General features: G+C 67.6%; 55 protein-coding genes and 1 other RNA gene (2 of these 56 only partly in view). 39 read left to right on the forward strand and 17 right to left on the reverse strand.

The window, feature by feature from the left end:
* Together BN1313_RS13170 and BN1313_RS13175 are read left to right on the forward strand one after the other, a co-directional pair.
* Window positions 1–256, forward strand: the 3' portion of a protein-coding gene (locus BN1313_RS13170) for a GlcG/HbpS family heme-binding protein (RefSeq protein WP_091741556.1). The gene continues 173 nt to the left of window position 1, outside the view; 256 of the gene's 429 nt are visible here — the last part of the coding sequence; its start codon lies beyond the left edge, outside the window; the stop codon is at window positions 254–256.
* A gap of 7 nt (window positions 257–263) precedes the next feature.
* On the forward strand, window positions 264–2,405 hold the full coding sequence (locus BN1313_RS13175; protein ID WP_091741559.1) for a malate synthase G: 2,142 nt from the start codon (window positions 264–266) through the stop codon (window positions 2,403–2,405).
* A gap of 154 nt (window positions 2,406–2,559) precedes the next feature.
* Here BN1313_RS13175 and BN1313_RS13180 read toward each other — a convergent pair whose 3' ends face one another.
* The gene (locus tag BN1313_RS13180; RefSeq protein ID WP_091741562.1) at window positions 2,560–4,167 is read right to left on the reverse strand and encodes an L-lactate permease; all 1,608 of its coding nucleotides are present in this window, start codon (window positions 4,165–4,167) and stop codon (window positions 2,560–2,562) included.
* A 176-nt stretch (window positions 4,168–4,343) separates the two neighbouring features.
* On the opposite strand from BN1313_RS13180, the gene BN1313_RS13185 reads away from it, so the two are divergent.
* On the forward strand, window positions 4,344–6,386 hold the full coding sequence (locus tag BN1313_RS13185; protein WP_091741565.1) for a TonB-dependent receptor domain-containing protein: 2,043 nt from the start codon (window positions 4,344–4,346) through the stop codon (window positions 6,384–6,386).
* 20 nt (window positions 6,387–6,406) lie between these two features.
* On the forward strand, window positions 6,407–6,985 hold the full coding sequence (locus BN1313_RS13190; RefSeq protein ID WP_091741567.1) for an alpha-ketoglutarate-dependent dioxygenase AlkB: 579 nt from the start codon (window positions 6,407–6,409) through the stop codon (window positions 6,983–6,985).
* On the opposite strand, the gene dmpH is transcribed toward BN1313_RS13190, so the two are convergent.
* Genes dmpH through BN1313_RS13205 form a run of 3 tightly spaced genes read right to left on the reverse strand, consistent with a single transcriptional unit; the run spans window position 6,982 to window position 10,221 of the window.
* A complete protein-coding gene (gene dmpH, locus BN1313_RS13195; protein ID WP_091741570.1) occupies window positions 6,982–7,770 on the reverse strand; it encodes a 2-oxo-3-hexenedioate decarboxylase in 789 nt (262 codons plus the stop codon). The genes BN1313_RS13190 and dmpH overlap by 4 nt on opposite strands.
* A gap of 40 nt (window positions 7,771–7,810) precedes the next feature.
* A complete protein-coding gene (locus BN1313_RS13200) occupies window positions 7,811–9,013 on the reverse strand; it encodes a CaiB/BaiF CoA transferase family protein (RefSeq protein WP_091741573.1) in 1,203 nt (400 codons plus the stop codon).
* Window positions 9,010–10,221 carry an acyl-CoA dehydrogenase gene (locus tag BN1313_RS13205; protein WP_091741576.1) on the reverse strand — a complete coding sequence of 404 codons (1,212 nt, stop codon included), beginning with the start codon at window positions 10,219–10,221 and terminating at the stop codon, window positions 9,010–9,012. Before BN1313_RS13205 ends, BN1313_RS13200 begins: the two co-directional genes overlap by 4 nt.
* Before the next feature lie 105 nt (window positions 10,222–10,326).
* Here BN1313_RS13205 and BN1313_RS13210 point away from each other — a divergent pair, with 105 nt between their 5' ends.
* The 4 genes from BN1313_RS13210 (at window position 10,327) to BN1313_RS13225 (ending at window position 14,311) form a co-directional block, all read left to right on the forward strand.
* A complete protein-coding gene (locus BN1313_RS13210; protein ID WP_091741578.1) occupies window positions 10,327–11,226 on the forward strand; it encodes a LysR family transcriptional regulator in 900 nt (299 codons plus the stop codon).
* Window positions 11,227–11,325: 99 nt separating this feature from the next.
* On the forward strand, window positions 11,326–11,889 hold the full coding sequence (locus BN1313_RS13215) for a cysteine dioxygenase family protein (RefSeq protein ID WP_091741580.1): 564 nt from the start codon (window positions 11,326–11,328) through the stop codon (window positions 11,887–11,889).
* Window positions 11,889–13,439, forward strand: a complete 1,551-nt coding sequence (locus tag BN1313_RS13220; protein ID WP_091741582.1) for a rhodanese-like domain-containing protein — start codon at window positions 11,889–11,891, stop codon at window positions 13,437–13,439. The genes BN1313_RS13215 and BN1313_RS13220 overlap by 1 nt, the downstream gene beginning before the upstream one ends.
* 65 nt (window positions 13,440–13,504) lie before the next feature.
* Window positions 13,505–14,311 (forward strand): potassium channel family protein, encoded by an 807-nt coding sequence (locus BN1313_RS13225; RefSeq protein WP_091741584.1) that lies wholly within the window; start codon window positions 13,505–13,507, stop codon window positions 14,309–14,311.
* Here BN1313_RS13225 and xth read toward each other — a convergent pair.
* The gene (gene xth / locus BN1313_RS13230) at window positions 14,308–15,081 is read right to left on the reverse strand and encodes an exodeoxyribonuclease III (RefSeq protein ID WP_091741586.1); all 774 of its coding nucleotides are present in this window, start codon (window positions 15,079–15,081) and stop codon (window positions 14,308–14,310) included. The two genes, BN1313_RS13225 and xth, sit on opposite strands and share 4 nt — an antisense overlap.
* Before the next feature lie 94 nt (window positions 15,082–15,175).
* Here xth and BN1313_RS13235 point away from each other — a divergent pair, with 94 nt between their 5' ends.
* Together BN1313_RS13235 and BN1313_RS13240 are read left to right on the forward strand one after the other, a co-directional pair.
* Window positions 15,176–16,390, forward strand: coding sequence for a dicarboxylate/amino acid:cation symporter (locus tag BN1313_RS13235; RefSeq protein WP_091741588.1), 1,215 nt, complete (start codon window positions 15,176–15,178; stop codon window positions 16,388–16,390).
* An 88-nt stretch (window positions 16,391–16,478) separates the two neighbouring features.
* Window positions 16,479–17,972 (forward strand): MFS transporter, encoded by a 1,494-nt coding sequence (locus tag BN1313_RS13240; RefSeq protein WP_091741590.1) that lies wholly within the window; start codon window positions 16,479–16,481, stop codon window positions 17,970–17,972.
* 59 nt (window positions 17,973–18,031) lie between these two features.
* Here the strand turns inward: BN1313_RS13240 and BN1313_RS13245 are convergent, their stop codons facing one another.
* Window positions 18,032–18,997: an alpha/beta fold hydrolase gene (locus BN1313_RS13245; RefSeq protein WP_091741594.1), complete on the reverse strand. Its 966-nt coding sequence runs from the start codon at window positions 18,995–18,997 to the stop codon at window positions 18,032–18,034.
* 235 nt (window positions 18,998–19,232) lie between these two features.
* On the opposite strand from BN1313_RS13245, the gene BN1313_RS13250 reads away from it, so the two are divergent.
* Window positions 19,233–20,042, forward strand: coding sequence for an AraC family transcriptional regulator (locus BN1313_RS13250; RefSeq protein ID WP_176696018.1), 810 nt, complete (start codon window positions 19,233–19,235; stop codon window positions 20,040–20,042).
* A gap of 112 nt (window positions 20,043–20,154) precedes the next feature.
* Here BN1313_RS13250 and BN1313_RS13255 read toward each other — a convergent pair whose 3' ends face one another.
* On the reverse strand, window positions 20,155–21,303 hold the full coding sequence (locus tag BN1313_RS13255; RefSeq protein ID WP_176696019.1) for a DegT/DnrJ/EryC1/StrS family aminotransferase: 1,149 nt from the start codon (window positions 21,301–21,303) through the stop codon (window positions 20,155–20,157).
* Window positions 21,304–21,807: 504 nt separating this feature from the next.
* The gene (locus BN1313_RS13260; protein WP_091742716.1) at window positions 21,808–22,569 is read right to left on the reverse strand and encodes a sulfite exporter TauE/SafE family protein; all 762 of its coding nucleotides are present in this window, start codon (window positions 22,567–22,569) and stop codon (window positions 21,808–21,810) included.
* A 138-nt stretch (window positions 22,570–22,707) separates the two neighbouring features.
* On the opposite strand from BN1313_RS13260, the gene BN1313_RS16620 reads away from it, so the two are divergent.
* Together BN1313_RS16620 and BN1313_RS13275 are read left to right on the forward strand one after the other, a co-directional pair.
* Window positions 22,708–23,598, forward strand: coding sequence for a LysR family transcriptional regulator (locus BN1313_RS16620; RefSeq protein ID WP_176696020.1), 891 nt, complete (start codon window positions 22,708–22,710; stop codon window positions 23,596–23,598).
* Between the two features lie 151 nt (window positions 23,599–23,749).
* Entirely contained in the window at window positions 23,750–24,682 is a 933-nt protein-coding gene (locus BN1313_RS13275) for an alpha/beta fold hydrolase (protein ID WP_091741605.1), read from the forward strand.
* A gap of 1 nt (window position 24,683) precedes the next feature.
* Here BN1313_RS13275 and BN1313_RS13280 read toward each other — a convergent pair whose 3' ends face one another.
* Complete coding sequence (locus tag BN1313_RS13280; protein ID WP_091741608.1) at window positions 24,684–25,511, reverse strand: hypothetical protein; 828 nt, start codon at window positions 25,509–25,511, stop codon at window positions 24,684–24,686.
* Between the two features lie 206 nt (window positions 25,512–25,717).
* Between BN1313_RS13280 and BN1313_RS13285 the strand changes: the two genes are divergently transcribed.
* The 3 genes from BN1313_RS13285 (at window position 25,718) to BN1313_RS13295 (ending at window position 27,672) form a co-directional block, all read left to right on the forward strand.
* Entirely contained in the window at window positions 25,718–26,287 is a 570-nt protein-coding gene (locus BN1313_RS13285) for an OmpA family protein (RefSeq protein ID WP_091741612.1), read from the forward strand.
* 50 nt (window positions 26,288–26,337) lie between these two features.
* Window positions 26,338–26,811, forward strand: a complete 474-nt coding sequence (gene ybaK, locus BN1313_RS13290; protein WP_091741615.1) for a Cys-tRNA(Pro) deacylase — start codon at window positions 26,338–26,340, stop codon at window positions 26,809–26,811.
* A gap of 84 nt (window positions 26,812–26,895) precedes the next feature.
* Window positions 26,896–27,672, forward strand: a complete 777-nt coding sequence (locus tag BN1313_RS13295; protein ID WP_091741618.1) for a VOC family protein — start codon at window positions 26,896–26,898, stop codon at window positions 27,670–27,672.
* 5 nt (window positions 27,673–27,677) lie between these two features.
* On the opposite strand, the gene BN1313_RS13300 is transcribed toward BN1313_RS13295, so the two are convergent.
* Complete coding sequence (locus BN1313_RS13300) at window positions 27,678–27,989, reverse strand: DUF6665 family protein (RefSeq protein WP_218054374.1); 312 nt, start codon at window positions 27,987–27,989, stop codon at window positions 27,678–27,680.
* Between the two features lie 94 nt (window positions 27,990–28,083).
* Between BN1313_RS13300 and ilvN the strand changes: the two genes are divergently transcribed.
* The 6 genes from ilvN (at window position 28,084) to BN1313_RS13325 (ending at window position 31,775) form a co-directional block, all read left to right on the forward strand.
* Window positions 28,084–28,632 carry an acetolactate synthase small subunit gene (gene ilvN, locus BN1313_RS13305; protein ID WP_091741621.1) on the forward strand — a complete coding sequence of 183 codons (549 nt, stop codon included), beginning with the start codon at window positions 28,084–28,086 and terminating at the stop codon, window positions 28,630–28,632.
* Between the two features lie 42 nt (window positions 28,633–28,674).
* Window positions 28,675–29,571, forward strand: coding sequence for a hypothetical protein (locus tag BN1313_RS16625; protein ID WP_176696021.1), 897 nt, complete (start codon window positions 28,675–28,677; stop codon window positions 29,569–29,571).
* Window positions 29,549–29,912, forward strand: a transfer-messenger RNA (tmRNA) gene (gene ssrA, locus BN1313_RS13310). The genes BN1313_RS16625 and ssrA overlap by 23 nt, the downstream gene beginning before the upstream one ends.
* A gap of 172 nt (window positions 29,913–30,084) precedes the next feature.
* Complete coding sequence (locus BN1313_RS13315) at window positions 30,085–30,573, forward strand: SspB family protein (RefSeq protein ID WP_091741624.1); 489 nt, start codon at window positions 30,085–30,087, stop codon at window positions 30,571–30,573.
* Window positions 30,570–31,343 (forward strand): C13 family peptidase, encoded by a 774-nt coding sequence (locus BN1313_RS13320; protein WP_091741627.1) that lies wholly within the window; start codon window positions 30,570–30,572, stop codon window positions 31,341–31,343. The genes BN1313_RS13315 and BN1313_RS13320 overlap by 4 nt, the downstream gene beginning before the upstream one ends.
* Before the next feature lie 90 nt (window positions 31,344–31,433).
* Entirely contained in the window at window positions 31,434–31,775 is a 342-nt protein-coding gene (locus BN1313_RS13325; protein ID WP_342666783.1) for a DUF4282 domain-containing protein, read from the forward strand.
* A gap of 8 nt (window positions 31,776–31,783) precedes the next feature.
* On the opposite strand, the gene BN1313_RS13330 is transcribed toward BN1313_RS13325, so the two are convergent.
* Window positions 31,784–32,530, reverse strand: a complete 747-nt coding sequence (locus BN1313_RS13330) for an SDR family NAD(P)-dependent oxidoreductase (protein WP_091741633.1) — start codon at window positions 32,528–32,530, stop codon at window positions 31,784–31,786.
* A 288-nt stretch (window positions 32,531–32,818) separates the two neighbouring features.
* Here BN1313_RS13330 and ctrA point away from each other — a divergent pair, with 288 nt between their 5' ends.
* The 5 genes from ctrA to BN1313_RS13355 all read left to right on the forward strand — a co-directional run bounded on the left by ctrA (window position 32,819) and on the right by BN1313_RS13355 (window position 38,360).
* Window positions 32,819–33,514: a response regulator transcription factor CtrA gene (gene ctrA / locus BN1313_RS13335; RefSeq protein ID WP_091741635.1), complete on the forward strand. Its 696-nt coding sequence runs from the start codon at window positions 32,819–32,821 to the stop codon at window positions 33,512–33,514.
* 76 nt (window positions 33,515–33,590) lie between these two features.
* Window positions 33,591–35,954 (forward strand): M20/M25/M40 family metallo-hydrolase, encoded by a 2,364-nt coding sequence (locus BN1313_RS13340; RefSeq protein ID WP_091741638.1) that lies wholly within the window; start codon window positions 33,591–33,593, stop codon window positions 35,952–35,954.
* Between the two features lie 29 nt (window positions 35,955–35,983).
* The gene (gene arsC, locus BN1313_RS13345; protein ID WP_091741640.1) at window positions 35,984–36,331 is read left to right on the forward strand and encodes an arsenate reductase (glutaredoxin); all 348 of its coding nucleotides are present in this window, start codon (window positions 35,984–35,986) and stop codon (window positions 36,329–36,331) included.
* Window positions 36,331–37,179 (forward strand): 50S ribosomal protein L11 methyltransferase, encoded by an 849-nt coding sequence (locus BN1313_RS13350; RefSeq protein WP_091741643.1) that lies wholly within the window; start codon window positions 36,331–36,333, stop codon window positions 37,177–37,179. Before arsC ends, BN1313_RS13350 begins: the two co-directional genes overlap by 1 nt.
* Window positions 37,116–38,360, forward strand: coding sequence for a chromate transporter (locus BN1313_RS13355; RefSeq protein WP_141653145.1), 1,245 nt, complete (start codon window positions 37,116–37,118; stop codon window positions 38,358–38,360). The genes BN1313_RS13350 and BN1313_RS13355 overlap by 64 nt, the downstream gene beginning before the upstream one ends.
* Window positions 38,361–38,364: 4 nt before the next feature.
* On the opposite strand, the gene BN1313_RS13360 is transcribed toward BN1313_RS13355, so the two are convergent.
* A complete protein-coding gene (locus BN1313_RS13360) occupies window positions 38,365–39,288 on the reverse strand; it encodes an alpha/beta fold hydrolase (RefSeq protein ID WP_176696022.1) in 924 nt (307 codons plus the stop codon).
* A gap of 141 nt (window positions 39,289–39,429) precedes the next feature.
* Between BN1313_RS13360 and BN1313_RS13365 the strand changes: the two genes are divergently transcribed.
* Window positions 39,430–40,449 (forward strand): sensor histidine kinase, encoded by a 1,020-nt coding sequence (locus tag BN1313_RS13365; RefSeq protein ID WP_091741652.1) that lies wholly within the window; start codon window positions 39,430–39,432, stop codon window positions 40,447–40,449.
* Between the two features lie 7 nt (window positions 40,450–40,456).
* On the opposite strand, the gene ubiG is transcribed toward BN1313_RS13365, so the two are convergent.
* The gene (gene ubiG / locus BN1313_RS13370; RefSeq protein WP_091742722.1) at window positions 40,457–41,200 is read right to left on the reverse strand and encodes a bifunctional 2-polyprenyl-6-hydroxyphenol methylase/3-demethylubiquinol 3-O-methyltransferase UbiG; all 744 of its coding nucleotides are present in this window, start codon (window positions 41,198–41,200) and stop codon (window positions 40,457–40,459) included.
* 206 nt (window positions 41,201–41,406) lie between these two features.
* Between ubiG and BN1313_RS13375 the strand changes: the two genes are divergently transcribed.
* The 5 genes from BN1313_RS13375 (at window position 41,407) to BN1313_RS13395 (ending at window position 47,695) form a co-directional block, all read left to right on the forward strand.
* Window positions 41,407–42,657, forward strand: a complete 1,251-nt coding sequence (locus BN1313_RS13375) for an aspartate kinase (RefSeq protein WP_091741655.1) — start codon at window positions 41,407–41,409, stop codon at window positions 42,655–42,657.
* A gap of 107 nt (window positions 42,658–42,764) precedes the next feature.
* On the forward strand, window positions 42,765–45,026 hold the full coding sequence (ptsP, locus tag BN1313_RS13380; protein ID WP_091741658.1) for a phosphoenolpyruvate--protein phosphotransferase: 2,262 nt from the start codon (window positions 42,765–42,767) through the stop codon (window positions 45,024–45,026).
* 164 nt (window positions 45,027–45,190) lie between these two features.
* Window positions 45,191–46,177: a helix-turn-helix domain-containing protein gene (locus BN1313_RS13385; protein ID WP_091741661.1), complete on the forward strand. Its 987-nt coding sequence runs from the start codon at window positions 45,191–45,193 to the stop codon at window positions 46,175–46,177.
* A 69-nt stretch (window positions 46,178–46,246) separates the two neighbouring features.
* Window positions 46,247–47,389 (forward strand): flavodoxin-dependent (E)-4-hydroxy-3-methylbut-2-enyl-diphosphate synthase, encoded by a 1,143-nt coding sequence (ispG, locus tag BN1313_RS13390; RefSeq protein ID WP_091742724.1) that lies wholly within the window; start codon window positions 46,247–46,249, stop codon window positions 47,387–47,389.
* Window positions 47,390–47,398: 9 nt separating this feature from the next.
* A complete protein-coding gene (locus tag BN1313_RS13395; protein WP_091741664.1) occupies window positions 47,399–47,695 on the forward strand; it encodes a hypothetical protein in 297 nt (98 codons plus the stop codon).
* Between the two features lie 23 nt (window positions 47,696–47,718).
* On the opposite strand, the gene BN1313_RS13400 is transcribed toward BN1313_RS13395, so the two are convergent.
* Window positions 47,719–47,994, reverse strand: a complete 276-nt coding sequence (locus BN1313_RS13400) for a hypothetical protein (protein WP_091741667.1) — start codon at window positions 47,992–47,994, stop codon at window positions 47,719–47,721.
* 75 nt (window positions 47,995–48,069) lie between these two features.
* Entirely contained in the window at window positions 48,070–48,339 is a 270-nt protein-coding gene (locus BN1313_RS13405; RefSeq protein WP_091741670.1) for a hypothetical protein, read from the reverse strand.
* Window positions 48,340–48,502: 163 nt separating this feature from the next.
* On the opposite strand from BN1313_RS13405, the gene prfA reads away from it, so the two are divergent.
* A complete protein-coding gene (gene prfA / locus BN1313_RS13410) occupies window positions 48,503–49,576 on the forward strand; it encodes a peptide chain release factor 1 (RefSeq protein ID WP_091741673.1) in 1,074 nt (357 codons plus the stop codon).
* Window positions 49,577–49,588: 12 nt separating this feature from the next.
* On the opposite strand, the gene BN1313_RS13415 is transcribed toward prfA, so the two are convergent.
* Window positions 49,589–49,792, reverse strand: coding sequence for a hypothetical protein (locus BN1313_RS13415; protein ID WP_091741676.1), 204 nt, complete (start codon window positions 49,790–49,792; stop codon window positions 49,589–49,591).
* Window positions 49,793–49,883: 91 nt separating this feature from the next.
* The gene (locus BN1313_RS13420; protein ID WP_091741680.1) at window positions 49,884–51,152 is read right to left on the reverse strand and encodes a YihY/virulence factor BrkB family protein; all 1,269 of its coding nucleotides are present in this window, start codon (window positions 51,150–51,152) and stop codon (window positions 49,884–49,886) included.
* Between the two features lie 118 nt (window positions 51,153–51,270).
* Between BN1313_RS13420 and BN1313_RS13425 the strand changes: the two genes are divergently transcribed.
* From BN1313_RS13425 to BN1313_RS13445, 5 genes are all read left to right on the forward strand, one after another.
* Window positions 51,271–52,050 (forward strand): MOSC domain-containing protein, encoded by a 780-nt coding sequence (locus BN1313_RS13425; protein WP_091741683.1) that lies wholly within the window; start codon window positions 51,271–51,273, stop codon window positions 52,048–52,050.
* Window positions 52,047–52,931, forward strand: a complete 885-nt coding sequence (gene prmC, locus BN1313_RS13430) for a peptide chain release factor N(5)-glutamine methyltransferase (protein ID WP_091741686.1) — start codon at window positions 52,047–52,049, stop codon at window positions 52,929–52,931. The genes BN1313_RS13425 and prmC overlap by 4 nt, the downstream gene beginning before the upstream one ends.
* Before the next feature lie 236 nt (window positions 52,932–53,167).
* Complete coding sequence (locus BN1313_RS13435) at window positions 53,168–54,172, forward strand: DUF4167 domain-containing protein (RefSeq protein WP_091741689.1); 1,005 nt, start codon at window positions 53,168–53,170, stop codon at window positions 54,170–54,172.
* A 63-nt stretch (window positions 54,173–54,235) separates the two neighbouring features.
* On the forward strand, window positions 54,236–54,724 hold the full coding sequence (locus BN1313_RS13440; RefSeq protein WP_091741692.1) for a Fur family transcriptional regulator: 489 nt from the start codon (window positions 54,236–54,238) through the stop codon (window positions 54,722–54,724).
* A gap of 2 nt (window positions 54,725–54,726) precedes the next feature.
* Window positions 54,727–55,248 carry the 5' portion of a DUF924 family protein gene (locus tag BN1313_RS13445; RefSeq protein ID WP_425415022.1) on the forward strand. 24 nt of this gene lie beyond the right edge of the window, so only the first 522 of its 546 coding nucleotides appear in the window; it begins with the start codon at window positions 54,727–54,729; the stop codon falls past the right edge of the window.

Below are 55,248 nucleotides of genomic sequence, written 5' to 3' on the forward strand. Positions count from 1 at the left end.
CAAGGCGTCCGGCGCGCTCGGCCTCGGCCTCTCCTCGCGCAAGATCGGCGAGATGGCGGCCGACCGTCCGACCTTCATCGCCACGCTGGCCGCGATCGCCCCGCACGGCGTCACGCCGGCCGCCGGCGGGATTATCGTCGTCGACGATTCGGGCGACGTCATCGGCGCGGTGGGCGCCTCTGGCGACCTGTCGGACAAGGACGAGCTTTGCGTGCTGGCCGGCCTCAAGGCCGCCGGCCTCCTCGTCCAGGCCTGAGGACCCCATGACCGACCGTATCGATAAGGCCGGCCTCCAGGTCGACGCCGCCCTGGCGAAATTTGTCGACCAGGATGTCCTGCCGGGGCTAGGCATGGACCCTGCCGCGTTCTGGAGCGGTTTCGCCGCCCTCTATAGCCAGTTCGCCCCGCAGAACCGCGCCCTCCTGGCCAGGCGCGACGACCTGCAGGCGAAGATCGACGCCTGGCATGAGGCCCGCCGCGGCCAACCGATCGAGCAGGGAGCTTACGAGGCCTTCCTCACCGAGATCGGCTATCTGGTCCCCGAGCCCGCGCCCTTCACCATCGCGCCTGAGAACGTCGATCCTGAGGTTGCGACCATGGCCGGGCCGCAGCTGGTGGTGCCGGTGCTGAACGCGCGCTTCCTGTTGAACGCCGCCAACGCCCGTTGGGGCAGCCTCTACGACGCGCTCTACGGCACCGACGCCATTCCGGGCGCCGCCGCCGGCAAGGGCTATGACGCCGCCCGCGGCGCCGAGGTCATCGCCAAGGCCAAGGCGTTCCTCGATATCGCCGCGCCCCTCGTCTCCGGGCGCCACGCCGAGGTTGCCGCCTATGCGGTCGAGGACGGCGTCCTCGTCCCGGCCCTGGCCGATTCCGCGGCCTTCGTCGGCTATCGCGGCGATCCGGCCTCACCATCGTCGATCCTGCTGAAGCACAACGGCCTGCACATCGAGGTTGTCATCGACCGCAGCCACCAGATCGGCCGCGACGATCCGGCCGGCGTCGCCGACATGATCCTGGAATCGGCCATCACCACCATTGTCGATCTTGAGGATTCGGTCGCCGCCGTCGACGCCGCCGACAAGATCGAGGCCTACGCCAACTGGCTGGGCCTGATGAAGGGCGACCTCGTCGCCAGCTTCGAGAAGGGCGGCCAGACGCTCACCCGCACCCTGAACGGCGATCGCGCCTATCTGGCGGCGGACGGCGCAGAGCTGAGCTTGCCCGGCCGCAGCCTGCTGTTCGTGCGCAACGTCGGCCACCTGATGACGACGCCGGCGATCCTGCTCCCTGACGGCGGCGAGGCGCCGGAAGGGATCATGGACGGTGTCCTGACCACCCTGACCAGCCTCTACGACCTGCGCGGCGGGGGCAAGTTCAAGAACAGCCGCGCCGGCTCGATCTACATCGTCAAGCCGAAGATGCATGGGCCGGAAGAGGTCGCTCTGACCAACGCCCTGTTCGACGCCATCGAAGACCTGTTGGGCCTTGAGCGCCACACCCTGAAAGTCGGCGTCATGGACGAGGAGCGCCGCACCTCGGCCAACCTCGCCGCCTGCATCGCCGCGGTGAAGGACCGTGTGGTCTTCATCAACACCGGCTTTCTCGATCGCACCGGCGACGAGATGCACACCTCCATGCAGGCTGGCCCGATGATGCTGAAGGGCCAGATGCGGACGTCGGCCTGGATCCAGGCCTATGAGGCGCGCAATGTCCAGATCGGCCTGGCCTGCGGCTTCTCCGGACGCGCCCAGATCGGCAAGGGCATGTGGGCCGCGCCGGACCGCATGGCCGACATGCTAGAGCAGAAGATCGGCCACCCGCGCGCAGGCGCCAACACCGCCTGGGTGCCCAGCCCAACGGCGGCGACGCTGCACGCCATGCACTACCATCAGCTCGACGTCTTCGCCCGTCAGGCCGAACTGGCGACGCAAGCCCTGCCGCCGCTTTCTTCCCTGCTGACCATCCCACTGGCCGGCGGCCAGAACTGGTCGGACCAGGATATCCGCGACGAGCTCGACAACAACGCCCAAGGCATCCTGGGCTACGTCGTCCGCTGGATCGACCAGGGCGTCGGCTGTTCCAAGGTGCCCGACATCCACGACATCGGCCTGATGGAGGACCGCGCCACCTTGCGGATTTCTTCACAGCACATGGCCAACTGGCTGCTCCACGGGGTGGCTTCGGCGGAACAGGTCGATGCGGCGCTGCAAAGGATGGCGGCCAAGGTCGACGCCCAGAACGCGGGCGATCCGCTCTACCAGCCCATGGCCGGCCATGAGGACACAAGCCTCGCCTACCAGGCCGCCCGCGCCCTCGTCTTCGAAGGCCTCGCCCAGCCCAACGGCTACACCGAGCCCCTGCTGCACAGGTATCGGCAGGCGGCGAAGGCGCAACAAGGCTGACGTCTCGACGCTTTGATCGTCCTCCCGGGCTTGTCCCGGGATCCATGGACACCGAAGTTCAAGCGCGGTCTGGGCGCGCGCCTCGCCATCTGCGGCGGCGTGGAGATCGTGGGTTACCGGGACAAGCCCGGTAATGACGGGCTTTGTATGGTCGTTAGCCTGGGATCATCCACGGGAAGAGATTCTGCTGGGCCATCACCAACAGGCTCAGGATCAGCGTGAGGATCACGCTGTGCTTGAAGGTGCGCGCCAGAATCGCCCCCTCCTGGCCCTTAAGCTCGGTCACCGCCGCCCCCGTGGAGATGTTCTGCGGCGAGATCATCTTGCCCATCACGCCGCCCGACGAATTGGTCGCCGCGAACAGGATGGGGTTCATATTCAACTGATTGGCGGCCACCACCTGAAGGTTGCCGAAAAGGGCGTTGCCCGAGGTGTCGCTGCCCGACAGGAACACGGCGACCCAGCCCAGGAAAGCGCTGACCAGGGGGAAGAACACCCCCACCGAGGCGACCTGGAGCCCGAGCGTATAGGTCATGCCTGAGTAGTTCATCAGATAGGCCAGGCCCACGATCAGCATGACGGTCAGCACCGCCAGCCGGGCCTGACGCCAGCTCAGCACCGCCGCCGCCCAGACCTGCTTCGGGCCCATGGCCACCGCCGCCGCCGTCAGCGCCGCCGAGACCAGGATCGCCGTGCCGGTAGCGAGCGGCTGGAAGTCCCAGATGGCGGCGTAAGGTTTCTCATAGAGGGTGATGAAGACCTGACCGTCGAGGCCCGGCCAGGCCACCTTGTGCGAGAACAGCTTGTTCAGCTTCAGCTCTGTCCAGGCGATCACCACCACCGAGACGGCGATCCAGGGCCACCAGCCCTGCCAGGCCGGGATCGGCTTGCCGCTCTCCTCCGTGCTGGCGGGGCCTGCGCCCGCCAGAGCGAACGCCGCATCGGGCTTCGGCTTCCAGACCTGCAGGAAGGCGATTGTGACGGCCAGGGAGACGATCGAAGACAGGACGTCGGTCAGGACGTAGTTCAGATAGTTCGAGGTGAAGAACTGCACACCGCCGAAAACCCCGCCGGCCACCAGAAGCAGTGGCCAAAGCGCCCTGATAGAGCGCAGCCCGCCATAGACCCCCATCACATAGAAGGGCAGCATCAAGGCGATGAACGGCAGTTGCCGGCCGATCATGGCGCCCAGCAGATGGTCGGGCAGGCCGGTCACCGCCGCCAGCGTCGTCACCGGCGCGCCCAGGGCGCCGAAGGCCACCGGCGCGGTGTTGAAGATCAGGGTGAACACCAACGCCTCAAGCGCCGGGAAGCCTGTCGCGATCAGGAGCGCGCTGCAGATCGCCACAGGCGCGCCGAAGCCCGCGACGCCTTCCAGCAACGCCCCAAAGCAGAAGCCTACAACCACCAGCACCACGCGGCGGTCGTTCGGCAGGTGGCTGGAGATCCAACGGCGAAAGGCGTCAAATCGGCCCGACAGGACGGCGATATTGTAGAGCAGCAGCGCGGTCAGCACGATCCACATGACCGGCCAGAGTGCAAAAACCGCACCCGCGCCGGTGGCGTAGAGCGCGAGCCCCGCCGGCATCTTCCAGACGCCGATCGCCAGCGCCAGGCAGGTGACCAGCCCCGCCAGCGAAGCCTGCCAAGCCGGCCGACGGACCCAGCCCATCAGCAAGAGAACAACAGCGATCGGCGCAGCCGCGGTCAGGAATGACAGGGCGAGATTCCCCGCGACCGGGGTCAAAAGCTGATGGAACATGATCGCCGCTTCCCCGCCTGCGGTCCGTTCGCCTCGGTGCGTCGGCCGCGTGTTTCCTTGGAATATATCGTACTAATCGCAATGGCGCGTCCAGAACGCACATGGCCGATCGCGACTTGCGAGTAGTTATATTATAACATATCATGACCTCAGCCTTGCGTTGGGGACCCTGTCTGATGCGCGTTCGTTCGCTTCTCCTCGCCGCCTCCAGCGCCGCCGCGCTCGCCGCCCCCGCCCTGGCTCAAGACGGCCCGCACGACCACGGCGAAGCACCCGTCTCCGAGCTCGTGGTCACCGCCCTGCCGCTCGATCGGCGCGGGCATGAAGTCGCCTCCAGCGTCACGGTCCTGAGCGGTGACGCCCTGACGACGCGGCGCCAGGCCACCCTGGGCGAAACCCTGAATGGCGTGCCCGGCGTCAACTCCGACACCTTCGGCGGCGGCGCCAGTCGCCCGGTGATCCGCGGCCAGACAGCCCCTCGCGTCAAGGTTTTGAGCAGCGGCTCGGCCCTGATGGACGCCTCGGAAGTCTCCCCCGACCACGCCGTCTCCGCCGAACCTCTGCTGCTCGACGGCATCGAGATCCTGCGCGGCCCCAGCGCCCTGCTCTATGGCGGCGGCGCGATCGGCGGGGCGGTCAACCTCGTCGACAAGAAGATCCCCACCCGCAACCCGGCCAAGGGGGGCGAGGGCGTGCTCGAAATCCGCGGCGGGACCGCCGATGACGAGGGCGCGGCCGTCGCGAGCCTGACCGCCGGCCGGGGCGCCTTCGCCGTCCATGTCGAGGCTGCAGGTCGCCGAGCGTCGGACTACAAGATTCCCGACTTCGACGCCGACCGCTTGGCGGGTTCGCAGGTGGAGTCGCAATCGGCGGCCTTGGGCGTCTCATGGATCGACCCACAGGGCTATCTGGGCGTGGCCTATTCTGAACAGGCGAGCCGTTACGGCTTGCCCGGCCACAACCACGAATTCGAAAGCTGCCATCCCCACGGCCTGACCCTGCACTGCGGCGATCACGACGACGGCGACGGCCACGATCACAGCCATGACGGCGAGGCGGCCGAGGCGCCGCCCCAGGTCGACATGCTGAGCCGTCGCGTCGACCTGCGGGGCGAGTGGCGCAACCCCACAGCCGGCGTCGACCGCATCCGCCTGCGCGCCGGCTACACCGACTACGCCCACGAAGAGATCGATGAGGGCGTCGTCGGCGCCACCTTCACCAACGAGGGCTTCGACACCCGCCTCGAGGTGCAGCACGCCCCGATCGCCGGCCTGCGCGGTGTGGTCGGCGGCCAGGTCTCGCGGAATGACTTCGCCGCGATCGGCGACGAGTCGTTCCTTCCGCTCAGCCGGACGAAGTCGGCCGCTCTGTTCCTGCTGGAGGAAATGACCTTCGGACGGCTTCGCATCGAGGGCGCGCTTCGCCAGGAGTGGCTCGACGCCAGCGCCGAGGATCGGACCGCCGTCAGCTACCGGCCGCTGTCGGCCTCTCTGGCCGGGGTCTGGTCCTTCACGCCCACCCTGTCCGCCCAGCTCTCGGTCTCGCGCTCGCAACGCGCCCCAACCGCGCAAGAGCTCTACGCCCGCGGCGTCCACCTCGCGACCAACGCCTATGAGATCGGCTCAACAGCCCTGACCAAGGAGACCGCGTATTCCGTCGAGCTATCGCTGCGCAAGACCGGTGGCCCGACGACCTTCTCCGCCAGCGCCTATCGCTACGACTATGACGGCTACGTCTTCGCGAACACCCTGGACCAGTTCGAGGACTTCCGCCTGATCCAGTACGCCCAGGCCGATGCGGTTTTCACCGGCGTCGAGGGCGAGGCCCGCCACGAGGTCATTCAAGGCTTGGGCCTCGGCGTCTTCGGCGACTACGTCCGCGCCAAGCTGAAGAATGACGGCGGCTCCCTGCCGCGCATTCCCGCCGCCCGCCTGGGCGCGCGCGGCGACTTCACCCGCGACCGCTGGTCGGCCAACCTCGAATACTATCGGGCCTTCGATCAGGACAAGGTCGCCGCCTTCGAGCGCGCGACGCCGGGCTACGACATGGTCAATGCGACGCTCGCCTACAGCTTCGATCTCCGCGGCGCCGATTCCGAAATCTATGTGCGCGGCACGAACCTGCTGAACGACCTTGCGCTGAACCATGCGTCGTTCCTGGCCGAGGTGGCCCCGCTGCGCGGCCGCAAGGTCGCCTTGGGGGTGCGCACCCGCTTCTAGTCGGGCTAGACTCCGTTGCGATGACCGCCAGCCAGCCACAACTCTTCGATGCGCCGGTCCGCACGCCGCCTGGTTTCCGCTACCAGGACGACGTCATCGACCGGGCGCACGAGCAACGCCTGCTGGCGGCCTTCGAGGCCTTGAGCTTCACGGCGTTCGAATTCCACGGCTTCACGGGCAAGCGGCGCACCATCGCCTTCGGCCATGACTACGACTTCTCCGCCCAAACGCTGCACACGGCGCCGCCGCTGCCGGATTTCCTGCTCGATTTGAGGAGCGCCGCGGCGGCCTTCGCCGGGATCGCCGCCGAGCGGATCGTCCACGCCATGATCACCGACTACCCGCCAGGCGCGCCGATCGGCTGGCACCGCGACCGACCGGAATTCGCCGAGATCATCGGCGTCTCCCTGCAATCACCTGCCCGCCTGCGCTTTCGGCGCAGGCAAGGCGCCGGCTTCACCCGCATCGATCAGGTCGTCGAACCGCGCTCGGCCTATCTGCTCAGCGGCGAGGCCCGCAGCCAGTGGGAGCACAGCATCCCTCCGGGCGTCGAACGGCGCTTCTCGGTGACCTTCCGGACCCTTCGCGCGGTGCCTTAGGCCGCGATGTTGAGAACCAGGTCGCCCCAGCCTGCGTAACGCACCACCAGTCGGTCGCCGGGCGCTACGCCAACGGCCTCGGTGACGCCGCCGGTCATGACCAGCGTGCCCGCCGGGATCGTCTTGCCGGTGCGCGCCAGCATGTTGGCGAGCGCAGCGACGGCCTGGGCCGGGTCGCCCATCACGGCGGCCCCAGTATCGCGGGCGACGACCGCGCCGTTCTTCTCGACCACCACCTCAAGATTGACCCGGTCGAGCCCCGCCAGCGAATGGCGCGCCTTGCCGACGACATAGCGGGCGGCCGAGGTATTGTCGGCGATGACGCTGGTCAGGTCGAAACGGAAGTTCTCGTAGCGGGAATCGATCACCTCCAGCGCCGGAGTCACATAGTCGGTGGCGGCGATGACAGCGGCGATGTCGCAATCGGGGCCCACCAGCTCGGACTTCAGGACGAAGGCGATCTCGGCCTCCACCCGCGGATGGATCAGGCCGGCGCAGCTCAAGGTGTCGCCCTCGTTCAGGCGGCCGTGAGCGGTGACGAAGCCGTGGATCGGCTCATGGACGCCCATCTGCTCCATCTTGGCCAGCGAGGTGAATCCCATCTTCAGGCCGCCAACCTGCTCGCCGCGCCCCAACTTGCGCTGCCGCAGGCGATCCTGCACGGCGTAGGCGTCCTCCCAGGTCATGGTCGGGAAGTCGTCAGTGATCTTGGTGATGGCCCGCGCCTTGCGCTCGGCGTCATCCACCCGCTCGGCGAGGGTCTCGATTTCGGCTACAGTCAGCATGGGCGATCCTCAAGAATCCTGGGCGTAAACTGCCCCGTCTTCAGCCGCTGGTCCAGCTCTGATCGCTGCGAACTTCCTCGTCGTGCTCGCCCAGGCGTGGTGGGGCGCGATCGGCCATCTGGCCCACGCCATCGATGACGATCGGCGAGCGCAGTCCCGGCGCCAAGCCGCCCGCCGCCTGCGGGTCGGCCAAGTCGTGGCGCATGCCCCGGTGGACGACCTGCGGATGGGCGAAGACCTCGGCCATATTATTGACGGGCCCAACGGGCACCTTCAGCGCGGTCAACTTGGCCACGAGCTCAGCGCTGGTGAAACGCGCGGTCCCCAGCGACAGGCGGCTCATGATGTCGGCGCGGTTGCGCACGCGGTCCGGGTTGCCGGCGAACATCGGATCCTGCGCCAACTCCTGTAGGCTCAGGGCCTCGCAGAAGCGACCGAACTGGCCGTCGTTGCCGACCGCGACGATCACCGCCCCATCGCTGGTCGGGAAGACGTCGTAGGGCACGATGGTCGGGTGGCTGTTGCCCATCCGCTGCGGCGCACTGCCGGAGATGAAATAGTTGATCGCCTGATAGCCCAGCACCGCGACCTGCGAATCCAGCAGAGCCATGTCGATGTGCGCGCCCTGGCCGGTCGTCTCGCGAGCCCTAAGCGCCGCCAGGACGCCGACCACCGAATAGAGGCCGGTGAAAAGGTCCGCGGCCGGATAGCCGGTCTTCATCGGCAGGCCGGCCGGGTCGCCGGTCAGGTTCATCGCCCCGGCCAAGCCCTGGATCAGGAAGTCATAGCCCGGCTCCGCAGCCGAGGGGCCATCCTGGCCGAATCCAGTAATCGAGCAATAGATGAGGCCTGGATTGATCGCCTTCAGGTCCTCGTAGCCTAAGCCACGCTTGGCCAGGTCGCCGACCTTGAAATTCTCGATCACCACGTCGGCGTGGGTCGCCAGGTTGCGGACGAAATCGCGGCCCTCCGGCGCGTCGAAGTCGGCCTGCACCGAGCGCTTGCCGCGGTTGGTCGAGTGGAAATATCCGGCCGCGCCGGCCGAACCGTCAGCGGCCTCGATGAAGGGGGGCCCCCAGCGGCGGGTGTCGTCGCCGACCCCCGCGCGTTCGACCTTGACCACATCGGCGCCCAGGTCGGCCAGCAGTTGACCGGCCCAGGGGCCCGCAAGGATCCGCGCCAGTTCCAGGACCTTCAGGCCCGCGAGCGGCCCGCCCTTAGGTCCGCTGGGCGCCTCGCTCATGAGAACGCCTGCAGGCCCGTCTGAGCGCGACCCAGGATCAGGCCGTGAACGTCATAGGCGCCTTCATAGGTGTTCACCGTCTCAAGATTCATGGCGTGGCGCATGACGTGGTAGCTTTCATGGATCCCGTTACCGCCGTGGATATCGCGCGCCTTTCGCGCAATCTCCAGGGCCCGACCCGCATTCCAGCGCTTGATCATCGAGACCATTTCCGGCGCCGCCTTGCCGTCGTCGAACAGCCGGCCGACCCTCAGGGCCGCCTGCAGCCCGAAGGCGATCTCGGTCTGCATGTCGGCGAGCTTCGTCTGAACCAGCTGGGTCGCGGCCAGGGGCCGGCCGAATTGACGACGTTCCATGGCGTAGTCTCTAGCCCCCTGCCAGCAGGCCTCAGCCGCGCCCATGGCGCCCCAAGCAATGCCGTAACGCGCGCGATTGAGGCAGCCGAAGGGCCCGGCCAGACCGCTGACGGCCGGCAGCAGGGCGTCTTCGCCGACCTCGACATTGTCGAGCATGATCTCACCGGTGATCGAGGCGCGGAGCGACATCTTGCCCTCGATCTTGGGCGCGCTCAGACCCGGGGCGCCCTTCTCGATGATGAAGCCCTTGATGCGGCCGTCATGAGCGTCCGAGGTCGCCCAAACCACGAAGACATCGGCGATCGGGGCGTTGGTGATCCAGGTCTTAGACCCGTTAATCCGATAGCCGCCGCCCGGAAGAGCCTCGGCGCGAGTCTTCATCGAGCCCGGATCAGAGCCCGCGCTGGGTTCTGTCAGGCCGAAACAGCCAATCCATTCGCCGGTGACCAGCTTCGGCAGGTACTTTTCGCGCTGGGCTTCGGTGCCGTAGGCGTTGATCGGGTGCATGACCAGTGACGACTGGACCGACAGCATCGAGCGGTAGCCAGAGTCGACGCGCTCGATCTCGCGAGCCACCAGGCCGTAAGCGACATAGGAGGATTCCGAACCGCCGTATTCGGCGGGGACGGTGACGCCGAGCAAGCCCAGCTCACCCATCTCGCGGAAGATTTCCGGATCGGTGTATTCGTCGCGATAGGCCTGGATCACCCGCGGCGCGAGTTTCTCCTGGGCGTACCGACGCGCCATGTCGCGGATTTGCGCCTCTTCCTCGACCAGCTGACCTTCGAGCAACAGCGGGTCTTCCCACGCGAACGCATGGCCGACGGCCTTATCCTTGTATTTCTCGCTCATGGCCGCCCATTCCCTTCACGCTGCCTTCGCGAGGAAAATACCGTCATCGACAGGGGGTCGTGAAACGAGATATTGGTACAATCTTATTCCATTCTGGAATGACCCATGCGCCGCGGCCACCCCGCTTCCATGAGCTGCCTGATCGCCTTCGAATGCGTGGCGCGCCACGGCGGCGTGTCACGGGCGGCGGCGGAGCTGAACCTCACCCAGAGCGCGGTGTCGCGGCAGATCCTGCAACTGGAGGCCGAGCTGGGCGCCGCGCTTTTTAAGCGGGTCCGTCAGCGCCTGGTCCTCACCGAAGCGGGCGCGGTCTACGCCGCGGACGTCCGCCGCATCCTGGCCGAACTCGCCGACACCACCTATCGGGCGATGGGTCTGGGGGGCGAGGACCAGACCCTGAACATCACCGTCCTGCCGACCTTTGGCGCCCGCTGGCTGGTGCCCAGGTTACCCAGGTTCCAGGCCCGCTGGCCCGGCGTGACAGTCAATGTCGACACCAGCGTCATCCCCTTCGATTTCGCCGACAGCCCCTATGATGCGGCCATCCAGTTCGGCGCCACCGACTGGGCCGGGGCCGAGTCGACCTTTCTGATCGGCGAGACCATGGTTTGCGTCTGCAGCCCGGCCTACGCCCGGGCTCTGAAGACGGAGCGCGACCTGCAGCACGCGACCTTGCTGCACCAGACGACGCGCCCCACAGCCTGGACCAACTGGCTGGAACAAGGCGACCTGGATCTCGGCCAAGCCTTCCGCGGGCCCCGCTTCGCCCAGTTTTCCATGGTCGCCCAGGCCGCGACCGCAGGCATGGGCGTTGGCCTGATTCCGCGCTTTCTGGTGGAGGCGGAGCTCGCCGCCGGCGCCATCGTCACGCCCTTCGCCCGATCTCTGGCGACCCAGGGCGCCTACTATGTGGCCTCGCCCGAGACCCGCTCGACCAAGCCCCTGGTCCGCGCCTTCGTGGCCTGGGTGGCGGAGGAAGCGCAGACCAGCGCGCGCCTCGAATAGACGGCTAGGCCGCCGGACAGCGTTTCCTGATAGCTTGTCTGGCATGCTTGGCGGTTAATCTCTATTGGCTCCGTGGGGTATAAGGAGTTGTCTGCGCCCATGACCTCTCAACCCAAACCGTCGGCGCTTGCCCAGGCGATCGAGGCGATCGAGATGCTGATCCTCGAGACTTCGGACGAAGCGCGCCTGCTGCAGACGGGCGCCGAAATCCTTGGTCGCTTGGTCGCGCAGGACGATTGGCTCGACCCGCGTTTCGCGCAGGCCGACGCATCGAGGTACCGGCAGTACCTGCTTCATCGTGACCCCGACGCTCGTTTCTCGCTGGTGAGCTTTGTGTGGGGGCCCGGCCAGGCGACACCCATCCATGACCACACCGTCTGGGGTTTGGTCGCCATGCTGCGCGGTTCCGAATATGCTCAGCCCTATGTGCTCGACGCCGACGGCCTGAGAACCGCCGGCCCCGTGCAGCGGCTGGAGCCGGGCGATGTCGAGGCCGTGTCGCCTCGGATCGGCGATATCCACCGCGTTTGGAACGCCTACGATGATCGCGTATCGATCAGCATCCATCTATATGGGGCCGACATCGGCGCTGTGTCGCGCCACACCTACGACGCCTCTGGCGCCGCCAAGACCTTCATCTCCGGCTATTCCGAGCTCTCCTGATGTCCTTTCCCGAAATCTCTCCCGCCGCCGTCCGCCAGGCTTTCCTGCTTGGCGCGGAAATCGCCCTCATCGACGCGCGAGAAGAGGCGCCCTACGCCCTTGACCACCCGCTGTTCGCCGCGCAGCTGTCGGTGACGCGCCTTGAGCTCGACGCGTTCGACCGCCTGCCGCGCCGCGATGTGGCGATCGTCGTCTATGACGACGGGGAGGGCTTGGCCGAGCGCCTGGCGAACGGCCTCGCGGCCCTCGGCTTCAGTGATATCAGCCTGATGGCAGGCGGCCTCAAAGGCTGGCGCGACGCCGGATTTGAGCTCTTCCAAGACGTGAATTCCGCCAGCAAGGCTTTCGGCGAATTGGTCGAAAGCCGGCGCCACACGCCGTCGATCGCCGCCGAAGCCGCCTTGGCCGCCATCAGGACCGATCCAAACCTCGTGGTGCTCGATGCGCGCCGCTACGACGAATACAAAACAATGAGCATCCCACGCGGCGTCAGCGTTCCGGGCGCAGAGCTGGTCCTGCGCGCGCCACAGATCGCCGGCGATCCCACGACGACCATCATCGTCAACTGCGCCGGGCGCACCCGCAGCATCATCGGCGCCCAGTCGCTGATCAACGCAGGCGTCCCGAACCCTGTCGTCGCCCTGCGCAACGGCGCCATCGGCTGGCAGCTCGCTGGCCAAAGCCTCGATCACGGCCGCGAAGATCGCTTCCCTGAGGTGTCCGACGTGGTCGCCAATGAGGCCCGTGGCCGCGCCCGCGACGTCGCCTATCGCGCCGGCGTCAAACACATCAGCGCCGCCGACATCGCCGTCCTGGCCGCCGACCCTCGCCGCACCCTCTATCGCTTCGACGTTCGCACGCCGGAGGAGCACGCCGAGGGCCATCCTGAGGGCTTCGTCTCCGCGCCCGGCGGGCAGCTGGTGCAGGAAACCGACATGGCCGCGCCCGTGCGCGGCGCCCGGATAGTCCTCTTCGATCCTCGCGGCGTGCGGGCCGATATGACCGGCTCCTGGCTCGCCCAGATGGGCTGGGAAACCTATGTCGTCGACGAGACGATGCCGCTGACTAAAGGGCCCCGGAAGGCGGCCAGGCCCGCCATCGCGCGTGCGCCGACGATCCGAGCCGAGGCGCTGGCCGCAGAATTGGCCGGCGGCGCGGCCACGCTGGTCTACGTGGGCTCCAGCAAGGTCTATGGCCGCAGCCATCCGGCCGGCGCGCACTTCGTCAACCGCAGCCGCCTAGGCGCCGACCTCGCCGGCTTGCCGGCGAAGGCCCTGGTCTTCATGGCCGAGGACGCTGACCTCGCCCACCTGGCCGCCGTTGAAGCCGGCGGCCGCGTGTTCGAGGGCGGAACCGCCGCGTGGGCGGCGGCTGGCCTGGCCGTCGAAAGCGGCCTCGCCGGGGCGATCTCGCCGCCCGACGACGTCTATCGGCGGCCCTATGAGGGCGCCGACCACGATCCGGCGGCCATGCAGGCCTATCTGGACTGGGAGTTCGGCCTCGTCGATCAGCTGAAGCGCGACGGCACGCACGGCTTCACGGTGATCTAAGCTGCTGGCGCCCGCCATGGCGCCAGCATAGGTTCGGTCATGCGCCTCACTCTGCAAGCCTCCGCGTGACCGCGCCTGCCCGTACCCCACGGACGCCGCGTACCCCCTGGCGGCGCTTCCGCATCCAGCTCCGCAGTCTCTACCACGGCCAGTCGCCGCAATCGGTGCGCTTCCGCCTGGCGATCATCGTCGTCGACCTGGCGCTGATCGGCTTCTTCATCGCCGCGCCCCTGTTGCGCGACGCGCCCTATTTCCTGGCGCTCGATTACTTCTGCGCGGCCGTGCTCGCCTGCGACATGGCGGCCCGGGCGCTCGCCTTCCGCTCGATCATCGCCTTCCTCAAGCGTCCCATCGTCTGGGCCGATCTGTTCGTCCTCGCGACGTTGCTCGCGCCGAACCTGGCCTTCAACCTGGGCTTCCTGCGGGTCCTGCGCCTCTGGACGCTGTTCCACAGCGAGTTCTTCTGGGCGACCATCGGCCGGCGCTATGACGACACCCGCGTCGAGGACGTCACCCGCGCGGGCGTCACCCTCCTGACCTTCCTCTTCATCATCACCGGCTTCGTCTACACGAGCTTCGCCGGACGCCATGCCGGCATCGACGGCTATGTGGACGCCCTCTACTTCACGGTGGCCACGCTCACGACGACCGGCTTCGGCGACATCGTCCTGCCCGGGACCTGGGGCAAGCTGGTCTCCATCGCCACCATGATCTGCGGCATCACCCTGTTCGTACGATTGGCCCAGGCGCTCTTCCGGCCGCACAAGGTCAGGTTCACCTGCCCGACCTGCGCCCTTATGGAGCACGACCCCGACGCCGTGCACTGTAAGGCCTGCGGGACGATACTGAACATCCCGAACAACGAGGCCTAGGGCTTCAGCTCCACCCACACCGGGCCGTGGTCGCTGGGCTTCTCACGCCCGCGGAAGTCGCGATCCACGCCGGCGTCGACAAAGCGCTGGGCCGCCGCGGGACTCAACAATAGGTGGTCGATCCTCAGGCCAGCGTCGCGGGCGAACGCGTTCCGCCAGTGCTTCCAGAAGGTGTAGACCGTCTCGTCCGGATAGCGCCGCCTTAAGGCGTCAACCCAGCCGGCCTCAATCATCGCCGCGAACCCCTGCTTTAGCGCCGGCTGGAACAGGGCGTCGTCGCGCCAGCGATCGGGGACATAGACGTCGGCGTCGGTGGGGATGATGTTGTAGTCGCCGGCCAGCACCACCGGCTGGCCGCTCCCCAGCAACTCATCAGCGCGAGCCATGAAACGCTCATACCAGGCCAGCTTCGCCGCATACTTCTCGCTGCCTGTGGGATTGCCGTTGGGCGCGTAGAGACAGCCGACCAGCACGCCGGACACCGCGCCTTCGATGTAACGAGCCTGAGCGCTGGCCAACTCGCCGGGCAGGTTGCGCCGGGTCTCGATGGGCGCCGTCCCGCGCGCCAGGAGGGCGACCCCATTCCAGCTCTTCTGGCCCAGCCAGATCGCCCCATAGCCGGCCTTTTCGAAGGCGCCCGCCGGAAAGCGTTCGTCCGGCGCCTTCAGCTCTTGCAGGCAGACGGCGTCGGGCTGGGTCTCCGCCAGCCAGTCGAGCACTAGCGGCAACCGGCCGGTCACCCCGTTCACATTGAAGGTCGCGATCCGCAAAGGATTGGCCCCTGAACTCAAGCTGGTTCAATGCCTGTGGAACGCTCAGGCTCCGTCCGGGATTGCAATCGCGCGTAACGCCTAAGGAGAACGCATGGGCGCCCTATCGGTCCGGATACTCTTGGGCCTCGTGCTCGGCCTCACCCTAGGCGCCGTGCTGGCCCGCTGGGCGCCGGATGCGGCCACCGTCGCGCTCTTGATCGCCAAACCGATCGGCGCGCTCTGGCTGGCGGCGCTGACCATGCCCGTCGTGCCGTTAATCTTCGGCCTCGTGGTCCTGGGCGTCGGCGGACCGACGGCCGCCGGCGGCGTCGCCGGCCGGGCCTTCCTCTGGTTTGCGGTCCTGCTCACCGGCGCCTGCGCCGTCAGCGCGGCCTTCTCGACCACCGTTCTGACCCTTTGGCCGCCGCTCCAGGCGCTGGCCCCGCCGGAAGGCCCTGGTGTTCCACCCGAGGCCATCGGCGGCGACTGGTGGAACGGCTTCATCCCGACCAATCCTGTGAAGGCCGCCGCCGAGATGGCGGTCGCGCCCTTGGTGGTCTTCGCGCTGTTCTTCGGCTTCGCCGCCCGGCGGATCGAGGAGGGGCCGCGCCTGGCGCTGCTGGCCATCATCAAGGCCATCGTCGACATCATGCTGGTGATCGTGGGCTGGGTGCTGCGGGTGGGCCCGATCGGCGTCGCCGCCCTCGCCGTCGCTGTGGGCGCACAGCTTGGGGCCGGCGCCTTCGCCGCCCTCCTGCACTACGTCTTGCTGGCGTCCGCCGCCTGCATCCTCATCGCCCTCCTGGCCTATCCTCTGGTCGTGATCTTCGGCCGCATCTCGCCGCTCGCCTTCGCCAAGGCCTGCCTGCCGGCCCAGGTCGTCGCTTTCAGCACCCAGTCGTCGCTGGCCACCCTGCCCGCCATCATCGCCACAGCGCGGCGCCTGGGGGTCTCAGCTGAGGCCGCCGGTGTCGTCGCACCCCTGGCGGTTTCGATCTTCCGCGCCTCCAGCGCCTCGGCCAACGTCGCTGTGGCGATCTATCTCGCCCACCTGCACGGGGTGGCGCTCAGCCCGGTCGCCCTATTGCTGGCCGTACCGCTTGCCGCGGTCGTCAGCCTGGCCGCGGTCGGCCTGCCGGGCCAAGTGTCCTTCTTCGCCACCATCGCGCCGATCTGCCTGGCGCTCGGCGTGCCGATCGGCATGCTGCCGCTCCTGCTCGCGGTGGAGTCCGTTCCCGACCTCTTCCGCACCGTCGGCAACGTGACCACCGACCTGGCGGTCATGCGCATCGTCGGCCGCCGGAACGGCCTGCCTGCCGAGGGCTAGAACAGTTATATCGGTAACCGAACTAAAGACGCTGGCGAGGCCCGCGGACCCGCTCTATTAAGCGCGCACGCCGCCCGAGTGATCGCCTGTGAACACGCGCCCCGAAGACGTCATCGTCGAAGATGTTGTGGACGAGGCGGGCGTCGACGCCGCCGTGGTGCTCGACGACAAGCAGGCGGCCGTCCTGCGCACCTGGATCGTGCCGGCCATCATCGGTTCTGCGAACTTCATGCAGACCATGAACGCCAGCTCCATCAACAACGCCCTGCCGGCCATGGCCGAGGCCTTCCACGTCGACGCCCTTCGGCTGAACCTGGCGATCACCAGCTACATGCTGGCCGCCGCGGTGTTCCTGCCGATCTCCGGGTGGCTGGCCGACCGGTTCGGCGCGCGGCGGATTTTCCTGATCGCCATCGCCCTCTTCGCCTTGACCTCGGCGGCCTGCGGCTTCGTCAACTCTCTGCCGCAACTCATCTTCTTCCGGCTGCTGCAAGGCTGCGCGGGCGCCATGATGGGCCCGGTGGGCCGCCTGGTCCTGCTGCGCAGCACGCCGAAGAAAGAGTTGGTGAGCGCGCTCTCGGTCCTGACCATGCCGGCCCTCCTCGGCCCGGTGCTGGGGCCCGTGCTAGGCGGGGCGATCATCACCTTCATCTCCTGGCGCTGGATTTTCTTCCTGAACCTGCCCGTGGCCCTGGCCGGCCTGTACCTCGTGCGCCGCTTTGTTCCGGAAGTCCGCGAGCAAGGTGTCCCGCCCATCGACTGGCGCGGGATCGCCCTGACGGGGATCAGCCTGGCGGCCCTGATCTTCGGTTTCGAGAATCTCGGCCGCGACGTCCTGCCGCCGCTGGCCGTGGGCGGTCTGTTCGCAGCCGGCTTCTCCGCCCTTGGTCTCTATTGGCTCCACGCCAAGCGGACGCCGAACGCCGTCATCGATCTGGGCGTCTTCCGCATTCCGACCTTTCAGGCCTCGGTGGTCGGCGGCGCCTTCTTCCGCCTGATGCCGGGGTCGATGGCCTTCCTGTTGGCGATGCTGCTGCAGATCGGCTTCGGCATGTCGGCCTTCGCCGCAGGTCTGATGACCTTCATCTCCGGCATCGGCTCGCTGGTGATGCGCGTCACCGCCGCGCGTGTGCTGCGGCGGTTCGGCTTCCGCACGGTGCTGTTGGTCAACGGCGTCATCTGCGCCGTCACCTTCGCGATCTACAGCCTATTCACACCGTCCACCCCACACTGGGTGATCATGGCGGCGCTGGCCATCGGCGGCTTCTTCCGCTCGCTGCAGTTCACCAGCCTGAACGGCATGGCCTACGCCGATCTCGAGCAATCTCAGATGAGCCGCGGGACGACCACGTCCTCCATAGGCCAGCAGTTCATGCAGTCGGTCAGCATCGGCGCCGCCGCCACCCTGCTTCACTTCATCATGTCCAGCCGCGGCCACGACAAACTGCAGTGGGACGACGTGACCCCGGTGTTCACCCTGCTGGCGGCCGGAACCCTGATTTCGCTCTGGTGGTTCGTCCGCCTGCCGAAAGACGCGGGCGATGAGATGAACAACCGCGCCGCACCCGCCCGGGCCAGCTGAGGCCGAACGAAAAGGGCCCGCCGCGACCGGCGAGCCCCCTCCCAAACTCTGTGTCGATCCTAGGCCTGTGCAACCAGGTTCGGCAGTTCTGGTCGGCGTTTGGAAACGCCGGCCCAGTCGGCCGTCTTGCGGCTGACCTTGCCGTCGCGGAAGAACTCCAAGAACACCTGGTTGTGCATCTCCGGCTGGTCGGTCTGGCCCTGGTGGCCGCACTCGTCCGGATAGAACATCTGGATGTTGGGCAGCTTCTCTTCCTGCAGATAGGCGTTCTCCACCGGACCCAGCACGTCCTGCATGCCATAGAGATAGATGGCCGGGATGGTGATCTTGTCGAGCTTGCCGCGCAGGTCGAGCAGGTGGGCCGTGTTCGGGTCCTTCGCCGCGTCGCGGTTCCAGGCCATGCCGACATCATAGGCCTTGGCCTGGGTGTTGGCCGCGTTGGTGCGCATGGTGAGAAGATCGTCGGAGATCGCTTCCTGGCGATAGATGATCGACGTCATGGCGTCGCGCATCGACTGCTCCGTGCCGGTGAATTTGGGCATACCCATTCCAGGCTTCACCTGGCTCATGTCGCAACCCATCGTGGCGTTGAACCCGCCGCTGGCGATCATGGCCAGGCTCAGCACGCGCTCGGGATGGTAGACGGTGTAGTAGGCTGCTGTCTGGGCGCCCTGCGAATTTCCCGCGATGTGGAACTTCTTGAGGTTCAGCGCCCGGGCGAACTCTTCGACATATTCCACCCAGCTCATGAAGCCGCGGTGCGGCCAGTGCTCTTCACGGGCGTCGGCCAGACCGAAGCCCGGGCGGTCGGGCGCATAGACCCGGAAGCCGTTCTCGGCGAGGAATGGCATCATATAACGCCAGCCAGCCGTGCCGGACGAGCCTTGGATTCCGCCGTGGATCAGGATGACGGCCGGGCCGGATTCGCCGGAGGCCGAGTAGTGCGCCTTGGCGCCGTTCGCCAGGGTCACCCACTCGCTACGGATGCCCGGGATTTCAATCAGGCCTTCTTCGGTCAGCGCCATCTTCAACGTCTCCTCTCGACGATCATGCTTGTTCGGGTGTGGTCATTCCGGATCCGGACGCCCGGCTGCCGGCGACACCATCCACTTGACCCGCCAAGGTCAAGACATGGCGCCCGGTCGCGAAACAACTGGCCCAGAATCCCAAATTTCGATGGGATTGACAACGGCGCGCAACCCCTCAGGCTTGGGGCAAGGCCGCGAAGATAACGTGCGCCGCAGATAGAGACCGAGGATGATGCAACAGGAGACGGACGCGGATCTCGCGCCTGAGCCCCCGGCCGGGGCCGGCGCGAAAGCGGACCTATGGACAGCTGACTATCTGCTGCCGCACCTGATGGGCGGGGTCACCGTGCCCCGCGACCAGACAGTGCCACTTAAATCCAATCTCAAGGATCGGCTGGTCTATGCGGGCGAAGGGGTGATCACGGTCATCACCGGCCAGGGCGCCTGGGTCGCCCCGCCGGAACGCGCCGTCTGGCTCCCCGCCGGCATGGACTATTCCGTCAAGGTGGTCGCGACCGCCACCAGCCGCAGCCTCGACGTCGACCCAACGCTGGCGCTGCGGGGGCCGCCGCAGTGCGAACTGATCAGTATCAAGCCGCTGCTGCACGAACTGATCATGGAAGCCTACGGCGCCCGCAGCGAAGGCGACACTCCGCGCAACCGCCTGATGCTGAGTCTGATCCTGACCGAGATTCGCCGCGCCCCGGCCCTGCCGGTCCTGCTGTCGTTTCCCAAGCATCCGGGGCTGTTGCGACTGTGTGAAACCTTCGTCGCCAAGCCCGCGGCCCAACAATCGATCGACGTCTGGAGCAACCGCCTGGGGCTCAGCCGCCGGACCTTCACGCGCCTGTTCCGTAATGAGACGGGCCACAGCTTCACGGAGTGGCGCCGGCAGGCCTGCCTGTTCGCCGCCCTTCCCCGGCTATCGGCCGGCGAGTCGGTCACCACGGTGGCGATGGACCTGGGCTACTCAAGCCCGTCCGCCTTCACCACCATGTTCAAGCAGATGATGGGCGTCTCGCCGCGTCGATACCTGGGCTAGGTCAGGATCCCGGACGATCTGGGCTCGGGATTGTTGGGCCGCCCCCGGCGCCGGAAGATCGCTTGCGATGATTAGCCCAGGCATCGGACAGAGCTTGGCGGGCTTTGCGTCGTCACTTATCGGCCTTGTCCTGCATGATGTAGGCGCCCGCCGAAGCCACGGCGCGGGCGACGCGCGCCACGGACGCTGCGGACAGATCGGGGAACATCGGCAGGCCGATGAGGCGGCGAGCGAGATCCTCACTGACCGACATGTCTGTGTGCGGGGCAGTGGCGAAGTGAAGGTGGCTGTTGACACCGCCACCATACCAAAAGCGATGGCCGATGTCGTCCGCCCCGAGCGACTGCATGACGGCGACAGATTCTGCGCTATCGACGCATAGGTAAAGGCAATAGCCGCCATCGACCTCGGGGTAGGTGATGAGCCGGTTCGCCTGGCCCGTCAGCCTGAAGGCCTCACGGTAGAGCGCGGCCACCGTCTCCAGCATTTCGCGCTTGGCCGGCCACTGGTCTAGCGCAGCATGGCCGACCGCGGCCTGGTGTTCAGAAAGCTTGCCGTTGAAACTGGCCATGGCGCTTTCGCGGGATCCGGCGAAGCCGAAGTTCAGCGTCCAGCCGATGCGCTCGATCAGGTCGGCGTCGCTACAGGCGACGGCGCCGCCCTCGCCGATACCGAATCCCTTGGTGGCGTGAAGGCTGAACACCGTCGGAATGTCGCCGAGATAGGCTGACGGGTCGGTCTCAATGCAGCTGAAGGACGCCGCCGCGTCGATCACCACGGGAATCCCGGTGAGATTGCGATAGGCCTTCCATGCCGCTTGCGGAACAGCGCGTCCGAAGGGCGCGACGGGCATGACCAGTGCGATCTCGTCCTGCAGCGGCAGCGCAAGCACCGCCTCGGGCGTGAGGCACCAGGTGTCCTCACTAACGTCGACGAAGTAGGGGGTGAAGCCGCAAAGCTCGACCGCCAGGGCCGAGGCGGCGAAGGTGAAGGACGGAAGCGCCACATAGCGCCCCTTCCCGCCGACTTGGCCGCCGCCGGTCAGCGCGAGGATCGTCGCCATGAGCGCACTGGTTCCTGATGAGGTCATGACGACGTCGCCCGAGTTGAGCGCGAGGGCCTCAGCGAGCCGCTTGCTCAGCTCTTGCGCGAGCGGCCCGAAGTTCGAGTAGATCCGGGCGTCGTCCACCATCTTCAGGTAGGGCAGAATGTCCTCGGCGCGGGGCAAGAGCGGCAGGGCGACGGGGATATGCCGCGACACGTTAGGCGTTTTCCGTTTCATGAAGACGGGCCGCGGCCACAAAGTCCTCGCCGCCCAGTACTGGCGTGACAGTGGTACGAGCGCCTACAGGGCGATGGAGGTTCTTGCACGACCACTTAAGTCGCCTGTTCTTCAAGGTTCAAAATGCAGCTTATGAAGCGCCGACTCACCCCTTGGAGTGAGAAATCAAAAAATGGCCTGACCATATAAAAGCCAAGAATGACGGCGGCGTCTACTTCTCGATTATCTTATGATAATATGTTCAAGATTTCGCGATGTTGGAGACTTCCAAGCCTTGACTCAGCGTGCGCAGCTATTGCGTTTCGCTCGCATTTTGGCGCTGCATTGCGCGAAAGGCGCTCGAAGGCGGACATGGCCAGGTAGGTGATCGGCTCGCCGTCGGCCGCCTGAGCGCTCTTGAGCCGCGGGTCGCGCGCGCAAGGTCGCCGAGACGCCGCCGCCGCTTAGATCTGTCCGCCCACCCTTCGCGAACCAGCCTTGGCCTCACGCCGCCAGCGCAAGACCCGCGTCAACGATCAGCTTGATTCCGAGCAGCAGCAGGATCGCGTAGATCACCTTGTAGATTTTGGCCCCGTCGATCCGCCGCACCAGCCAGACGCCGCCCAGCGTCGCGCCGATCGCCAGCGGCATGAGCGCGGCCGAGACCACCAGATTCTCGTGGGTGAATTGGCCAAGCGCCAGATAGGCCGGGGCCTTCATCCAGTTCACCGTCGCAAAGAAGATTGAAGTCGTGCCGATCATCACGTCGCGCGGCAGTTTCTTCGGGAGAACATAGAGCTGGAACGGCGGGCCGCCAGCGTGGGCGATCTGGCTGGTGAGGCCGGAGGCGACGCCGCAGAGCACGCCGAACCAAGCCGGCGCATGGTTCGGGGCCACCACGCGGCCGCCGCGCTCGAGCCACAGGCGCTGTCCGGCGAAGACCACAGAGACGACGCCCAGACCCAGCATGATCCAGGCTTCGGGCGCCTCTTTGGCGAAGAACCATCCGAGCGCAATGCCCATGGCCGCGCCGGGAAGGGTGACCATCAGCACCCTCTTGTCGAAGCTGCGCCAGAACGCCGCCACGCTGACGGCGTCCTGGACGATCAGGATCGGCAGGGTGATGGCCGCGGCCGTCACGGGCGAGATGACCATGGCGATCAGCGGCACCGCCAGGTTGCCGACGCCGACGAAGCCGCCCTTGGCGAGACCCATCAGGATCACGGCGGGCACAGCGACGAGGTAGAACAGGGGATCAGTCAGCATGAACGCGCCATACACCGAACCTTCGCCTTGCGCAGCCATGCGACGTCGACGGCCAGCCCGGCTTCTGCAAGAAGTACGCCGCAAATTCGCCGAACGCTGGTTCGACGAAGCGGTCAGAACCTCGGACGGGACATCAGCGTGCGATTCAAGGGCCTGGACCTCAACCTGCTGGTGGCGCTGGACGCCCTTCTCACCGAGAAGAACGTCTCGGCCGCAGCGCGCCGGATTCACCTTAGCCAGCCAGCCATGAGCGGCGCGCTCGCGCGCCTGCGGGCGCACTTCAACGACGATCTGCTGGTTCAGGTACGGCGGCGCATGGTGCTCACACACTTCGCCGAGAGCATCGCCGAACCGATCCACAACCTCATGGCCCACATCGACAAGACGCTCGGAGTCGAGAAGGGCTTCGATCCGGAGACCTCGCAACGCACCTTCACGCTCGCCGCCTCAGATCACATCGCCGAAGAACTGTTCACCCGAGTGGTGCAGAAGGTGGCCGCGCTCGCCCCGCAGGTTGTCCTCGACATCACCCAGCCCAGGGGCGGCGAACTGCTGGAGAACGGCGAAGTCGACCTGCAAATTATCATGCCGAACTTCATCTCGCCGCAGCATCCGGCCGAACTGCTCTACGAGGAAGACCATGTGGTGCTGGGTTGGTCCGGCAATCGAGCGCTCGACAAGCCGCTGACGATCGAGGATTTTCTGTCATTCGGCCATGTCGCCCACCGCCTAGGCTTCGAACGGCGCCTGGCCTTCGCCGAAGCCGAGATGAACCAGCGCCTGCCCGTCCGCCGCGTCGAAGTGTTCGCACCGACCTTCGTCGCCATCCCGCGGCTGCTAATCAGCACCAACCGGATCGCGGTGGTCCATAAGCGCTTGGCTGAAATGGCCGCGCAGACCCTGCCGCTGGTGATCCAACCCCTGCCGTTCGACCTGCCGAAGATGCGGGTGATGATCCAGCACCACAGCCTGAAATCGAGCGACAACGGCGTCCAATGGCTCAAGTCGGTGATCCGCGACTGCGTCTAGAGCTATCCGCGACTCCGATTTCACCTAATTCAAACAAACGATTTTTCGCCACCGAACGGCAGCGCCTAAGCTTGCGAGGCCAGAAAGACCCTTCTGGCCGCAGAAGGCGGCGCGATCAACGCGCCCTCAGGTCTCGGGAAGGAAAAGGGAAATGGCGGCTCATCTGCAACTCAAATACCCGTTCAGGGAACGGCCACGCAGCGAGTGGGGTTCGATTGCGACTGAACTGCTCGGCGCGGAAACCAAGTTCGTCCAGGGCGAGCGCTGGAGGCATCGCGTTGTGGAGAAGGGCGACCCAAAGGCCCCGCCGCTCTTCATGTACCACGGCATCGGCGGTCACGTTGAACCCTACGCCCGCACCTTGCCCCAATTGGCTAAGCATTTCCGCGTGTTCGCCGTCGACGCCCTCTACCATGGCTACTCCTCGAAGGAGCCGTGGGAAGGCGAAAACCGGGTCGTTCGCCAAGCCGAGGCCTACGTCGATCTGATCAACGCTCTGGGCTACGACAAGGCCCACTACGAGGGCGAGTCCATGGGCGCCTTCATCGGGTTCGAGATCGGGATGCGGTTTCCGCAGACCGTGGACAAGCTGATCCTCAACGGCATGGGCATCATCGAAACCCAGCGGAAAGAGTTCAAGACGCAACCGCACAAGGGCGACCTCTTCGATCTGTCGAAGAAGGCCGTCCTCGACCCGAGCTATGAGAACGTCCGCAACCGCCTGCTTTGGCTGGTGCACGACGACGACGCCGTGAACGACGAGATGATCGCCATCCGCCAGCGTCTCTACCAGGATCCCGCCGTCAACGCCGCCATGCGCCGCGTCTTCGGCATCGACGGAGGGCGGCTGCAGGCCAACCACGACGCGCCCTACACAGAAGAGCAGATCAAGGCCCGGTGGACCCACAAGGACACCATGGTCATCTACGGTGAGTTCAACCCCGGCCGCGGTCCTGATTATGGCGAATATTGCGCGGACCTGATCGGCGCGAAATTCTATGAATTCAAGGGCGCCGGCCACTGGCCGATGTGGGAGACGCCGGACGAATACGTCGCCGTCCTGCGCAGCTTCCTCGAAAGCTAAGTCAGCGGATGAACTGCAGGTCCGACCAACGCCAGTAGGCGGACCCCAGGACCAGGCGCGGCCCGCCTGGTCCGTCTCGCATGGAAATCAGCACCAACCCGCGCACCGGCTGAGTGCGGCAGGCCTTGGGTGCAAAGGCGACTTCGGCGGCGATCGCCTGGCGCACGCCGGCCAGCCCCTTGCCGTCCTGGCGGTTGTCGCGCAGCCAGTCACCGTTCCACACGAGGATCGGCCGGCCCGTCACCCGATAGGCCGACGCGGCCGCCGCCTGGATGTCAGCGTCGCTGCGCAGCGCCCTCTGCAGCAGGCCCAGCATGTCGCAATCCTGGTCGCCGCCGCCGGCGCCAGAGCCAGACCCGCCGCCCGAACCACCGCGCCCGCGCCCGGACCCGGCGCGCGCCGCGCCGGCGAGGTCGCTTTCGCTCAGCGCCGGCGCGGCGTCGACGGTCTCGACATCGGCCACCAGGGTGGGCCGGACCTTGGCCGGCGGATCCGGCACGCGCCGTGTCACGCCCCGCGACGCCGTCTTCGGCGGATCAGGCTTGATCGGCGCAGGCTTGGCGGCGGCCGGCGGCGACCCGCCAGGGTCTGGCCTTGGGCTAGGTTTGGGCTCGGGCGGCGGCTCCGGGCGCGGCGGCGGGACCTGCACCGGAATGACCCGGACGATTGAGTCCGTGGCTACAGGCGGCGCGGGCCGCACGAGGAGGATCGCCAGGGCAAACGCCGCCGCATGCCCGAAGATCGCCAGCGAAATCGCCAGCGCGCGAAGACGATCACGCCTGCGCGGGGCGTGCTCTTCGGTCGGCGGAAGCGGCGAATAGGGCGGCATTAGGCTCGCAGATGTCGTCTGGTTTCGCCCTTAGCGTGCACGGCCTCACGGCAGGATCGTGGCGCGAGAATTCTGGTGATCTACAGTCAAGCTTGCGGTATGGCCGCCATGATCTGGCCACGTCTGCGTCATTACGTCGCCACCGTAGGGCCGAGAGCTAGTCCGATGCGAGCGTCGGGCTTGGCGCGTTTCGCAGGAGCAAACCTTTGAACTCAACAATCCTCCGTAGCGCCGCGGTCAGCGGCGCCGTTATCGCGGCCCTCGCCATGAGCGGCTGCGCCACCAAGAAGTACGCTCGGGAGCAGGCCGCTGCGGTCGAAACTCACGTCCAGGGCGTGGAGACCCATGTGCAGAGGGTCGAAGGGACAGCGGGGGAAGCGCTCAAGCGCGCCAACGACGCCCACAAGCTGGCCGAGGGCAAGTTCCTCTACGAGATGGTGCTGTCGGACGACTCCGTGAAGTTCCCCGTCGACCGCCATAACCTCTCGCCGGAAGCCGAAGCGCGCCTGGCGGAACTGACCCAGCGGCTGAAGACCGAGAACCGCAACGTCTACCTGGAAGTGCAGGGCCACACCGACGCCAGCGGCGACAAGACCTACAACGAAAAGCTCGGCGAAGACCGCGCCGAAGCGGTTCGCAAATACCTGAGCATGCACGGCGTCGCCTTGAACCGCATCGCCACCATCTCCTACGGCGAAGACGCCCCGGTGGCGCCGAACGACACGCCGCAGGGCCGGGCGCAGAACCGCCGCGTGGCGATCGTCGTCCTGAGCTAGACGTATCGCCCCTCTCTCCTGCGGAGAGAGGGGTGCTATGTTGGCGGGCCATGTCGAAGACCACTCCCGCCACAGTGGCGCTGGATCGCGCCGGCGTCGCCTATAGCCTGGCGACCTATGCCTACGATCCCGCCGGCGAACGCGTCGGCCTGCAGGCGGCCGAGGCGCTGGGCGCCCATCCTTCCGAGGTCCTCAAGACCTTGATGGTCCTGGCCGACGGCAAGCCGGCCTGCGTCGTCCTGGCCTCCGACCGCGAAGTGGCGATGAAAAAGCTCGCCGCCGCATTGGGCGCCAAACAGGCCGAAATGATGAAGCCCGCCGACGCTGAGCGGACCACCGGCTTCAAGGTCGGCGGCGTCAGCCCCTTCGGCCAGAAGAAGCGCTGTCCCGTGGTGATCGACGCCGAGGCCGCGCGGCTGGACAAGGCCTTCGTCAACGCCGGTCAGCGCGGCCTGCAGGCGCGCTTGGCGCCGCAAGACCTCGCCCGGGCGCTGGGCGCGGTGGTCGCCTCGATCGCGGTGTGATCTGTCGGCGACGGCGTTCCCCGATCGTCATCCTCATGACACGCTGTGGCGCAAGCTTCCGCGCTGGGCAGGAAAGGACGCGAGATGACCGAAACCAAGGGCCGCTTCGTGTGGCACGAACTCACCACCTCCGACCGCGAGGCCGCGACCGCCTTCTATGGCGACGTCGTCGGCTGGACCTTCGACCACATGCCGATGGGCGACTTCATCTACAGCGTCGCCAAGGCGGGCGAACCGATGGTCGCCGGCCTGATGGAAACGCCTGAGCCCGCCAAATCCCAGGGCGTTCCGCCGCACTGGACCGGCTATGTCGAGGTGGAGAGCGTCGATGAGAGCGCCAGGCAAGGCGAGAGCCTGGGCGGCAAAACCCTCTATGGCCCGCAGGACATCCCGAACGTCGGCCGGTTCGCCATCGTCGCCGATCCGACGGGCGCGGCCTTCGCGCTTTTCAAGCCGCTCCCGCCACAAGGCCCGATGCCCGAAGCCGGCCCTACCGACCCCGGCGCCATTGGCTGGAACGAGCTCTACGCCGGCGATCTCACCGAGGCCTGGGCCTACTATGAGGCCATGTTCGATTGGCGGAAGGATCAGGCCATCGATATGGGCGACATGGGCGTCTACCAGCTCTTCGCTGCGGGCGACCGCGTGCTGGGCGGCATGATGACCAAGCCCGCCCAGATGCCGATCCCCTCCTGGCTGTACTACGTCGTCGTGCCCGATATCGACGCGGCGACCGCCAAGATCACCGCGGACGGCGGCCAGGTCCTGATGGGTCCGATGGAGGTGCCCGGCGGCGGCTGGATCACCCAGGGCCGGGATCCGCAGGGCGCCTACTTCGCCGTCACCGGCCCGCGCCTCTAGTCGGGCTAGCGCGCGCCGAGCCGCGCCATCACCTCGCGGGGGATGGCGTACTCAGCGACGACCCGGTCGCGGTCGCGAAGGCCCATGATTTCACGCTGGATCAGGAACGCCCAGACCGCGTCCGAAGCCGCCTTGAGGCAGGCCGGCCGGGCCTCGGCGTCCGCCGCCTTCAGCGCGGCCAACGCCAGCTCGACCTTGCGGCCGGCGCGGCCGAGGGAGGCGGCCTGCTCGCCCATGATCTCATAGTTGAGGACCGCGTCGCCGGCATCGGCGCCCAGACGACGCAGAAAGCTTTGCGGCATTCGAAGCGAAGACATGCGGCCGATCATAGCCGAGATTTGCCCCCGCTACGATTTGCTCGCCCCGCTTCCCGCCCTATAAGGCGCGCCTACCCTCGACGGACCCGACGCCATGCCCGACCCCCAGCCCGCCTCGCTCTACGATCACGCCCCGCAAGGCGAAGCGGAGAACCAGGCGACCTTCGCTGTGCTGGTGGAGAACGAACCGGGCGTGCTGCACCGCCTGGTCGGCCTGTTCGCCGCCCGTGGCTACAACATCGAGAGTCTGACCGTCGCCGAGACGGACCGCCGCTCCAACACCAGCCGCGTGACCATCGTCACTCGCGGCACCGCCCAGGTGCTCGCCCAGATCGAGGCGCAGTTGGAAAAGATGGTCGCCACACGCCATGTGCAGGACGTGACCCGTGATCCCAACGGCCTGGAGCGCGAGCTTGCTCTGGTGAAGGTCCGGGGTTCCGGGGCTGATCGCGTTGAGGCCCTGCGCGTCGCCGAAATCTTCCGCGCTCGCGTGCTGGACACCACCTCGGAAAGTTTCGTTTTCGAGGTGAGCGGCGCATCGTCGAAGATCGATGGCTTCATCGAACTGATGCGGCCCCTTGGCCTCACCGAAGTCTCCCGCACCGGCGTGCTGTCCATCCAGCGCGGCGTCGACACGTTGTAGCCTGTAGCGGGAACGAACAACCCGGCCTAACCTTTGGCCTGCATGGTTCGTCTCGCCGCCATCACGCTCCTGGCCTTGGCGCTGGCCGCCCCCGCAGACGCCCAGCTCTTGCGGCGCAAGACGGCGGATCCGACAAAAGGCCTTTCGCCGGAAGAAGCGGCCATCTGGCCCTACCCCCTGCCCGATCCGAAACTCTGGTGGGACGAAGATCGGCTCAAGCCCACGGAGGCGTCCGATCCCTTCGCCGGCCGCCGGCTGGGGCGCGGTGAACGGCTGCCGTCGCCGGACAACGGCGTCGATCCTGCGACCTATCGGCTCTGGGGACTGATGCCCCTGCAGTGGCAGCCGGTTCGTGGCGAGGAACTGATCCTTGAGGTCTGGGCGCGGCCCTCCCGTAGCGTGCGCCAGGCGGTGATCCGGGTGACGGTGCGCCGCGACGGCGACACCTTCGTTCAGGGCCGAGCCGGCCTTGCGTGCTGCGAAGCCGGCATCGGCCGGCGCATGGGGTTTGACGCAAAGCTGCCCGCCGCCAGCGACGCCGCCTTCAAGGCGCTGCGCGATGATCCGCTGTGGGCTGCGCCCCGCGACGTCGTCGTCGATCTCGGCGGCGGTGTCAGCGACGCCCTGTGCGTCGACGGCGTTTCCTACGACCTCACCCTGGTGACCGCCGGCGCGGCGCGCACGGTGCGCCGCGCCTGTGACAGCGCCGAGATCGGCCAGGCCGCCGATGTGCTGGCCGCCGTCGTCGGCGCAAGTCTTGGCCGCGACGGCCGCTTTGACCTGATCTTCCCGCGCGGCGCCGATTTTTCCGCCGCCAAGGCCAGCTATCAGACGCTCACCGCCAGCGGCGGAGGACTGAAGACTGCCCCCGTCGCACGGCGCGGGGGCGTCGATCTGGCGCCCCCGCCACAGGACGAGGCTTCTATTCCCGTCCCATGACCCCTATATTGGCTGGGTCGGGCCTCGGCCCGACTATGGAGATAAACGCGCACATAATAAGCGGACTGGACCCGGGTGCGATTCCCGGCGGCTCCACCAACCATCCCTCCGGGTTATCGCCGGAACGCATGGGGCCGATCAGCATCGACAGACGTCTAAAGGTGTTGCTTTCTCTCGGCTTTGCCCACCGTTTCGGGCTTTTTTCTAAATGCGAACGATAACTTCGCTGAGGAAGTCCGCCTCGCTGCGTAATGCAGTGCGGTAGTCATCCGACCTAAGTCCTGGGGGTTCAGATCCTCAGGCAAAAACAAGAGGGAGCCTGCCAACAGAATCCCTCCATTTCCTCAGGCATTGCCGAGGCTCCCTCCATCTTTCGATCAGCATGGGGGAGCCAGCCAACAGAATCCCTCCATTTCATTCAGGCGATTTCCGATTAGCGGTGGCGCATCGCGCCTTGCGTGAAGGCTCCGACACGCTAGGTTTCGCCGCAGTACCCCGCATACCGGAGCGCCAATGGCCCAGGACACCCCGGCCCAGGACCTGATGCACTACGAAGCCATGGCGCAGGACGCCATGCGCGGCGTGGTCAAGGCTGCGCTGAAGCGCGCCGCCGCGCCCGAGGGCCTGCCCGGCGCGCACCACTTTTACGTCACTTTCAAAACCAAGGCGCCGGATGTTTCCGGCCCGCGCGACCTGCTCGACAAATATCCGGACGAGATGACCATCGTCCTGCAACATCAGTACTGGGACCTTGAGCCCGCCGACACCGGCTTTGCGGTCACCCTGCAGTTTGGCGGCCAGCCCAAGCGCCTGTCCGTGCCCTACGCCGCCGTCAGCCGCTTCTATGATCCCAGCGTCCAGTTCCTGCTGCAGTTTGAGGTCGCAGGCGCCGACGGCGCCCCGCCCGCGCAGGAGCCGGAAACCGCCGTCGAGCCCCCCGCCGAGCGAAGCGATGACGGCGAAGCGAAGGTCGTCTCCCTGGATCAGTTCCGCAAGAAATGATCCGGGCGGCGCGCTGGATCGGTGTCTGGATGGCGGTCGCCCTGACCGCTTTCGGCGCCCTTCCCGCCGCCGCCTCGCCGTTCTCCGACTGGGCCGTCGTGGTCGTCGCCGGCGACTCGCGCGGCCATGGGGGTGGGCCGACCGAGGCCTTCGACAATGCGCGGCGCGATGTGGCGGCAGCCTTTCGCGGCGCGGGCTTCGCCTCCGGCAACATCCGGCAGTTCTCTGTCCGGCCGGAGCGCTACAAGGACGCCGCCGCCCACCATTCGGACCTGCAAAGCGTCTATGACGGCTTGACCGCTGTCGCCGCGAGCGCGCCGGGCGGGTGCCTATTCTACCTGACCTCGCATGGCGCGCCCCAAGGCGCGGTGGTCGGCGACCAACTGATGGCGCCCTTGGTGCTCGCCGGCATGCTGCGCGACGCCTGCGGCGCGCGGCCCACGGTGGCGGTGATCTCGGCCTGTTTTTCGGGCGTCTTCGTACCGGCGCTGGCCGGGCCGAACCGCATGATCTTGACCGCCGCGCGGCCGGACCGGTCCTCGTTCGGCTGTGGGGAGGCCGACCGCTATCCCTATTTCGATGAATGCGTCCTGCAGGTGATGCCGCAGGCCAGGGATTTCGCACGTCTGGGACCGGACGTGCAGGCTTGTGTGAGCGCCCGCGAGCGGGTCGAACACGCCGCGCCGCCCTCGGAGCCACAACTGTGGATCGGTCCGCAGTTGCGCCCGATGCTGCCGCTCTACAGCTTTGCGCACAGTCCTGACCCATAGCCGAAGCCATCGCCCGTTGCCGGGCGCGCCTCCGGCTGGTAGCGGTTTGGATGCTGACCAGCAGTTTTTGAGAGTCCCATGCGGCGAGCCTTGACGAGACCGGACGGCGCGGGCGGCGGCCTGATCTGGGATCTGCTGACGTTCGAGCGCCTGGTGACGAGCAACGTCGTCCACCTGATCTATTGGGCTGGCCTCGCGCTGATCTTCCTCGTGGCCTTTGGCGGCGTTGGCGCTGCTGTAGGCGTGGCGATCCGCGAAGGTTCGATCCTTGGCGTGCTCCTGGCGATCCCGGTGCTCGCCGCGGGCCTTCTCGTCTGCGCGATCCTGATCCTGCTGTGGCGCTCGTTTTGCGAGCTCTATGTCGCTGTCTTTCGGATCAGCGACGACCTTGCCGCCCTGCGCAAGGTCGCCGAGAACTCAGACGTCCTGTAGCCCGCCGGTTAGCGAAGCGCGAGCTTCGCCAGGCTAAGGGTCTGACGGGGATGGCGCGCGGCCAATTTTGCGGCAGCGGCCGGACGCTGCATCACAGCCTTGGTCACCTGTCTGCGGATCATCGGCGCCGCCGCCGAGGCCAGGGCGCTGCGACCGAACCACGCCGCGGCAGCCGTCGCCCCAAGAGCGCCGACCACGCCCAGGCCGATCAGCACGCCACGGTTCCGGCCGACTTCGCCAGCCGCGCGCAGCGCCGTCCGGGCCGCCGACGGGATGGGCTTTTCAGGATCGAAGTCCTTCGGCAGCGAAATCTGGCTCAGCGCCACCCGCCCCTTTTCCGCCAGGGCCCTGCGCTGGGCCGCCCCGAAGATGTTGCGACGGCCGGGCGCGAGGTCGATCACCGCACCGCCACGTTCGCTATAGTGGGCTGCGGCCTCTCTTGCGGCGTTGGCGGCGGCCAGTTCGTTGGCCGCCACACTGATCCAGGTGTCGAAGCCGCCGAAGCGGGCGACGGCGGCGCGGGCCAGGCGCGAGGCCTCCTGCGCGTCGGTGGCGTCGCCGGCCAAAGGATGGGCGCGACCGCCTTCCTGGTTGATCTCGGCGCAGATGCGGCGCGCGACGCTTTCATCGCGGCCGATCAACACCACGGCGGCGCCGGCGGTCGCCGCCAGGCGGGCGATCGCCTCGCCGACGGCGGTGTCGGCGCCGGAGACCACGACCACCTGCTCGGCCAACGGTTTGAGCTTAAGGCCCATGAGAAACTCCTTTGAAGGTGGATCGGGCGCGCGCGCCCTTCTCTCCGCAAACGGCTGCGCCGCAACAGGCGTTCCGCGGCCGCTGCCGCCGCATCACGGAAGAGTCAGCCGCTATGGCCGGTCGACGAATCGGCGCCGCTTGCCGGCGATTCGCAAATCGGATTAACGATTCGAGGCGGAAAGAAAGCTCTCGTTAACCAGTCTCATCGTTAGCTCGCCTTAAGGTTAATGGCGGGATCGGGAGCGGATTCCGCATGGGGCAGGGCTTCGGCCGGGTGGGAGAAGCGGATGCGCGTACTGCTGATCGAGGACGACCGGGCGACGGCGCAGAGCATCGAGCTCATGCTGAAGTCGGACGGCTTCAACGTCTACACCACGGACATGGGTGAAGAAGGCGTCGATCTGGGCAAGATCTACGACTACGACCTCATCCTGCTTGACCTGAACCTGCCCGACATGAGCGGCTTGGACGTCCTGCGCAACCTGCGCGTCGGCCGCATCGACACCCCGGTCATGATCCTCTCCGGCTCGGCCGAGATCGAGATGAAGGTGAAGACCTTCTCCGGCGGCGCCGACGACTACATGACCAAGCCGTTCCACAAGGACGAGCTGGTCGCCCGTGTCCACGCCGTGATCCGCCGATCCAAGGGCCACGCCCAATCCCTGATCCGCACCGGCGACATCACGGTCAATCTCGACGCCAAGACGGTCGAGGTGAACGGCCTGCGCGTGCATCTCACCGGCAAGGAATACCAGATGCTGGAGCTGCTCTCGCTCCGGAAGGGCACGACGCTGACCAAGGAGATGTTCCTCAACCATCTCTATGGCGGCATGGACGAGCCCGAGCTCAAGATCATCGACGTCTTCATCTGCAAGCTGCGCAAGAAGCTGGCCAGCGCCGCCGACGGCAAGCATCACATCGAGACTGTCTGGGGCCGCGGCTATGTCCTGCGCGACCCGCAAGAGATAGGCGTCGCCGCCTAAAGCGCTCGCCCCGCTCCTCGCCACAAGTTAGAGTCCGGCGCGAAGCGGCCCAAGGGTCGCGCTCGGGGAGAACAGCGTGGGACGGCTTCTGGCGCTGATCGCGGCCCTTCTGATGGGGGGCCTGATCGCCTGGCGCGTTCAGACACCCCCCGAACCCGAGCCCGCCGACGCGCCCGCCCAGGTCTTTTCCGCGGCCCGCGCCTTTGCAGACGTCGCGGCCATAGCCCGCACACCGCACCCGACGGGCTCGGCGGCGAGCCTGCAGGTGCGGGACCACCTGCGCGCGCGCATGGCGGCGTTGGGCCTCTCGCCCCGCCTGCAGGACGCCACCGGTGTCCGCGTCGCCGAAGGCCCCCGGACGATTGTCCGCGGCGCCGAAGTCCAGAACCTCATCGGCGTTCTGCCCGGTCGCGACCGTGACCGACCGGCGGTCGCCCTCCTGGCGCACTACGACAGCGCCCCAGGTTCGCCGGGGGCCGCCGATGACGCCGCCGGCGTCTCTGTGACTCTGGAGGTCGTTCGCGCCCTGAAGGCCCGAGGCGTTCCGGAACGCGACGTCGTCGTCCTGTTCACCGACGCCGAGGAGGTTGGCCTGCTTGGCGCCGAGGCCTTCTTCAGCCAGGACCCCTTGGCGCGGCGGATCGGCTTCGTCCTCAACATGGAGGCCCGCGGCGGCGGCGGCCGCGCCCTGATGTTCGAGACCGGCCGCGACGCCGGCGCCGACATCGACCTCTTCGCCCGCGCCGCACGCGAACCTCAGGCGCTGTCCCTGACCAGCTACCTCTACGCGCGCATGCCCAACGACACCGACTTCACCCTGGCGCGCGAGGCCTCGATTCCCGGGTTCAACTACGCCTGGCTGGGTCGCGCCTTCGACTACCACTCACCGACTTCGACGCCCGCGAGGCTCGACCGGCACGCGCTTCAGGACATGGGCGGCCAGGTGCTGGCGGCCACCAGCGCCGTGGCCTTCCAGCCTGATCTGCCCAACCGCGCCCCCGACAAGGTCTATGGGCAGCTCTTCCGTAACCTGATGATCGTCTATCCGCCGGCGGCGGGCTGGCTTGTGATCGGCCTGGCCGCCGGCCTGTTGGCGGTCGCTTACCTGCGCGGACGGAGGCTCGCGCCCATCGCTGGTCTCGAAATCGCCCGAGGCGCGGGGGCCCTTCTGTTCGCTGCTACTGGCGCCGCGGCGGTCCTCCACTTCGCGCGTCGCGCCTCCGGCGTCGGCTTCGGCTGGCTTGAACAACGCGCACTGCTCGCCCAGCCCGTGCGCTGGGAGGCCTGCTTGACGCTGCTAGGCATCGGCTTCCTCATTCTTGCCGCGGCGGAGCTCGCCCGCGGACGTCGCGCCGCCGTCGCCGTGCCGCTGTTGGCGGGGCTAGCCTCCTGCCTCTTCGGCGAGATGGATCGGCTGGGACTTGCGCTGGGCCTTGCGGCGGGGGTCATCGGCCTCATCGCCTACGGCCGGCCTGTATCCCGACCGGCCGGCTGGGCCGGCGTGCTGGCCGCCAGCCTCCTCGTCGCGGCGATCGTGCAGGGCGCGGCGCCGGCTGTCGCCCCCGTCCTGGCCTGGCCCCTGCTCCTAGCCTGCGCGGCTGCGGCCGCCACAGCGCTCAGCGCGCGCGAGCGGCGGCCGTATCTCTTGGTCCTCGGCCTCGCCGCAGGCCTCGGCCTGGGTTGGATCGCCGGAACCGCGCACCTCATTCACCTGGCCCTCGACGCACCTGAACTCCTCGCGATGTCAGTATGGATGTCGGCGGCGCTGATCTGGCCCCTGGCCCAGCCGGTGGAAGGCGCGCCGCCTGCCCGTCTGGTCGGCCCGCTGTTGCTGGCCGCGGGCCTGGCCGTCCTATTCGCCGTTCGTTTCGATCCGCCCTGGAGCACGCGTCACCCACAGGCCGTGGAAGTGGGCTACCGCATCGATCAGGACCGCGGCGCCGATTGGTGGACCGCCGACGTGCGCACGCCCTGGACGGACGCTGTCATGGGCGCAGACGGCGGCGCCATAGCCCCTGAAGACCACTGGAGCGCCGGCTCGCCCGGCTTTGCGGCGCCGGCCTCGCGCCGCGAGACTCAAACCGTCGCGCTTCTTCAGGAGGCCGGCGCTCTGTCGATCATGGCGCCTGCACGAACCTTTCGCGTCGACGTGAAACCCAGCCGGCCGGCCCGTCTGGTCGGCGCCAGCGGCCGCGCGCTGAACGTAAGCCTACGGCCGGGCGCCTGGACGAGCGTGATCTGGACCGCACCGCCGGCCGGCGGCTTGACCCTGCGGTTCCGCGGCGAAGGCGGGCGCGCCGCCGGACCGATGGAGGTCCGCTTTGCTGCGCGCTTCGACGGCATGCCCGATGCTGCGCGGCCCCCGATGCCTGGGCGCCTGATGGCCTTTCACGAGAGCGGGACAACCGAGGTCGTCGGGACCTATCGGGCGGCTTGGTAGCCGCCGGCAAACCGGGCTAACATCTCGGCATGAGCGACGTCACCCTCTACCACAACCCCAACTGCAGCACGTCCCGCAACACCCTGGCGCTGCTGCGCGAAAAGGGCGTCGAGCCGACGGTGGTCAAATATCTCGAGACCGGTTGGACGCGTCCCCAGCTCGAAGGATTCCTGGCGGCGATGGGCGGCGCATCGGCCAAGGCGATCCTCCGCACCAAGGAGGCGCGCGCCAAGGAGCTCGGTCTGGCCCAAGCGTCTGACGAGAAGATCCTCAACGCCATGGTCAAGGAGCCGATCCTCGTCGAGCGACCCATCGTCGTTACGGCGAAAGGAACCGTTGTGGCGCGGCCCATCGAGAAGGCGCTCGACGTTCTCTGATGGGCGGACCACCGCCGCCCGCCAAGCCCCGTCCCAGCGACGCGACCATCGTCGCCAGCCGCTTGAAGCAGGCCGCCTCGAGCTGGACGGAAGTCCCTTCTCAGCAAGAGCTCAACGAGATGCTTCGGCTGCTTGGTCGGTGGCGCTCCCGGCTGCTGGCGCGCACCTTCGTCGCCCACCAAGGCGCTCGCATATGGTCCGGACCCTTCGCCGGCATGGACTATGTGAGCGAAGCGACCGAGGGCGCGCTGATCCCGCGCCTGATCGGCACCTATGAATCCGAGCTGCACCCGCACATCGCCGCCTTCGCCGCGCAGGGCGTCGACTGCGTGATCGATGTCGGCTGCGCCGAGGGGTACTACGCCGTCGGCCTGGCGCGGATGATGCCGGCCGCCCAGATCTACGCCTATGACATCGACCCCAAGGCGCGCGTCGCATGCGAGGGCCTCGCCGCCAAGAACGACGTCAGCGCCCGCGTCCATGTGGGCGGCGAGTTCGCGCCCGACGGCTTCGAAGCCTTCGCGGGCCGCTCAGTCCTGGTGATGGTGGACGCCGAGGGCGCGGAGGACGTAATCCTGCAGCCCGACCTGAGCCCTGCCCTCGCCGGCATGCGGATCATTGTCGAGACCCATGACCTCTACAACGCCGGCGTGATGGATCGCCTGATCCAGCGCTTCGCGGCGACCCATGACATCCTGCGCGTCGACCAGCAGCCCAAGACCTTCGATCCACCCGCCTGGCTGGGCGACCTGGCCCATCTCGATCAGCTGCTGGCGGTCTGGGAGTGGCGGGCGCGGCCGACGCCCTGGCTGGTGATGACGCCCCGATCGGGATCCAGCGCGGCGTGACAAAGGACGGCGGCGGACCACGCTCGATCTTCCTGATGTTCCTGCGGATCGGCCTGAGCGCCTTCGGAACCGGCGAGGCGCAGGTCGCGCGGCTGCGCCGCGCGCTCGTCGATGAGCGCGCGTGGATCACCTCGGAAGGCTTCGCCGAAATCGCCGTCGTGGCGAACCTGCTTCCGGGAGGGGCCGGCCTGCAGATCGCCCTCGCGGCAGGCCGCGAACGCGGCGGAACGGCAGGCGGCCTCGCCGCAGGCCTGGGCTACCTCGCCCCCGCCGCCCTCCTCGCCATCGTCTTGGGCGCCGGCTGGAGCCGCCTCGCAGGCCTGGTCGACGGCGCCTGGATCCACGGCGCCAAGGCCGCCGGCGCCGCCGTCGTCCTGCAGACGATCCTGACCATGGGCCGACGGATGGTCCGGGGGCCAATCCGCATCGGCATCGCTGCTGGAGCGGGCGTCGGGCTGGTGCTGACCACCGGCCCTGGAGCTCAGATGGCTGCTCTCGCCGTCGGCGCGATGTTTGGCTGCGCGCTGCTACGGGACGAAGCGCCAGCGAGCAGCCGACCGTCGGCCTTTGTCACGCGCGCCGTCCTGGGGGGCGTCGCGGCCTTCGCCCTGCTTCTTGCGGGCTTGCCGATCGCCGCAGGCCTGCTGAATAGCCCCGAACTCGGCCTGGTGGGCGCCGCCTTCCGCGCCGGCGGATTCGCGGTCGCCGACGGCCGCATGATCCTGCCGCTGATCGAGGCCGAAACCCACGGCCGAGGCTGGCTGAGCACGGACGCGGCCACCGCAGGCTTCGGCCTGATCAGCGCCCTGCCCGGACCGGCCCTGGCCTATGCCGGGTTTGTCGGCGCCGCCCAGGACTACGTCGCCTGGGGGTGGCCAGGCGGACTGCTCGCCCTTGCCGCGGCGACGGCGCCGGCCTTGCTCCTGGCTCAGGCGGCCGCCCCAATCCGCGCAACGCTGGCCGCCTCACGCGAGGCGACGGCCGCTATGGCGGGACTCGGCGCGACAGCTGTCGGCGTGATGTCCGCCTTCCTGTGGCGCACCATGCTGCCCGCCGCGATCAGCCGGCCGTCGGACTGGGCGCTGGTCGGCGCGGCCTGGATATTCCTCAGCATCGCGCGACTCCCGGCCTGGGCGACGGTTCTCGGCTTCGCCATGGCGACCGCGATCTTCCGTCGCTGATGGCCTAGGCCTGGGCGAGGCCCCGCTGCTCAGGCATCGAGGGCCAGCGCAGCTTCGGCATCTTCGGCAGCCGGAAAGTCCAACGCGAGGGCGTTGGGATGCAGGCTTCCAGCGCGGCCAGCAAAGCCTCGGGCGGGCCGTCGTTGAGAAAATGATTAGCGCCAGCCGCGCGGATCACCCGGATCGGTCGACGTTGACCGGCGTCGCGCGCCAGTCGCTCGGCGGCCTCCAGCGGGGCGAAATCATCCTTGTCGCCGTGGATCATCGACACCGGGATATCCAACCGCCTGAGGGCTAGCTTAGCGCGATCCAGTTGCCGGTTCTGACCTGACACCTCCAGCACCGCGCACCGCAGGTCGCGCGGGATCAGCTTCAGCGCCCGGCCGCCCATGTCGAGAAGCCAACGCGCCGTCGGACCGGCCTCGCCGAAATAGCCGGACAGCAGGACGAGGCTGTCCACCCGGCCCGGATTGGCCTCGGCCATCAGAGCGGCGATCGCGGCGCCGTAGCTCTGCCCGACCAACATGACCTTCTGTCCTGGCTGGGCCTGAAGCGCCGGCGCCAACGCCTCGGCCTGAATGGCGATGTCGGTCACCGGTATGGCGGGCTCTGACAAGCCGTAGCCCGGCCGGTCGATGACCAGCATCTCGCGGCTAGGCGCCACGGCGGCGAGCGTCTCGGCCCAGTACTCCGCCCAGGACGGCGCGCCGGTCACCACGACGACCTTCCAGTCGGCGACCTCCGAACGGGGCGTCTCCAACGCCGAAATACGCCACCCATGGCCACCCCCCGCCGTGAAGCTGGTGCGGCGTACGATGCTGTCAGGATAGTCCTTGTCCGTCGGGGCATGCTCGGAACGACCGGACGCTGCGCACTCCACACAGGCCCACCCGATTTGAAGTATCCCCTTGGGGCGTCTGCGCGCCACGTTCACAACTCCTGGCGAAGCTTCTTGGATACCGGAAACGCGCGAGCCGGCTCCGGGTTCGCACGCCATTCCCCACGATGATCCGTCGGGCGAGGCTGCGACGCGCGTGAGGCGAAGCCGCGGGTTAGGCGTTGTCTGGTCATGACCCAGGACAGCCGCGCTCTAACCGATCCTCGCATGGCCGAGCTGATCATCGATCACGCTCGCGACTACGCCATCTTCACCATGGAGCTGGACGGCCGGATCACCAGCTGGAGCCCAGGCGCCGAGCGGATCACGGGCTATGGTCTGGACGAGGCCATCGGCATGAATTTCGAGGCGCTGTTCACCGCCTCCGATCGCTCGACCGGTCAGGCCCAGCTCGAGCTCGACAAGGCCTGGCGAAACGGGCACGCCGAAGACACCCGTTGGCACCTGCGCAAGAACGGCGAACGCTTCTGGGCCAATGGCGTCACCTCGCCGCTGGTCGACGGCGACCTCAACCGCCTGGTCAAGGTGATGCGAGACGAGACCCGCAACCGACTGGCCGACGAACAGCGGATCCTTCTGCTGAACGAGCTGAACCACCGGATCAACAACACCCTGGTCACGGTGCAGTCCCTGGTTGAACAGACGCTTCGGGCGTCCGACACCGACCGCCGAGTCCGGGAAGATCTGACGGCGCGGCTCATGGCCCTGGCCGACGCCCACAAGCTGCTCGTCGATCAGAACTGGGCCGGCGCCGACATGCGCGCCATCGTTGAAAAGGCCCTGCGCCCCTATGAGACCGCCGACAACCGGCGGCTGCGCACTGACGGGCCGAACGTCCGGCTGAGCCCGCAGCAGGCGGTCACCATGGCGCTCGTCCTGCACGAAATGACGACGAACGCCGTCAAGTATGGCGCGCTGTCGACGCCAGACGGCTACGTCGAGACCGCCTGGAATCTGCACTATGACGAGGACGGCGCCCGCCACATGACCTTCCTGTGGGAAGAAAAGGGCGGGCCCACCGTCGCCCCGCCGCAACGCCGCGGCTTCGGCACGCGGCTCATTGCGCGCAGCCTTGGCGACGACATGGGCGGCAAGGCTGAGATCGAATACGCGCCACAGGGCGTGCGCTGCAGCGTGCGCCTGCCGCTGATCACCCAGCCGGAGATCGGCATGATGGATCAGCCGACCTGAACGACGCTCAGGCGCGGGCGAGCGTCATCATATAGTTGACCGCCACGTCGCCGGACTGGCTCCAGCGGCCGGTCAGCGGATCGTAGGAGACGCCGAAGGGCCCCTCGATCGCCAGGGCCAGGCCGTCGACGAAGCCGGTCACTTCCTCAGGCTTGAGGAACCGGTTCCAGTCGTGCGTGCCGATGGGTAGCCAGCGCAAGACATACTCCGCGCCGATCTTGGCGAGCGCAAAGGCCTTCAGGGTCTTGTTCAAGGTGGCGACGATCATGATCCCGCCCGGCGCCAGTAGGGCGGCGCAATCGCGCAGGAAGGCGCGCGGATCGGCCACGTGCTCGATCACCTCCATATTGAGGATCACGTCGAAGGCCGGCTCGCCGGCGGCCAGCAGCGACTCCGCCGTCGTGCAGCGGTAGTCGATGGAAATCCCCTGCGCCTCGGCGTGGGCGCTGGCGACCGCTATGTTGCGTTCCGAGGCGTCGACCGAGACCACGGTGAAGCCCAGCCTGGACATGGGTTCCGACAGCAGGCCGCCGCCGCAGCCGATATCCAGCAGGCGCAGGCCCGCGAACGGCGCGCGCGCCTTCGGGTCGCGCCCGAACCTCAGCAGGGCCTGGTCGCGGATGAAGCCCAGTCGCACCGGATTAAACCGATGAAGGGGCGCGAACTTGCCCGTGGGATCCCACCACTCCGCGGCGATGCGGGAGAAGCGTTCGACCTCGGCGGGATCGATGGAGGAGGCGGGTTCGGCCATGGAGGGTTGATAGCCCGCGCGCGATCCGTTGCGAAGCGCCGTCCGCCCCTGCGGACCCCCGCGGATGGGGCGGCGTCGCCTGGTCCGGATAAAAAAGGGGTCCATCGTGAACATTTAGAGCATGACGGGCGCTTCAACCGGCTTCCACTTGAAGCTGTCACGCTCTAGAAGGCGCCCTCTTGCTTCAAGGGGGTTCAGCGCGTCTCGTGTCCCGGCTGGTGATGAAATTCGGCGGCACCTCGGTGGCTGACCTTGAGCGCATCCGTCGCGTCGCGCGGCTGGTGAACGCCGAGGTTCAGGCGGGCCATCAGGTCGCCGTGGTGGTCTCGGCCATGTCCGGCAAGACCAACGAACTTGTCGCCTGGACTGACGGCGCCGGCGCGGCCGCCGCGGGCCTGGCGATGTCGGACGACGAGTACGACACGGTCGTGGCTTCCGGCGAACAGGTCACTGCAGGCCTCCTGGCCATGACCCTGCGCAACATGGGCGTGCCCGCCCGCTCGTGGATGGGCTGGCAGATCCCGATCATCGCCGACGACGCTCATGGCCGCGCGCGCATCGAAGACATTCCGCCCGAGAAGCTCAGCGCGGCCGTCGATTCCGGAGAGGTCGCCGTGATCGCCGGCTTCCAAGGCGTCACCCGTTCGGGCCGTATCGCCACCCTCGGTCGCGGCGGCTCCGACACGAGCGCGGTGGCCATCGCCGCCGCCCTGCGCGCCGAGCGCTGCGACATCTACACCGACGTGGATGGGGTCTACACCACCGATCCGCGCATCGAGTCCAAAGCCCGGCGCCTCAGCAAGATCTCCTTCGAGGAGATGCTGGAAATGGCGTCATTGGGCGCAAAGGTTCTGCAGACCCGCTCGGTTGAGCTGGCCATGGCCCAGAAGATGCCCATCCGGGTTCTGTCGAGTTTCGTCGAACCGGGCGAAGCGCCCGGCCAAGGCACCATCGTCTGCGACGAGGAGGAGATCGTGGAAAAGCGTATCGTGAGCGGCGTGGCCTACAGCCGCGACGAGGCCAAGATCAGCCTGTTCGGCCTGCCCGACCATCCGGGCGTGTCCTCCGAAATCTTCGGCCGCCTGGCCGACGCCAACGTCAATGTCGACATGATCGTCCAGAGCCACGCCCGCGTCGCGGACACGGCCAACATGGAGTTCACCGTCGGCAAGCGCGACGCACAGCGCGCCATGGACATCGTCCGGGCCGCCAAGGACGAAATCGGCTTCGACGACGTCAAGTGCGACGAGGAAGTCTCCAAGGTCTCGGTGATCGGGGTCGGCATGCGGAGCCACACCGGCGTCGCCAAGACCATGTTCGCCGCCCTGGCCGACAAGGGCGTGAACATCCAGGTCATCTCAACCTCGGAGATCAAGATCAGCGTGCTGATCGAGGAAGCCTATACCGAGCTCGCGGTGCGGGCCCTGCACGCCGCCTACGGCCTGGACACGCTCTAAACATCCTTGTGTCCTGCGGGGGTAATGCGGCCGCGGCGTTCAGCAGCGCCTTTATGTTTCCCCAACCGCCCCCTACTCTGTAGCCGGGATATCAGGACGGGAAACCGATGCCGGCGACTGTAGCGATACGCGGCCAGCGCAGCCTGCTGCGACAGACTCGCGAGGCCCTGGCCGGCGGCGGGCCTGCGCAGGTGCGCCTGGACATGGTGGTGCGCATCATCGCGCTCTCCATGGTGGCCGAGGTCTGCTCGCTCTACATGCGTCGCTCCGGCGGCGAAATGGAGCTGTTCGCCACCGAGGGCCTGGACAGCCGCGCCGTCCACGTCACCCAACTGCAGCCCGGCGAGGGCCTGGTCGGCGAGATCATGCGCCACGGTCGGCCGCTAAACCTGGCGGACGCGCCGTCCCATCCGGCCTTCTCGTACCGCCCGGAAACTGGCGAAGATCCCTATCACGCCTTCCTTGGCGTGCCGCTGCTGCGCGGCGGCCGTTCCATCGGCGTGCTGGTCGTCCAGAATCGCACCGAGCGGGTTTACCTCGAGGACGAGGTCGAGGACCTGCAGATCATCGCCATGGTCCTCTCCGAGATGGTCGCCGGCGGCGATCTGGTCTCGGAAGAAGAACTCCGCGGCGTCGAGCTGGCCCCGCGCAAGCCCGAGCGTCTGAAGGGCGCGCGCTTCGCCGATGGCCTGGCCTATGGGGTCGCCGTCCTGCACGAGCCGCCGGTCGCGCCGTCGCACCTCCTGTCCGAGGATGTGGTCGCCGAGGAGGCGCGGCTGGCCGAGGCGATCAAGGCCTTGCAGGCGCAGATCGACCACATGATCGACGGCCAGCATGGGCTGGTGGAATCCTCATACGAGGTGCTCGACGCCTACCGGATGTTCGCCCATGACCGCGGCTGGAACCGGTCGCTGTCGGACGCTGTCAAGAACGGCCTCACCGCCGAGGCCGCTGTCGAACGCGTGCGCTCCGAGCATCGCGCGCGCCTGGCCCAGGCCCGTGATCCCTATCTGCGCGAACGGCTGCACGACCTCGAAGACCTGAACGACCGTCTGCTCCGGCACCTGTCCGGCGACGGCCAGATCGCCCGCGACCTGCCGGAAGGCGCGATCCTGATCGCCCGCAACCTCGGGCCGGCCGACCTTCTGGAGTACGACCGCACCCGCCTCCGTGGCTTGCTGCTCGAGGAAGGCTCGGCGGCCAGCCACGCCGCCATCGTCGCCCGCGCCCTCGATATCCCCTGCGTCGGCCGCCTGGCGGGCCTGCGCGACCGGCTGTCCGAAGGCGATCAGGTGATCGTCGACGCAGAGGCGGGCGAGGCCTATCTGCGGCCCCGCCCTGACGTGGTCCAGGTGATCCAGGCGCGGATCGACGTGCGCGCCCAACGCCGCGCCGAGTTCGCCAAATTGCGCGACACCCCGGCCTTCACCCGCGACGGCGCGAAAATCACCTTGATGATGAACGCCGGCCTGGACGTCGATCTGGAGATCCTGGCCGAGACCGGCGCGGAGGGCATCGGGCTGTTCCGCACCGAGTTCCAGTTCATGGTCGCCGAGCAGATGCCGCGGTTCAACGCCCAAGCCGCCCTCTACGAGCGGGTGATGGACCGCGCGGGCGACCTGCCGGTGACCTTCCGCACTTTGGATCTCGGCGGCGACAAGGTGCTTCCCTACCTTGAAGCCGAGCGCGAGGAGAACCCGGCCCTCGGCTGGCGGGCGATCCGCATGGGCCTCGACCGGCCGGCGCTCCTGCGCCTGCAGTTGCGCGCCCTCATTGCGGCGTCCCATGGCCGGCCGCTGCGCGTGATGTTTCCCTTGGTGACCACGGTGGACGAGTTCCGCGCGGCCCGCGCCGTCATGGACATGGAACTGGCATGGGCTGAGCGCCGCGGCCGGCCCGCGCCCTCGCGGCTCGAAGTCGGCGCGATGATCGAGGCGCCGGCCCTGCTGTGGCACCTGGACGCCCTGCTGCCGATGACCGACTTCGTCAGCGTCGGCACCAACGACCTTATGCAGTATCTGTTCGCCGCCGACCGCGGCAACGCCCGCGTCGCCGACCGCTATGATCCGCTCTCGCCGCCGGCGCTGCGCGCGCTGCAGGTGATCCAACAGGCCTGCGCCGAGACGGGCACGCCGGTCTCGGTCTGTGGAGAGATGGCGGGTCGGCCGCTGGAGGCCTTCGCCCTTGTGGCGCTCGGCTTTGAGCGTCTGTCCATGCCCCCGGCCGGCGTCGGGCCCGTCAAGCAGATGATCCTGACCTGCGATCGCGAAGCCGCGCGACGGGGGGTCACTAGTCTCATAAAGGGCGGGGCCGGATCCGTGCGCAACGAAATAGAAACACTCGCGCGCAAAATCTCGGCGGCCGTCTAATCAGCGCTCGACTCGCCGCGACGCGCGGGCGGCGTCATTGAACTGCGCACGAACGCGTGATACCGGGACTTCATCGGAGGCTTCTACTTGCAGCCTTCAATCTTAACCGTCGCAACAGCTTGGCTTTACTAGGGCTGCGCGATCATTTGAGGCAGGGCGGGCCGATGGCGCTCGACACCGGCAGATTGAGCGAAGTTCCGTCCCTGACGGAGACCAGCGGCGTAGGCGAGGCGCTAAAGCAAATCCGACTCTTCCGCGGCCTGTCGCTGGAGGATGTCGCCCACTCCACGCGCATCCGCCGGGTCTACCTCGAGGCGATCGAGAGCATGCGCCTGGACGCGCTGCCGTCGCGCCCCTTCACGATCGGCTATGTGCGCGCCTACGCCCAGGCCCTGGGCGTCAGCCCAGACACCGCCGTCGAACGCTTCCGAAAAGAGCACCCCGCTCAGGACGAGCCCCTACGCGCTCCGGTGGGGGTCACCAAGGGCCCGGACCCGCGCCTGACGGTCATCCTGGTGGGGGCTTTGGTGGTGTTGGGCGCCTTCGTCGCCTGGAACGTCATCCAGCGGATCAGCAACGCGCCTGAGCCCAAGGCCCGCCCGACCGTCGCCGCACGGGTTGTCCCGGCGGGTCAGGCGGCGCAGTCTGGTCCCGTCGCGCTCGGCGCGCCCTTGCCGCCGCCCATGGAATCCACCACGCCCGACCTCTATGAGACGCCGGGCCTGGCCGCCGCCGTCCCCGGCGCCAATGGCCTCATGACGCTTGACGGGGCGCCGGTCGATCTCGCCACAGCGCCGCAAGCCGCGGCGCCGACCGGCTTGCGCCTGGCGCCGACCTTTGTGGCCGATGATGGCGCAATCTATGGCGCGCCCGCCCAGTCCGGTGCGACGCTGGTTCTGCAAGCGCTTAAGGCTGCGCCGCTCGTGGTCAAGAGTCATGGCGGCGCCGTCTATTTCGCCCGCCAACTGGCGAAGGGCGAAGCCTATCGCGCGCCCCCCCTGCCGGGCGTCATCGTCGAGACCGCCGATCCGCACGCCTTCCAGGTGTTTGTCGGCGGCCAATCGAAGGGCCTCCTGGCGCAGAGCCACAGCGAGCTGAAGTCTCTGGCCGGCGCGACGAAACCCGCAAAACCGGCACGACCCGGCGCTTGACGCCCCGAGATCCTGGCGCCTCGCTCCTTGCGCCTTGGTGCTTTCGGGGAAAGGTCCTATTTTCTGACCATGAGCGCCGATCACACCTCCGTCCGCCCCTGGCGCGCGATCGCCCGGCGACCCTCGCGCAAGATCCGCGTCGGCGCCGTCGAGGTTGGCGGCGACGCGCCGATCTCGGTCCAGTCGATGACCAATACCCTGACCGCCGACGCCAAGGCGACGATCGAGCAGGTCCGTCAACTGGAGGAGGCCGGCGCCGACATCGTCCGGGTCTCCTGCCCCGACGAGGCCTCGACCGCGGCCTTCAGCGAGATCGTCAGGGCTGCGAAAGTCCCCCTCGTCGCCGATATCCACTTTCACTACAAACGCGCCATCGAGGCCGCCAAGGCCGGCGCGGCCTGCCTGCGGATCAACCCCGGCAACATCGGCTCGCCCGCCAGGGTGCGCGAAGTCATCCAGGCCGCCCGCGACTACGGCTGCTCCATGCGGATTGGCGTCAACGCCGGCTCCCTTGAGCCGCACCTCCTGGAAAAGTACGGCGAGCCCTGCCCCGATGCGATGGTCGAGAGCGCGCTGGACCATGCCCGGATCCTGCAGGATCACGACTTCCACGAATTCAAGATCAGCGTGAAAGCGTCTGACCTGTTCATGACGGTGGCGGCCTACCAGCAACTGTCGGAAGCCATCGACTGTCCGCTGCATATCGGCGTCACCGAGGCCGGCGGTTTGCGCACAGGCACGGTGAAATCCTCCATCGGCATGGGCGCGCTGCTCTGGGCCGGCATCGGCGACACCTTGCGCGTGTCGCTGGCCGCTGACCCGGTCGAGGAGGTGAAGGTCGGCTTCGAGATGCTCAAGTCGCTGGGCCTGCGCCACCGCGGCGTCAACATCATAGCCTGCCCGTCCTGCGCCCGTCAGGGCTTCAATGTCATCGCCACGGTGGAGAAACTGGAGCAGCGCCTCGCCCATATACCGACCTCGCTCAGCCTCTCGATCATCGGCTGCGTGGTGAATGGACCCGGCGAGGCCCTGATGACCGATGTCGGCTTCACGGGCGGCGGCAAGGGCGCGGGCATGGTCTATGTGGCCGGCCGGCCGGACCACAAAATGGACAACGACAAGATGGTGGACCACATCGTCGAACTGGTTGAAGCCAAGGCTGCGGAACTGGAAGCGGCCCGGCTCGCTCCGTCTCTGCAACCCGCTGAGTAGGAGCATCCGATGGCCATTGCCGGCGACTGGAAGATCACAATCGCAACGCCGATGGGACCGCAGGAAGCGGACCTCGCGATCAAACCCGCCGGTGACGCCTTCACCGGCAGCATCGGCGGCGGAATGATCGAAGCCCGGGACATCGCGGGGACGATCGATGGCGAGACGGCGAGCTTCAGTCTGGACATCACCCAGCCCATGCCGCTGACCATCGACGTCAAGGTCACCGCCAACGGCGACGCGCTTGAAGGGGCCGCCAAGCTCGGCATGTTCGGCGACGCCAAGGTCAGCGGCCAACGCGCCTAGGCGCGCCCGTCCTGAGGCCCGCCCTAGGGGTTGGCGCGGATCGCGCGGTCCATCCAGTCGGCGTACGGAGCCTGCCTCCGTGCGAGGAGCGCCTGCGCCGGCGACGCCAACTTGACCACCGCCGGCTTTTTGGCCGCCGGCCTGTCGATCACAGGCGACTTGCTCGTGAAGTTCGGCTGCGAATTCACCGCTGAGAGGTAAAGGCCGACCGAGGCCAGAAACGCCAGGCCGACCATGGCCGCGACCGCAGCCGCGAGGACGCTCGCGTTTGCCCCGCGATCGGCGGTCATGACGGTCATAAGCTTGCCCCAAACTCTACTCAGCAACTTATTCAGGAACCTCGCCGGCGATTTGTGACAAAACGCAGGTTCAGATTAATTTTCTCCCTTCACCGCTTCCCCGGCTGAATTCGCGGCCTCGCCGACGCTTCGGGCGGCGCCTTCGGCGCTATTGGCGACGCTGGACGCCGCGGACGTCACCGCATCGGTCCGGACCGCGTCGTTGCGGCTGGCCGACATGAAGTAGAAGCCAGCGATCACGACAGCCGCCAGAACAGCGATGGCGATAATGATCCCGGCGACGCCCGCGCCGCCGCCGCTGCGCTCGACATAAACGGTCCGGCCTTCTTCGGTCTTGGTGGGCATGGGGTGGTCTCCTAGGCGCTCTTCGCCAGCGCATGGCGTGGTTGAGCCGATCGTCCCGACGAGCAAACGGGGATCAGCGACCGTCGTTCCCCCGCGCCATCAGTTGGCGACACGCCGCGCAGGCGATAGGACAGGCGCCCAACGCTCATGGATATACGGCGCAGTGCGACTTCCCCAGGCCAGGCTCGAACAGGTGCTCGATCGCTTCCGCGAGATCGAGGCGCGCATGGGCGCGGCGTCAGACGGCGCCGAGATCGTTCGGCTGTCCAAGGAGCATGCCGAGCTTCGACCGGTCGCCGAGGCGGCGGAGGCCCTCGCCCGCGCGCGCGCCGAAGCGCCGGAGCTTGAGGAGATGGCGGCCGGCGGCGACCCTGACATGGCGACCCTAGCCCGCGGCGAACTGGAGGCGCTGAAGGAACGACTGCCGCAGATGGAGCACGCCGTCGCGCTCCTGCTGGCGCCCAAAGACCGTGATGAAAACGCCTCGGCGATCCTGGAAGTGCGCGCCGGAACCGGCGGCGATGAGGCGGCGCTGTTCGCGGGCGATCTCTTCCGCATGTACCAGCGCTACGCCCAGACGCAGGGATGGAAGGTGGAGATCGACAGCGTCTCAGAAGGCGAGGTCGGCGGTTACAAGGAAATCGTCGCCTCGGTCACCGGCGACGGGGTCTTCGGCCGGCTGAAATTCGAAAGCGGCGTGCACCGGGTGCAGCGCGTGCCCGAGACCGAGGCCGGCGGGCGTATCCACACCTCGGCCGCCACGGTGGCGGTGTTGCCCGAGCCTGAAGATGTGGAGATCGAGATCAACGACGGCGACCTGCGGATCGACACCTATCGCTCATCGGGCGCCGGCGGTCAGCACGTCAACAAGACCGATTCCGCGGTGCGCATCACCCACCTGCCGACCGGGGTAGTGGTCACAAGTTCAGAAAAATCCCAGCACCAGAACCGGGCCCGCGCCATGAAGGCGTTGAAGGTCAAGCTCTACGACATGCAGCGCGAAGCGCTCGATACGGCGCGGTCGGACGCGCGCAAGAGCCAGGTTGGGTCGGGCGATCGCTCAGAGCGGATCCGCACCTACAACTTCCCGCAAGGGCGGATCACCGACCACCGTATCAACCTCACCCTCTACAACCTGCCCAAGGTGCTGGAGGGCGAGGCGCTTGACGAGGTCATCAATCCCCTGATCGCCGAGGACCAGGCCGCCCGGCTGGCGGCCCTTGAGGACGAATTCTAGTTCTGGACAACTCTAGTCCTGGCCAGCCTTCCAGCGGAGTGCTGAAAGCGGGCGGGCGACGAGGTCGCCATGATCCGAAACCCAGGCGCAGCCGGGCTCCAGCTTGACGACGGTGAAGATCGGCGCGCCGCCAGCCTCAAAGGCGACTCGGTCGCCGATATTGAGGGCGTCCGGGCGGGCGGGGTCGATGGCGGTCCAATGAATGGCCTGTTGCATGGCGCATCTCCAGGCGTCGCGGGAGCGCGACGTAGGATGAGCTTGCGCCTCAGGACCTGATGAAAGGTTGATCAGGGCGGTTAGCCGCCGTTCATCCCTCGGACTTCGGCAGCGGCTGCGGCTTGCGGCGCAGGAGGCTTCGACCCTGACGCCCAAGGTCGCCCCTAAGAACGCCGAACATCTTGCGCACGCCCGCGAACGCCAGTCCGACCGTATCGGCCATCGCCGCGCCGCGCTCGCCCATGGGCTTGGGCGCGCCCGAGGTTGAGTCAAGCGCGGTCTGGTGCTCGATTTCTGCGTTCAGTTCCGCGCCGAGCAACACCACCATGACTGAGAACCAGATCCACATCATGAAGCCGATCACCGCGCCGAGCGAACCGTAGGTCGCGTCATAGTGCGCGATATTGTTCACGTACCAGGAGAACCCAAGCGAACCGCCAATCCAGGCGACGGAAGCGAAGACCGAGCCCCAGATCACCCAGCGCCACTGCGCGCGCGCGCGCGACGGCCCATAGCGATAGACGAAAGCGAACCCCAAACCCGCCACCAGCAACAGCACAAGCCAACGAACCGGGATCAGCCATTGGATGCTTTCCCCCAGGCCGACAAATCCCGCGGCCAGTGGCGCGGCGACCAGGATCGCCGTGACCACGGACAAGAACAGCAGCGCGCCGAAGGTGAAGCCCAGGGTCAGGACCCTGCGATAGAAGAAGTTGCGCCGCTCCTCCTCGTCATAGGCGACGTTCAGACCGTCGAAGAGGGCGTTCATGCCGGCGTTCGCGCTCCAGAGAGACAGCAATAGCGAGACGGCGAAGGCGAAGGACAGGTTGCTTTGCTTTTCCGCCACCAGTCGCCCCATCTGGTCGCCCACCAGGCTCAGCACCTCGCGCGGCGCAAAGACCGCCAGCTGATCCAACTGCTGGCTTACCGCGCCCACGTCGGCGAACAGGCCGTAGAGCGAGACAAAGGCGCCGACCCCTGGGAAGATCGCCAGGAGCAGATAAAATGTCACGCCCCCGGCGACCGCAGGCAGCCGATCGGCGCCGATCTCCCGCCATGTGCGCCAGGCGATGTCGCGCCAACCCAGCCAGGGAATGTGATGCGGCTGCGCCGCCAGCCGGCCACGGCCCGGCTCCGCCGTTTCGAAGTGTTCGGGAGAGGCCACGACGGGCTTGGAGAGCCCGGGCTGGACATCCTCCTGCACCACCAAGGGCCGAGGCCCTCTCAGCCACAGGGCGCCGACCACGGCCAAGCCAAGCCATGGCGCCACACTGGCCACGCCCCGGGCGACGGAGCCGGCGGTGAAGCGGCTGGCGCGCAGCGGCGCATTCTGCAGGTTTGAGGACTTGGGACGCGGCATGGCTGCGCTTCAAACCCTCGCCGAACACGCCTGTTCCCGCGAGCCTCTTCAGGCGCTTGCGACCCTGGCGCCCATGCGGCACAAGGCCAGGCTTGGACAACAGCCATGAGCGCGCGCGATGAGCGGCAAGGTCGCCTCAATCTGGCGCTATCCGGTTAAGGGCTTTACGCCGGAAGCGCTCGACGCGGTTGAGATCGCGCCAGGTCGCGGGTTTCCCAACGATCGCATCTACGCCGTCGAGAACGGACCTAGCGGATTTGATCCGCAGAATCCCGCCTTCGTCTCCAAGCACAAGTTCGCCGTCCTGGCCGCCATCCCGCAGGTCGCCGCGGCCCGCACCGCCTACGACGAGCGAACCCAGACCCTGAACGCCTCCGCGCCTGGCCACCCCGACATCCAGGCGCGGCTCGCAGATCCTGCGGGGCGTGAAGCCTTCACAGCATGGCTCGCCAAATTGATCGGCGCCGACGCGATCCGCGGGCCGCTAAGGGTGGTCGAGGGTCCGGGCCACCACTTCACCGACAACCCCCTGGGCCAGGTCTCGATCGTCAACCTCGAGAGCGTGCGCGAGCTCGGCCAGCGCATGGGCTGCGAGATCGATCCCCTGCGCTTCCGCGCCAATGTCTATGTGGAAGGCTGGCCGGCCTGGGCCGAGCTCGGCTGGGCTGGACGGTCGCTGCGGGTGGGCGGCGTCGAGACCACTGTCTTCAAGTCGATCGTCCGCTGCCTCGCCACCCACGTGGACCCGCAGACGGCCGAGCGCGATATAGAAGTCACCCGCGCCCTGTTCGACCACTACGGCCACGTGTTCTGCGGCGTCTATGTGCGCGCGGACCGCGCCGGCGCCGTCCAGGTCGGCGACGGCTGTCCAGAACCCCTTGCCCAGGACGTCCCATGAGCGACTCGTCTCCTCCTGAAAACTTGGTTCAGGCCTGGAAATCCGCCAAGAGCCGCCTCGAGGCCGCCGGCGTCCCCGGCCCCGTCATCGATGCCCGCCTTCTCGTCGAGGCCGCCGCCGACGCCACGCGCGCCGACATTGTCACCGACCCTCACCGGCCGCTGACCGAGGCGCAGTCGGCGACCCTGGCGGACTACATTGACCGCCGCACGCGGCGCGAGCCGGTCAGCCACATCCTCGGCCGCAAGGGCTTCTGGAAGATCATGCTGTCCGTGACGCCGGACGTCCTGACGCCGCGGCCCGACACTGAGACCGTGGTCGAGGTCGCCCTGCGCGATTTCCCCGAGCAGGCCGCCTGGTCGATCCTCGACCTGGGCGTGGGCTCCGGTGCGATCATCCTCTCACTGCTGGCCGAACGCCCCGCCGCCAAGGGCCTGGGCATTGACGTCTCCGAAGAAGCCCTCGCGGTGGCGCGGGAAAACGCTTCCAACCTGGGCCTCGCCAGCAAGCTCGCTCTCCTGCGCGGCGACTGGACCGCGGGCCTCGGCGACGCGAGCTTCGACCTCGTGGTCTCCAACCCGCCCTATATCGCCACCGACGTGATCGAGACGCTCGACCCGGAAGTTCGTGACCATGAGCCCCGGTTGGCGCTCGAAGGCGGCGCTGACGGCCTCGACGCCTATCGGACGCTGGCGCCGGAGATCCTGCGGGTGCTGAAACCGATGGGCCGCTTCGTCGTCGAGATCGGCTATGACCAGAAGGACGCGGTGGAGTCCCTGTTCCGGGCCGCCGGCGGCAGTGAGGTCCAGACGATCCGCGACCTCTCCGACCGAGACCGCGTTGTCACAGGCTTCAAGAACCCCTTGGCAACCGGGGTGTGAGCGGCTACATCACATTCGTCTCCACCCACCTTCGGATACCGGACGAGCGCCCCTTGAGGGTCGCCGCCGCGAAACGGCAGGCGCGGCGCTTCTCACCAGGCATTTCGCCAAGAGCACGGGCGGGGACTTAGGATCACCTTGTATTTCCGCTGGGCTTAAGGCTTGGCGCTTAGGAAGGTCACGCGGTTCCCCGACATGCGGCTCCGGCCCCGGGGAGAGTCCAGGCGGTTATAATAATGCGAGATTTCAAGGGTATGAAGCGCCAGCGTGGGCGCAACCGCGGTGGCGGAAGCAGCGGGGGCAAGCCCCAGCAGCAGAACGCCAATCGGGCCTTCGACTCCAACGGTCCTGAAGGCGTCAAGGTGCGCGGAGCCGCCCAGCACGTCTTCGAAAAGTACCAGCAACTGGCGCGCGACGCCTCCTCGGCCGGGGACCGTGTCCTCGCCGAGAATTATCTGCAGCACGCCGAACACTATTTCCGTCTGCTGCGCGCCATGCAGCCGAACCGGCCGGCGTCGGAATTCCTGGTCCGCGACCAGTTCTCCTCCGGCTTCGACATCGACTTCGAGGACGAAGGCGCCCAGGCCCAGGCCCAGGCCGCCGACGAAGCGGCCGCCGAGGCCCAGCAGAACCCACAGCAGCCTGAAGCCGAAAGCGCCGAACGCTCGGCCTGGCAGGGCGACCGGCCCCGCGAGGAGCGCCAACGCGAAGATCGGTCCCGGGAAGACCGTCAGCGCGACGACCGCCCGCGCAACTTCGACAATGGCCAGAACGGCCAGCAGCGCAGCCGCTGGCGCGACGACCGCGGCGAGCGCACCGATCGCAACTTCGATCGTCCCCGTGATGAGCGTCCCCGTGAGGATCGGGCCCGTGAAGATCGCCCGCGCGACGACCGCCCGCGTGAAGATCGCCAGCGCGATGAACGTCCCCGCGAAGATCGCGCCCAGCGTGAAGACCGCGGGCCGCGTGAGGATCGCCCGCAGCGTGAAGACCGCGCGCCGCGCGAGGATCGCGTCCGCGAGGATCGTCCCGAGGTCGAGGAACGCCGTGGTCCGGTGCTGCGCGACGCTGACGGCGGCGAGAGCCATGCGCCGGCCTTCCTGAGCGCGGCCCCCGCCCCGCGTCCCGAACTTCGGGCCGAGCCGCGGACCGAAGCGAGTGAGGAAGAGCCGGCCCGTCGCCCGCGCCGTGCGCCGCGCGCCGCCAAGCCGGCCCGCGATCGGGACACCGAAGAAGCATAGCGGCTGCTCGCCGTCGCCTAACCGACGGTTGCGATAGCCTGGAAAGGCGCGTTAGCTGAGGCCATGGGATCGGCATGCCATCATCACGAGGCCGAAGACGGGCCGGGCCTCGCCGATGGCGCCCTGGCCAGCGCGCTCGCGGCCGCGGAAATGCGCTGCGTCACCACCGCCGAACGGCTGACGCCGCCGCGCCGGCGCGTGCTGGAGTTGTTGCTGCGAGCTGATGGTCCGCGCAAGGCCTACGACCTGATCGCCGACTTCGGTGAGAGCGGCGCCCCTGCCAAGCCGCCCACCGTCTATCGGGCGCTGGAGTTCCTTGAGCGCCTGGGCTTCGCCCACCGCATCGAGAGCATGAACGCCTATGTGCCCTGTCGGCTGAACACCGCCGAGCATCGGGCCGCATTTCTGATCTGCGAATGCTGTGGCGCGGCCGAGGAGTTCGAACCCGACTTCTCGGTTCAGATCGCCGCCGCTGCAGCTCGCGGTTATGAGCTCCGGGCCCTCAACCTGGAAGCCCGTGGCCTCTGCGCTGGCTGCCGGGCCGAGGCCTGACTTTGACTCTTTCCCCCGCTTCCGTGATCGAGGTCTGGAAGGATGCAGGGCCTGCGCAATGGTTCGCCAAGTCGCTGAGCTTCGACCAGGCGCTGCGCGCTCACTTTGAGGTCCCGCACTTCTTCGCCGCCTCGGGCGGCCACGACGACTGGGCGGAAACGGCGGACGGCGCGCTCGCCCTCCTGATCCTGCTGGATCAGATTCCGCGCAATCTGTTCCGCGAGTCCGGCCACGCCTTCGCCACCGACGGCAAGGCCCGCAAGATCGCCCGCGAGGCGATCGCCGCCGGCCACGATTTGTCGACCGAGCCGCTGCTCAGGCCCTTCTTCTACCTGCCCTTCGAACATGCCGAGGACCTGGCCGACCAGGACTTCGGCTTGGCGGCGATGGAACGCGGCGAGGTCGACCCCGACACCCTGAAATGGGGTCGCCTGCATCGCGACATCATCGTGCGCTTCGGCCGTTTCCCGCACCGCAACGCCGCTCTGGGCCGCATGACCACCCCCGAGGAACAGGCCTTCCTG

Source organism: Phenylobacterium immobile (ATCC 35973) (genome assembly GCF_001375595.1).
Lineage (GTDB): Bacteria > Pseudomonadota > Alphaproteobacteria > Caulobacterales > Caulobacteraceae > Phenylobacterium > Phenylobacterium immobile.

Excerpts from the sequence above, each read along its gene's own strand:
- BN1313_RS13175 (WP_091741559.1), top strand. The coding sequence starts at position 264 with ATGACCGACCGTATCGATAAGGCCGGCCTCCAGGTCGACGCCGCCCTG.
- BN1313_RS13180 (WP_091741562.1), bottom strand. The coding sequence starts at position 4,167 with ATGTTCCATCAGCTTTTGACCCCGGTCGCGGGGAATCTCGCCCTGTCA.
- BN1313_RS13185 (WP_091741565.1), top strand. The coding sequence starts at position 4,344 with ATGCGCGTTCGTTCGCTTCTCCTCGCCGCCTCCAGCGCCGCCGCGCTC.
- BN1313_RS13190 (WP_091741567.1), top strand. The coding sequence starts at position 6,407 with ATGACCGCCAGCCAGCCACAACTCTTCGATGCGCCGGTCCGCACGCCG.
- dmpH (WP_091741570.1), bottom strand. The coding sequence starts at position 7,770 with ATGCTGACTGTAGCCGAAATCGAGACCCTCGCCGAGCGGGTGGATGAC.
- BN1313_RS13200 (WP_091741573.1), bottom strand. The coding sequence starts at position 9,013 with ATGAGCGAGGCGCCCAGCGGACCTAAGGGCGGGCCGCTCGCGGGCCTG.
- BN1313_RS13205 (WP_091741576.1), bottom strand. The coding sequence starts at position 10,221 with ATGAGCGAGAAATACAAGGATAAGGCCGTCGGCCATGCGTTCGCGTGG.
- BN1313_RS13210 (WP_091741578.1), top strand. The coding sequence starts at position 10,327 with ATGCGCCGCGGCCACCCCGCTTCCATGAGCTGCCTGATCGCCTTCGAA.
- BN1313_RS13215 (WP_091741580.1), top strand. The coding sequence starts at position 11,326 with ATGACCTCTCAACCCAAACCGTCGGCGCTTGCCCAGGCGATCGAGGCG.
- BN1313_RS13220 (WP_091741582.1), top strand. The coding sequence starts at position 11,889 with ATGTCCTTTCCCGAAATCTCTCCCGCCGCCGTCCGCCAGGCTTTCCTG.
- BN1313_RS13235 (WP_091741588.1), top strand. The coding sequence starts at position 15,176 with ATGGGCGCCCTATCGGTCCGGATACTCTTGGGCCTCGTGCTCGGCCTC.
- BN1313_RS13245 (WP_091741594.1), bottom strand. The coding sequence starts at position 18,997 with ATGGCGCTGACCGAAGAAGGCCTGATTGAAATCCCGGGCATCCGTAGC.
- BN1313_RS13250 (WP_176696018.1), top strand. The coding sequence starts at position 19,233 with ATGCAACAGGAGACGGACGCGGATCTCGCGCCTGAGCCCCCGGCCGGG.
- BN1313_RS13260 (WP_091742716.1), bottom strand. The coding sequence starts at position 22,569 with ATGCTGACTGATCCCCTGTTCTACCTCGTCGCTGTGCCCGCCGTGATC.
- BN1313_RS13275 (WP_091741605.1), top strand. The coding sequence starts at position 23,750 with ATGGCGGCTCATCTGCAACTCAAATACCCGTTCAGGGAACGGCCACGC.
- BN1313_RS13280 (WP_091741608.1), bottom strand. The coding sequence starts at position 25,511 with ATGCCGCCCTATTCGCCGCTTCCGCCGACCGAAGAGCACGCCCCGCGC.
- ybaK (WP_091741615.1), top strand. The coding sequence starts at position 26,338 with ATGTCGAAGACCACTCCCGCCACAGTGGCGCTGGATCGCGCCGGCGTC.
- BN1313_RS13295 (WP_091741618.1), top strand. The coding sequence starts at position 26,896 with ATGACCGAAACCAAGGGCCGCTTCGTGTGGCACGAACTCACCACCTCC.
- BN1313_RS13300 (WP_218054374.1), bottom strand. The coding sequence starts at position 27,989 with ATGTCTTCGCTTCGAATGCCGCAAAGCTTTCTGCGTCGTCTGGGCGCC.
- ilvN (WP_091741621.1), top strand. The coding sequence starts at position 28,084 with ATGCCCGACCCCCAGCCCGCCTCGCTCTACGATCACGCCCCGCAAGGC.
- BN1313_RS16625 (WP_176696021.1), top strand. The coding sequence starts at position 28,675 with ATGGTTCGTCTCGCCGCCATCACGCTCCTGGCCTTGGCGCTGGCCGCC.
- BN1313_RS13315 (WP_091741624.1), top strand. The coding sequence starts at position 30,085 with ATGGCCCAGGACACCCCGGCCCAGGACCTGATGCACTACGAAGCCATG.
- BN1313_RS13320 (WP_091741627.1), top strand. The coding sequence starts at position 30,570 with ATGATCCGGGCGGCGCGCTGGATCGGTGTCTGGATGGCGGTCGCCCTG.
- BN1313_RS13330 (WP_091741633.1), bottom strand. The coding sequence starts at position 32,530 with ATGGGCCTTAAGCTCAAACCGTTGGCCGAGCAGGTGGTCGTGGTCTCC.
- ctrA (WP_091741635.1), top strand. The coding sequence starts at position 32,819 with ATGCGCGTACTGCTGATCGAGGACGACCGGGCGACGGCGCAGAGCATC.
- arsC (WP_091741640.1), top strand. The coding sequence starts at position 35,984 with ATGAGCGACGTCACCCTCTACCACAACCCCAACTGCAGCACGTCCCGC.
- BN1313_RS13350 (WP_091741643.1), top strand. The coding sequence starts at position 36,331 with ATGGGCGGACCACCGCCGCCCGCCAAGCCCCGTCCCAGCGACGCGACC.
- BN1313_RS13365 (WP_091741652.1), top strand. The coding sequence starts at position 39,430 with ATGACCCAGGACAGCCGCGCTCTAACCGATCCTCGCATGGCCGAGCTG.
- ubiG (WP_091742722.1), bottom strand. The coding sequence starts at position 41,200 with ATGGCCGAACCCGCCTCCTCCATCGATCCCGCCGAGGTCGAACGCTTC.
- ptsP (WP_091741658.1), top strand. The coding sequence starts at position 42,765 with ATGCCGGCGACTGTAGCGATACGCGGCCAGCGCAGCCTGCTGCGACAG.
- BN1313_RS13385 (WP_091741661.1), top strand. The coding sequence starts at position 45,191 with ATGGCGCTCGACACCGGCAGATTGAGCGAAGTTCCGTCCCTGACGGAG.
- ispG (WP_091742724.1), top strand. The coding sequence starts at position 46,247 with ATGAGCGCCGATCACACCTCCGTCCGCCCCTGGCGCGCGATCGCCCGG.
- BN1313_RS13395 (WP_091741664.1), top strand. The coding sequence starts at position 47,399 with ATGGCCATTGCCGGCGACTGGAAGATCACAATCGCAACGCCGATGGGA.
- BN1313_RS13400 (WP_091741667.1), bottom strand. The coding sequence starts at position 47,994 with ATGACCGTCATGACCGCCGATCGCGGGGCAAACGCGAGCGTCCTCGCG.
- BN1313_RS13405 (WP_091741670.1), bottom strand. The coding sequence starts at position 48,339 with ATGCCCACCAAGACCGAAGAAGGCCGGACCGTTTATGTCGAGCGCAGC.
- BN1313_RS13415 (WP_091741676.1), bottom strand. The coding sequence starts at position 49,792 with ATGCAACAGGCCATTCATTGGACCGCCATCGACCCCGCCCGCCCGGAC.
- BN1313_RS13420 (WP_091741680.1), bottom strand. The coding sequence starts at position 51,152 with ATGCCGCGTCCCAAGTCCTCAAACCTGCAGAATGCGCCGCTGCGCGCC.
- BN1313_RS13425 (WP_091741683.1), top strand. The coding sequence starts at position 51,271 with ATGAGCGGCAAGGTCGCCTCAATCTGGCGCTATCCGGTTAAGGGCTTT.
- prmC (WP_091741686.1), top strand. The coding sequence starts at position 52,047 with ATGAGCGACTCGTCTCCTCCTGAAAACTTGGTTCAGGCCTGGAAATCC.
- BN1313_RS13435 (WP_091741689.1), top strand. The coding sequence starts at position 53,168 with ATGCGAGATTTCAAGGGTATGAAGCGCCAGCGTGGGCGCAACCGCGGT.
- BN1313_RS13440 (WP_091741692.1), top strand. The coding sequence starts at position 54,236 with ATGGGATCGGCATGCCATCATCACGAGGCCGAAGACGGGCCGGGCCTC.